Source organism: Butyrivibrio sp. NC2007 (genome assembly GCF_000421405.1).
Classification (GTDB): domain Bacteria; phylum Bacillota; class Clostridia; order Lachnospirales; family Lachnospiraceae; genus Butyrivibrio.
In genome coordinates this window covers 57,672-115,342 of sequence record NZ_ATWY01000004.1, presented here as the reverse complement: position 1 = coordinate 115,342, position 57,671 = coordinate 57,672, and the positions used below count along the sequence as shown (strand labels likewise).

At 45.5% G+C, this 57,671-nt stretch carries 49 protein-coding genes and 1 other RNA gene (2 of these 50 cut by a window edge); 44 read left to right on the top strand and 6 right to left on the bottom strand.

Annotated elements, in window-relative coordinates:
* A protein-coding gene (locus G632_RS18795) for a S1C family serine protease (protein ID WP_022767855.1) crosses the window boundary here: on the bottom strand, nucleotides 1-1,127 show its 5' portion. The gene continues 220 nt to the left of window position 1, outside the view; only the first 1,127 of its 1,347 coding nucleotides appear in the window; its start codon is at nucleotides 1,125-1,127; its stop codon lies beyond the left edge, outside the window.
* A gap of 133 nt (nucleotides 1,128-1,260) precedes the next feature.
* Here G632_RS18795 and G632_RS0104565 point away from each other — a divergent pair, with 133 nt between their 5' ends.
* From G632_RS0104565 to G632_RS0104535, 7 genes are all read left to right on the top strand, one after another.
* Nucleotides 1,261-3,654, top strand: coding sequence for an endonuclease MutS2 (locus G632_RS0104565; protein WP_026512386.1), 2,394 nt, complete (start codon nucleotides 1,261-1,263; stop codon nucleotides 3,652-3,654).
* A gap of 14 nt (nucleotides 3,655-3,668) precedes the next feature.
* On the top strand, nucleotides 3,669-4,370 hold the full coding sequence (locus tag G632_RS0104560) for a response regulator transcription factor (protein WP_022767853.1): 702 nt from the start codon (nucleotides 3,669-3,671) through the stop codon (nucleotides 4,368-4,370).
* Complete coding sequence (locus G632_RS0104555; protein ID WP_022767852.1) at nucleotides 4,371-5,807, top strand: HAMP domain-containing sensor histidine kinase; 1,437 nt, start codon at nucleotides 4,371-4,373, stop codon at nucleotides 5,805-5,807.
* Nucleotides 5,808-5,810: 3 nt separating this feature from the next.
* Complete coding sequence (locus G632_RS0104550) at nucleotides 5,811-6,305, top strand: tRNA (cytidine(34)-2'-O)-methyltransferase (RefSeq protein WP_022767851.1); 495 nt, start codon at nucleotides 5,811-5,813, stop codon at nucleotides 6,303-6,305.
* Nucleotides 6,306-6,366: 61 nt separating this feature from the next.
* Nucleotides 6,367-7,821 (top strand): 23S rRNA (uracil(1939)-C(5))-methyltransferase RlmD, encoded by a 1,455-nt coding sequence (gene rlmD, locus G632_RS0104545; RefSeq protein ID WP_022767850.1) that lies wholly within the window; start codon nucleotides 6,367-6,369, stop codon nucleotides 7,819-7,821.
* 547 nt (nucleotides 7,822-8,368) lie between these two features.
* The gene (locus G632_RS0104540) at nucleotides 8,369-9,127 is read left to right on the top strand and encodes a GNAT family N-acetyltransferase (RefSeq protein WP_022767849.1); all 759 of its coding nucleotides are present in this window, start codon (nucleotides 8,369-8,371) and stop codon (nucleotides 9,125-9,127) included.
* Nucleotides 9,128-9,140: 13 nt separating this feature from the next.
* The gene (locus G632_RS0104535) at nucleotides 9,141-9,665 is read left to right on the top strand and encodes an AAA family ATPase (RefSeq protein ID WP_022767848.1); all 525 of its coding nucleotides are present in this window, start codon (nucleotides 9,141-9,143) and stop codon (nucleotides 9,663-9,665) included.
* Nucleotides 9,666-9,688: 23 nt separating this feature from the next.
* On the opposite strand, the gene G632_RS0104530 is transcribed toward G632_RS0104535, so the two are convergent.
* A complete protein-coding gene (locus tag G632_RS0104530; RefSeq protein WP_022767847.1) occupies nucleotides 9,689-10,207 on the bottom strand; it encodes a hypothetical protein in 519 nt (172 codons plus the stop codon).
* 122 nt (nucleotides 10,208-10,329) lie between these two features.
* Here G632_RS0104530 and G632_RS0104525 point away from each other — a divergent pair, with 122 nt between their 5' ends.
* From G632_RS0104525 to rpe, 10 genes are all read left to right on the top strand, one after another.
* Entirely contained in the window at nucleotides 10,330-11,208 is an 879-nt protein-coding gene (locus G632_RS0104525) for a LysR family transcriptional regulator (RefSeq protein WP_022767846.1), read from the top strand.
* An 85-nt stretch (nucleotides 11,209-11,293) separates the two neighbouring features.
* Entirely contained in the window at nucleotides 11,294-12,373 is a 1,080-nt protein-coding gene (locus G632_RS0104520) for a PTS transporter subunit IIC (RefSeq protein WP_022767845.1), read from the top strand.
* Nucleotides 12,373-12,828 (top strand): restriction endonuclease, encoded by a 456-nt coding sequence (locus G632_RS0104515; protein ID WP_022767844.1) that lies wholly within the window; start codon nucleotides 12,373-12,375, stop codon nucleotides 12,826-12,828. The genes G632_RS0104520 and G632_RS0104515 overlap by 1 nt, the downstream gene beginning before the upstream one ends.
* Nucleotides 12,829-12,831: 3 nt before the next feature.
* On the top strand, nucleotides 12,832-13,650 hold the full coding sequence (locus G632_RS0104510; RefSeq protein WP_022767843.1) for a DNA-3-methyladenine glycosylase family protein: 819 nt from the start codon (nucleotides 12,832-12,834) through the stop codon (nucleotides 13,648-13,650).
* A gap of 214 nt (nucleotides 13,651-13,864) precedes the next feature.
* On the top strand, nucleotides 13,865-14,947 hold the full coding sequence (locus tag G632_RS0104505) for a GntR family transcriptional regulator (RefSeq protein WP_022767842.1): 1,083 nt from the start codon (nucleotides 13,865-13,867) through the stop codon (nucleotides 14,945-14,947).
* A 60-nt stretch (nucleotides 14,948-15,007) separates the two neighbouring features.
* Entirely contained in the window at nucleotides 15,008-16,603 is a 1,596-nt protein-coding gene (locus G632_RS0104500; RefSeq protein WP_022767841.1) for a xylulokinase, read from the top strand.
* A gap of 77 nt (nucleotides 16,604-16,680) precedes the next feature.
* The gene (locus G632_RS0104495) at nucleotides 16,681-17,379 is read left to right on the top strand and encodes an L-ribulose-5-phosphate 4-epimerase (protein ID WP_022767840.1); all 699 of its coding nucleotides are present in this window, start codon (nucleotides 16,681-16,683) and stop codon (nucleotides 17,377-17,379) included.
* A gap of 55 nt (nucleotides 17,380-17,434) precedes the next feature.
* On the top strand, nucleotides 17,435-18,268 hold the full coding sequence (locus G632_RS0104490; protein WP_022767839.1) for a transketolase: 834 nt from the start codon (nucleotides 17,435-17,437) through the stop codon (nucleotides 18,266-18,268).
* A gap of 15 nt (nucleotides 18,269-18,283) precedes the next feature.
* Entirely contained in the window at nucleotides 18,284-19,225 is a 942-nt protein-coding gene (locus G632_RS0104485) for a transketolase family protein (RefSeq protein WP_022767838.1), read from the top strand.
* Entirely contained in the window at nucleotides 19,222-19,878 is a 657-nt protein-coding gene (rpe, locus tag G632_RS0104480; RefSeq protein WP_026512384.1) for a ribulose-phosphate 3-epimerase, read from the top strand. Before G632_RS0104485 ends, rpe begins: the two co-directional genes overlap by 4 nt.
* On the opposite strand, the gene G632_RS0104475 is transcribed toward rpe, so the two are convergent.
* A complete protein-coding gene (locus G632_RS0104475; protein WP_022767836.1) occupies nucleotides 19,875-20,735 on the bottom strand; it encodes an AraC family transcriptional regulator in 861 nt (286 codons plus the stop codon). The two genes, rpe and G632_RS0104475, sit on opposite strands and share 4 nt — an antisense overlap.
* Before the next feature lie 146 nt (nucleotides 20,736-20,881).
* Between G632_RS0104475 and G632_RS0104470 the strand changes: the two genes are divergently transcribed.
* From G632_RS0104470 to G632_RS0104380, 19 genes are all read left to right on the top strand, one after another.
* The gene (locus tag G632_RS0104470; RefSeq protein WP_022767835.1) at nucleotides 20,882-24,205 is read left to right on the top strand and encodes a cellulase family glycosylhydrolase; all 3,324 of its coding nucleotides are present in this window, start codon (nucleotides 20,882-20,884) and stop codon (nucleotides 24,203-24,205) included.
* A 178-nt stretch (nucleotides 24,206-24,383) separates the two neighbouring features.
* A complete protein-coding gene (locus tag G632_RS22270; RefSeq protein ID WP_022767834.1) occupies nucleotides 24,384-25,811 on the top strand; it encodes an ABC transporter permease in 1,428 nt (475 codons plus the stop codon).
* A 14-nt stretch (nucleotides 25,812-25,825) separates the two neighbouring features.
* The gene (locus G632_RS0104460) at nucleotides 25,826-26,752 is read left to right on the top strand and encodes a carbohydrate ABC transporter permease (RefSeq protein WP_022767833.1); all 927 of its coding nucleotides are present in this window, start codon (nucleotides 25,826-25,828) and stop codon (nucleotides 26,750-26,752) included.
* Nucleotides 26,753-26,814: 62 nt separating this feature from the next.
* Entirely contained in the window at nucleotides 26,815-28,470 is a 1,656-nt protein-coding gene (locus G632_RS0104455; protein WP_022767832.1) for a DUF3502 domain-containing protein, read from the top strand.
* A 120-nt stretch (nucleotides 28,471-28,590) separates the two neighbouring features.
* Nucleotides 28,591-29,607 carry a LacI family DNA-binding transcriptional regulator gene (locus G632_RS0104450; RefSeq protein ID WP_022767831.1) on the top strand — a complete coding sequence of 339 codons (1,017 nt, stop codon included), beginning with the start codon at nucleotides 28,591-28,593 and terminating at the stop codon, nucleotides 29,605-29,607.
* Complete coding sequence (locus tag G632_RS0104445; RefSeq protein ID WP_081647069.1) at nucleotides 29,604-30,947, top strand: glycoside hydrolase family 30 protein; 1,344 nt, start codon at nucleotides 29,604-29,606, stop codon at nucleotides 30,945-30,947. Before G632_RS0104450 ends, G632_RS0104445 begins: the two co-directional genes overlap by 4 nt.
* A 153-nt stretch (nucleotides 30,948-31,100) precedes the next feature.
* Complete coding sequence (locus G632_RS0104440; protein WP_022767829.1) at nucleotides 31,101-32,210, top strand: phosphate/phosphite/phosphonate ABC transporter substrate-binding protein; 1,110 nt, start codon at nucleotides 31,101-31,103, stop codon at nucleotides 32,208-32,210.
* A 96-nt stretch (nucleotides 32,211-32,306) separates the two neighbouring features.
* Nucleotides 32,307-33,080: a phosphonate ABC transporter ATP-binding protein gene (gene phnC, locus G632_RS0104435; RefSeq protein ID WP_022767828.1), complete on the top strand. Its 774-nt coding sequence runs from the start codon at nucleotides 32,307-32,309 to the stop codon at nucleotides 33,078-33,080.
* 5 nt (nucleotides 33,081-33,085) lie between these two features.
* Complete coding sequence (gene phnE / locus G632_RS0104430) at nucleotides 33,086-33,913, top strand: phosphonate ABC transporter, permease protein PhnE (protein WP_022767827.1); 828 nt, start codon at nucleotides 33,086-33,088, stop codon at nucleotides 33,911-33,913.
* Between the two features lie 16 nt (nucleotides 33,914-33,929).
* Nucleotides 33,930-34,739 (top strand): phosphonate ABC transporter, permease protein PhnE, encoded by an 810-nt coding sequence (gene phnE / locus G632_RS0104425; RefSeq protein WP_022767826.1) that lies wholly within the window; start codon nucleotides 33,930-33,932, stop codon nucleotides 34,737-34,739.
* A gap of 3 nt (nucleotides 34,740-34,742) precedes the next feature.
* Nucleotides 34,743-36,275: a bifunctional metallophosphatase/5'-nucleotidase gene (locus G632_RS0104420; RefSeq protein ID WP_022767825.1), complete on the top strand. Its 1,533-nt coding sequence runs from the start codon at nucleotides 34,743-34,745 to the stop codon at nucleotides 36,273-36,275.
* Nucleotides 36,276-36,406: 131 nt separating this feature from the next.
* On the top strand, nucleotides 36,407-37,282 hold the full coding sequence (locus G632_RS0104415) for a methionyl aminopeptidase (RefSeq protein WP_022767824.1): 876 nt from the start codon (nucleotides 36,407-36,409) through the stop codon (nucleotides 37,280-37,282).
* A 21-nt stretch (nucleotides 37,283-37,303) separates the two neighbouring features.
* Nucleotides 37,304-39,346, top strand: a complete 2,043-nt coding sequence (metG, locus tag G632_RS0104410) for a methionine--tRNA ligase (protein WP_022767823.1) — start codon at nucleotides 37,304-37,306, stop codon at nucleotides 39,344-39,346.
* A gap of 83 nt (nucleotides 39,347-39,429) precedes the next feature.
* Nucleotides 39,430-40,380 carry an alpha/beta fold hydrolase gene (locus tag G632_RS0104405; RefSeq protein ID WP_022767822.1) on the top strand — a complete coding sequence of 317 codons (951 nt, stop codon included), beginning with the start codon at nucleotides 39,430-39,432 and terminating at the stop codon, nucleotides 40,378-40,380.
* A 52-nt stretch (nucleotides 40,381-40,432) separates the two neighbouring features.
* A complete protein-coding gene (locus G632_RS0104400) occupies nucleotides 40,433-40,855 on the top strand; it encodes a GNAT family N-acetyltransferase (protein WP_081647068.1) in 423 nt (140 codons plus the stop codon).
* Nucleotides 40,856-40,877: 22 nt separating this feature from the next.
* Nucleotides 40,878-41,681, top strand: a complete 804-nt coding sequence (locus G632_RS18790; protein ID WP_022767820.1) for a YesL family protein — start codon at nucleotides 40,878-40,880, stop codon at nucleotides 41,679-41,681.
* Between the two features lie 2 nt (nucleotides 41,682-41,683).
* On the top strand, nucleotides 41,684-43,126 hold the full coding sequence (locus tag G632_RS0104390; RefSeq protein WP_022767819.1) for a GGDEF domain-containing protein: 1,443 nt from the start codon (nucleotides 41,684-41,686) through the stop codon (nucleotides 43,124-43,126).
* Nucleotides 43,127-43,332: 206 nt separating this feature from the next.
* Nucleotides 43,333-44,442, top strand: coding sequence for an ABC transporter ATP-binding protein (locus tag G632_RS0104385; protein ID WP_022767818.1), 1,110 nt, complete (start codon nucleotides 43,333-43,335; stop codon nucleotides 44,440-44,442).
* Between the two features lie 124 nt (nucleotides 44,443-44,566).
* Nucleotides 44,567-45,655 carry a PucR family transcriptional regulator gene (locus tag G632_RS0104380; protein ID WP_022767817.1) on the top strand — a complete coding sequence of 363 codons (1,089 nt, stop codon included), beginning with the start codon at nucleotides 44,567-44,569 and terminating at the stop codon, nucleotides 45,653-45,655.
* 9 nt (nucleotides 45,656-45,664) lie between these two features.
* Here G632_RS0104380 and ffs read toward each other — a convergent pair.
* An RNA gene (ffs, locus tag G632_RS21680) (signal recognition particle sRNA large type) lies at nucleotides 45,665-45,873 on the bottom strand.
* Nucleotides 45,874-45,880: 7 nt separating this feature from the next.
* Nucleotides 45,881-46,282, bottom strand: coding sequence for an RrF2 family transcriptional regulator (locus tag G632_RS0104375; protein ID WP_022764778.1), 402 nt, complete (start codon nucleotides 46,280-46,282; stop codon nucleotides 45,881-45,883).
* A 94-nt stretch (nucleotides 46,283-46,376) separates the two neighbouring features.
* On the opposite strand from G632_RS0104375, the gene tadA reads away from it, so the two are divergent.
* The 7 genes from tadA to G632_RS0104340 all read left to right on the top strand — a co-directional run bounded on the left by tadA (nucleotide 46,377) and on the right by G632_RS0104340 (nucleotide 56,054).
* The gene (tadA, locus tag G632_RS0104370; protein WP_022767816.1) at nucleotides 46,377-46,898 is read left to right on the top strand and encodes a tRNA adenosine(34) deaminase TadA; all 522 of its coding nucleotides are present in this window, start codon (nucleotides 46,377-46,379) and stop codon (nucleotides 46,896-46,898) included.
* On the top strand, nucleotides 46,891-48,435 hold the full coding sequence (locus G632_RS0104365; RefSeq protein WP_022767815.1) for an ABC transporter substrate-binding protein: 1,545 nt from the start codon (nucleotides 46,891-46,893) through the stop codon (nucleotides 48,433-48,435). The genes tadA and G632_RS0104365 overlap by 8 nt, the downstream gene beginning before the upstream one ends.
* A 96-nt stretch (nucleotides 48,436-48,531) precedes the next feature.
* Complete coding sequence (locus tag G632_RS0104360) at nucleotides 48,532-50,823, top strand: hydratase (protein ID WP_022767814.1); 2,292 nt, start codon at nucleotides 48,532-48,534, stop codon at nucleotides 50,821-50,823.
* A gap of 4 nt (nucleotides 50,824-50,827) precedes the next feature.
* Nucleotides 50,828-52,369 (top strand): glycoside hydrolase family 9 protein, encoded by a 1,542-nt coding sequence (locus G632_RS0104355; RefSeq protein WP_081647067.1) that lies wholly within the window; start codon nucleotides 50,828-50,830, stop codon nucleotides 52,367-52,369.
* A 27-nt stretch (nucleotides 52,370-52,396) separates the two neighbouring features.
* Nucleotides 52,397-53,191 carry an alpha/beta fold hydrolase gene (locus tag G632_RS0104350; protein ID WP_022767812.1) on the top strand — a complete coding sequence of 265 codons (795 nt, stop codon included), beginning with the start codon at nucleotides 52,397-52,399 and terminating at the stop codon, nucleotides 53,189-53,191.
* A 13-nt stretch (nucleotides 53,192-53,204) separates the two neighbouring features.
* Entirely contained in the window at nucleotides 53,205-54,824 is a 1,620-nt protein-coding gene (locus G632_RS0104345; protein WP_022767811.1) for a Mur ligase family protein, read from the top strand.
* Nucleotides 54,825-54,857: 33 nt separating this feature from the next.
* Nucleotides 54,858-56,054: a D-alanine--D-alanine ligase family protein gene (locus tag G632_RS0104340; RefSeq protein WP_022767810.1), complete on the top strand. Its 1,197-nt coding sequence runs from the start codon at nucleotides 54,858-54,860 to the stop codon at nucleotides 56,052-56,054.
* Between the two features lie 70 nt (nucleotides 56,055-56,124).
* Here G632_RS0104340 and G632_RS0104335 read toward each other — a convergent pair whose 3' ends face one another.
* Nucleotides 56,125-56,862, bottom strand: coding sequence for a lysophospholipid acyltransferase family protein (locus tag G632_RS0104335; protein ID WP_022767809.1), 738 nt, complete (start codon nucleotides 56,860-56,862; stop codon nucleotides 56,125-56,127).
* Between the two features lie 118 nt (nucleotides 56,863-56,980).
* Here G632_RS0104335 and G632_RS0104330 point away from each other — a divergent pair, with 118 nt between their 5' ends.
* Nucleotides 56,981-57,671 carry the 5' portion of a dihydroorotase gene (locus G632_RS0104330; protein WP_022767808.1) on the top strand. Its footprint extends 617 nt past the window's final position, so the window shows 691 of its 1,308 coding nt (coding positions 1-691); its start codon is at nucleotides 56,981-56,983; its stop codon lies beyond the right edge, outside the window.

Sequence of the window (57,671 nt, the reverse complement as noted above, 5' to 3'; positions counted from 1 at the left end):
TTTGTTATGTAAGCACCGGCTGGGATGTTCTGCTGCTCAAGGATGTCCGCGGGAATGGTGGTTCCGTGGATGCCCATGTATGCTCTGTTTCGACCGTTTGAGAGATCTTCAAACAATGTCTTTAGCTCTGTGATACCGATGGCGCAGATATGGTTCTCAAGATCCTCGGTGTTGTAGGACATGTCGATAATACCAATAACCTGGCCGTTTAAGTTGGCGAGTACTCCACTTCCTAAGGTGCTGCCGTAGATGTCTGTGGTCAGGAGCTTGTAGTAGGAATCTTCAAGGTTAAGGGTTGTCTTCTCGGAAGTGATGATACCGTAAGAGATGGAACCCTGAATTCCAATGGGACTGCCGACTGCGATGACGGGAAGACCTGTCATTGTGCCGTTGTTGGAGCTTCCAAGGAATGAGGTTGTCACCTTGTTTCTGGTGTTCTCTGTCAGGTCAGATCTGCTGACGCTGATGACACTAAGGCCTGTTACGTCATCGGCGAGCTTAAGCTCTGCATTGGCCATGGAGCCATCGACAAAGGTTACCTTTATGCTCTCGGCTTCGCTTATGGCTGATGAAGGAACTACGATAAAGTAGCTGGAGCCGTTGTTGGCGATAATGACGCCTGAAGCAGATCCGCTGCTCTCGAAGGATTCGCTGAACCAGTTGGTGTCGTTGGAAACAGCAGTCACTGTGACTATGCTGGTGCCTACGCTCTGAGCAACACCCTTAAGAGAGTACATCATTTTAGAATAGTCGGAAGCAGAGAAGGAGTAGGAAGCGATGGCTGCATCGATCTGATCCTTCTGATTGGCCTCGAGATACTGGGCTTCGACCTCCGCTATCTGAAATTCGTCTGCAAACATCTCCTCGGGAGTAAGCTCGTCCTGAACCTCCTCCTCCGGGAAGGAGATGGGCTCCGGCTCAGCTTCCGGATAGAGCCTGTCACTGAAGACCGGTTGCAGGAACAGGAACGTGAAGCACGCAACTATTCCGAATACTATGGCAAGAAAGAACGTGATGGCTGTTCTTCTTAAGAGTTTTTTCCTGTTTATGGGACGCTGTTTTATCTTTTCACTGATAAACCCTGTGTCCGCCAATACTTCTTTTTTCTCATCCTGATTAAGAGGCATGTCTTTTTACCTTCCAAGCTCAAAATATTACATACATTATATTATAGATTGGCTCTCTAGTCACGGAGCGCTTAAAATGGTAAACTGTAATTTGGACAATTATGTAAACAGGCAGAAAAACAAGGTTTTAGAAATGAACAAAAAAGCATTACACGTACTTGAGTACGACAAGATAATTGAAAAACTGGCAGAACACGCAACATCTGACCCCGGCAGAAAGCTCTGTCTTGAGCTTGAGCCGTCTTCTGATATCAAAGAGATCAGAAAGAACCTGCAAAAGACTAATGACGCCATCGCAAGGATCTTCAAAAAAGGATCCGTAAACTTTGGCGATAACAAGGAGTTTGGCGGGATCTTAAAAGCGCTGAAGATCGGATCATCCCTTGATATGGCATCGCTCCTTAGGCTTGCTTCATTCCTTGATAACGTAAACAGGGTAAAGAGCTACGGAAGACCGCCAAGAGATGATGAAGAGGGAGACTCACTTACTGAGTCCTTCCAGATGCTCGAGCCCCTTACATTTGTGTCGGCAGAGATCAGAAGATGTATCGTGTCTGAAGATGAGATGAGCTCTGATGCAAGTCCTGCACTAAGGCACATAAGGCGCGGAATGATGCTGGCCAATGACCGCATTCACGAGCAGCTGAACAGAATGATAAATGGTTCACTGCGCACCTACCTTCAGGATGCGGTGGTTACAGTCAGAGGTGACAGATACTGTATACCGGTAAAAGCTGAGTACAAATCCCAGGTAAACGGTCTTGTTCATGACCAGTCGTCCTCGGGGTCAACACTCTTTATTGAGCCGGCAGCAGTTGTTGAGCTCAACAACAAGATCCGCGAGATGGCACTTCAGGAGAGCGCAGAGATTGAGAAGATCCTCATGGAGCTCAGCCTTTCAGTGGCTGAACATGTTGATGCCATCAGGTACAACTGCGAGATCATGACTGATCTTGACTTTATCTTTGCCAAGGCCTCCTATGCCCTGGAGATAAATGCCATTACACCTGTATTTAACGAGCAGCACATTTTTGATATCAAGAAGGGAAGACATCCTCTTATTGCAAAAGACAAGGTGGTTCCCATCGACGTATATGCCGGCCGTGATTTTGACATGCTGATAATAACGGGACCAAATACCGGCGGTAAAACAGTTACATTAAAGACGGTAGGTCTTTTGACCCTGATGGGACAGGCGGGGCTTGCGATACCTGCAGCGGACAGGTCGGAACTGTCGGTGTTTGAAGAGGTTTACGCGGACATCGGTGATGAGCAGAGTATTGAGCAGTCTCTTTCAACCTTCTCATCACACATGACAAACACGGTTGCTATCTTGGAGAATGCCAATGAGAACAGCCTGTGCCTTTTCGATGAGCTGGGTGCGGGAACTGACCCTACAGAGGGTGCGGCTCTTGCAATCTCAATCCTCAATGACCTTCACAAGAGGAAGATCAGGACCCTGGCAACGACTCACTACTCAGAGCTCAAGGTCTATGCCCTCAACACAAAGGGTGTACAGAACGCAAGCTGCGAGTTTGACGTTGAGTCCTTAAAGCCCACATACAGGCTGCTGATAGGACTTCCCGGTAAGAGTAATGCCTTTGCTATTTCTTCCAAGCTAGGACTTCCTGACAGGATCATCGAGGCGGCCAGCGAGCAGATAAGCACAGAGGACAAGCGCTTTGAGGATCTTATCGCAGATCTCGAGATGAGCCGTAAGACCATCGAGAACGAGCGCCTTGAGATAGAGCAGTACAAGAAAGAAGCAGAGGAGCTCAGAAAACAGCTCGAGCAGAAGACGGACAAGCTGGACAGACAGAAGGAAGATATCCTGCGTGAAGCTCATGAACAGGCAAGGCAGATCCTTCAGGAAGCCAAAGACGTCGCCGACGAGACCATCAAGGTCTACAGAAAAGCCGGTCCGAACGCTTCCATGCAGGACCTTGAGAGAACAAGGACGAAGCTCAATGAGAAGATATCCGACAAGAACAAGGCGATCACTAAGAAGAAAGAGCTGCCGGCAGATCACCAGATTCTCAAGGAATCTCAGCTCAAGCTTGGCGAGAGCGTAAAGATCGTGTCCATGGGACTTAAAGGAACCATCTCATCCAAGCCCGACAAGGATGGAAATCTCTTTATCCAGTGCGGAATCATGAAGACCAAGGCCAACATCAGAGACCTGGTGCTCATTGGAGATGAGGATCCCAAGGCTGCCATGAAGAAGTTCTACGGCAGGAACACTTCGGGAGGCGGCAAGATGGACCTCTCCAAGGCTTCGACCATCAGGACGGAGATCAATCTTATAGGAAAAAACAGCGATGACGCAGTCGCTGCTTTGGATAAATACCTGGACGATGCTTACATGTCGCACCTTAATAACGTAAGAGTCGTTCACGGAAAAGGCACAGGAGCCTTAAGGCAGGCTGTGCATCAATATCTTAAGGGGGTACCCTATGTCAAATCCTTTAAGCTGGGCGAGTTCGGCGAGGGAGATGCCGGGGTTACAATTGTTACTTTTATAAAGTAAGAGGGGAATAGTAAATGGTTAGCAAACAGAAAATTTTAATCGTAGATGATGACAACAACATTGCAGAGCTCATCTCTCTGTATCTGGTAAAAGAGTGCTTTGAGACCAAGATCTGCAACGACGGCGAGACAGCCATCAACACCTTTGACACCTTTAAGCCAAACCTGGTGCTTCTTGATCTGATGCTTCCAGGCATCGACGGATATCAGGTCTGCAGAGAGCTAAGGACCAAGAGCCAGGTGCCGGTGATCATGCTCTCCGCCAAGGGAGAAGTATTTGATAAGGTCCTTGGCCTTGAGATGGGGGCTGATGACTACATGGAGAAGCCCTTTGATTCAAAAGAGCTTGTGGCAAGAGTCAAAGCTGTCCTTAGAAGATACAAACCTCAGGTTCAGGAGGTTCAGGAGTCGGATGACAAGGTTGTAAGATATCCTGACCTTGAGATCAATATGACCAACTACTCGGTAACCTACATGGGCGAGAAAGTTGACATGCCACCCAAGGAGCTGGAGCTTTTGTACTTCCTTGCTGCGTCTCCAAACCATGTATTTACCAGAGAGCAGCTCCTTGACCAGATCTGGGGCTATGAGTACATCGGAGATACCAGAACAGTAGATGTTCATATCAAGAGACTTCGTGAGAAGCTAAACGACCACGACAAGTGGAGACTGGCTACCATCTGGGGAATCGGTTATAAATTTGAGGTACAACAGTAAATGAAACGGACCCTTTACATCAAATTTCTGCTGGCATATCTTTTGTTCGGCATATTTGGTTTTATTGTGGTTGCGACCTTTGTGTACAGTATGACACTTGACCGCTTAAGGCGAGACAAGGCGGATAACATGTACCAGGTTGCCACACAGATAGCCAACACCTATGCAGCAGATCTTTACAATTCGGAGACGTCCCTTGAGACAGTGCACGGAGAGCTCTCCTCGCTGTCCAAGTACATGGATAACTCCCCAATATGGATCGTCAATCCTTCAGGCCGACTGGTTCTTGACTCCTCAAGGATGCTTGAGCCGGGAAAAGAGATCGTGATAACCGGCTTTGATCCGACGATCACGGGATCAAGCTATTACACTACCGGGAACTTCTGGAGCTCTTTTAACCAGGAAATGCTAAGTGTATTTGCACCGATAACCGCCAATTATAAGGTTCAGGCCTATGTTGTTATCCATACACCGATAGCTACGCTGGAGAAAAAAGCCAACACTTTCCTCAACATCTCTTACCTGATGCTGATAGTTCTTTTCCTGCTGTCATTGATAATCCTTATCTTCTTCACGGAGCTGGTATATGTTCCGCTTCGAAAGATAACCAGGGCTACAGAGCAGTATGCAGCCGGAAATATGGGCTATGAGTTTTCGGTGGAGTCTGAGGATGAGATGGGATACCTTGCTGCTTCTTTGTCTTACATGGCAGGTGAGATTGCCCGCTCCGAGGATGATCAGAAGAAACTGGTTGCCAATGTTTCCCACGATTTCAGATCTCCTCTTACATCTATAAGAGGTTATCTTGTGGCAATGCAGGATGGAACCATTCCTCCCGAGATGCATGAGAAGTACCTTGGGATAGTAATAAACGAGACCGACAGACTTACCAAGCTCACCAACGAGCTCCTTACACTCAACAATATGAGCACCAAGGGAATGCTGCTTAAGAAGGTCGACTTTGACATCAACAGTGTCATCAGGAAGGTCGCAGAGTCTTTTGGCGGAACCTGTATGGACAAGAATATCGCCATCGAGCTTGTGCTGACAGATGACAAAATGCTGGTAAATGCTGACGTTGACAAGATCCAACAGGTGCTTTACAACCTTGTGGACAACGCCATCAAATTCAGCCACCACGACTCTTCGGTTAAGATCGAGACCACCGAGAAGCACAGCAAGGTCTTCGTATCCGTCAAGGACAGCGGTATCGGAATCCCCAAGGAAGACTTAAAGCTCGTATTTGACAGATTCTACAAGTCCGACGCCTCAAGAGGTAAGGACAAGAAAGGCACCGGCCTTGGCCTTGCAATTGTAAAAGAGATCATAAAGGCCCACGACGAAAATATCAATGTTATCAGTACTCAGGGCGTTGGAACTGAGTTCATCTTCTCGCTCCCTAAATCTGCAGCGATGGATGCTGATGACGAGGAGTAATAAATGCACATAGTACTGCACCAGCCGGAGATTCCGCAGAACACCGGCAATATCGGAAGAACCTGCGTTGCAACGAACACCAGTCTTCACCTAATAGAACCCCTGGGCTTTCGCCTCGGAGAAAAAGAGCTAAAGAGAGCCGGGATGGATTACTGGGAAAAGCTCGACGTCACAAGATACATGGACTATCAGGACTTTTTGGCAAAGCACCCCGGGGCTAAGATATGGTACGCCACCACCAAAGCAAAGCGCACCTACGCCGAAGTGTCTTTTGGCATGGACGACTTTATCATGTTTGGAAAAGAGAGCGCTGGAATCCCGGAGGAGATTCTGGTGGACAACGAAGAGACCTGCATCAGGATACCGATGGGCGAGGATATAAGATCACTGAACCTGTCCAATTCTGTGGCGATTGTGCTCTACGAAGCCTTAAGGCAGAATGACTTTGCCGGGCTTGAGAGGCAGGGCGAGCTTCACAGATTGCATTGGCGTAGCTAAAAGCGATGACTTAACGAAGTTCTTTTGAGTTTAGTCAGAACTTCCTTGTGAGAGGTTATAAATGGGAAAAGAAAATTTTCTTTATAAGAAGGACGATGTTCTGACGGTGGACATCGTCGATATCGGAAACGACGGAGAGGGCATAGGCAAAATAGATGGCTATACCCTCTTTATTAAAGATGCGGTAATTGGCGATAAGGTCAGTGCCAAGGTCATGAAGGCCAAGAAGAATTATGCTTATGCGCATCTTGAAAAAGTGCTGGAGGCTTCTTCGTTCAGGCAGGAGGCCAAGTGCCCCATCGCCCGTCAGTGCGGTGGTTGCCAGATTCAGAACATGACTTATGAGAGGCAGCTTGAGTTCAAGCAGAACAAGGTAAGGAATAACATTGTGCGTCTAGGCGGCTTCGATGAGGCTTTTGTTGACAGTGTAATGGAGCCCATCATCGGAATGGACGAGCCCTGGAGATACAGGAACAAAGCCCAGTACCCGATCGGTACCGGCAAGGATGGAAAGCCCATTGCCGGATACTATGCAGGAAGAACCCACAGCATCATACCGGTTGAGGATTGTCTTATCGGGGTAAAGGAGAATCAGGAGATCCTAGATATTATCCTGGCCCACATGGAAAAATATAAGGTCTCTGCCTACGATGAAGTCAGTGGCAAGGGGCTTTTAAGGCATGTGCTGATAAGGAAAGGCTTTACCAGTGGTCAGATCATGGTGTGCCTTGTGATCAATTTCTCCGGAAAAGGCCCAGAGTACATTCCGGGACAGAAGGAGCTTACGGATAGGCTGTCTGAAATTGACGGAATGACCAGCATCTCTGTCTCCATAAATACTGAGAAGACTAATGTGATTATGGGACTTAAGATCCGTACGATCTGGGGAGCAGATACCATCTCCGATACTTTGTGCGGGCTTGAATTTGAGATTTCGCCTTTGTCGTTCTATCAGGTTAACCCTGTTCAGACCCAGAAGCTCTATGGACAGGCCATTGAGTATGCGCGCCTTACGGGAAAAGAGACTGTCTGGGACCTTTACTGCGGAATAGGAACAATCTCTTTATCCATGGCAAAGGCAGCAGGCCATGTCTACGGAGTCGAGGTTATTCCGGATGCCGTGGAAGATGCCAAGAGAAATGCTGACAGGAATGGACTTGAAAATGCGGACTTCTACTGTGGTAAGGCTGAGGAGGTTCTGCCTGAGTTTTATGAGAAGAAGAGGCTTGGCGCAGAGGGCGATTCTGTGTCAGATGCTGCGCTTCATCCGGATGTTATAGTTGTAGATCCGCCCCGTAAAGGGTGCGACAGCGCCTGCCTTGAAACCATGCTCAAAATGCAGCCCGATCGCATCGTCTATGTAAGCTGCGACTCTGCAACTCTCGCCAGAGACCTTCGAATACTGTGCGACGGAGGCTATGAGATAAAGAAGGTGCGCCCCTGCGATATGTTCAGTTGGAGCGTACATGTAGAAACTGTGGTGCTCTTGACGAAAACGACTGATAAGGAAGGTTGAGCTTAGAGAACGCTGCTGTTCTGGCGAGCCCCGGTTGGTTTGGCAACTTTTATTGGTTTCAACAGGTGCCCGTAGTGGGGCTTTCCTGTTGAGAATGTTGTTTTTATCAATTCCAACAGATGATTTTAGCTGTACCTCCCTGTTGAGAACGCTGTTTTTATCAATTCCAACAGATGATTTTTGCTGAATCTCCCTGTTGGAGATGTAGTTTTTGTCAAAACCAACAGGAAGAAGGCAGGGTAACAGCCTGTTGAAAATACGTATATTCAAATTCCAACAGGTGGTAATTGAAATACATGCCTGTTGGAAATAGTTGATAAGGAAAATACAACAGGGAAAATACGAGAAATATGATCAAGAGAGCGAAAGTTGAGGAAGCTAATCGAATCATAGCTTTTAGAAAGGATATTTAGATACGCATGCTCGAATTTAGGAAGTTCACGGATTTTCCGCGAGGGACAATGTATAACATCTTACAGGATTAAAGAGTATGAAGGATTGAAAAGAATTATCTGTATTATGAGATTGTGATTTAAGGGAAACATACATGATTTTGAGAAAAATAGGCAGAAATGAATATAAAGGATACCTTGAATTTGCTAATGAGTGTATTGCGAACCGTGTTTATCCAATGTCAATTGTGACCGGGACTCAGGATGGAGATATATACACAGATGATAAAGGATGCACATTGTTCTGGCATTATTGCGGCTTTGCATATATCTCGGGGAATGTGAGTGAGGATGTTCTTGAAGAAGTATATCAAAAGTTTTTTGTACCTGATACGGAACGAAGATTTGTATTGATAACAGACTCTGAGCATGCTTCGAATTACTATTCAGGCAACAACGACCTTCGAATTGATAAGAGAATTGAATATACACATGGCGGGATTCCTGAGCACCGACCGATACTTGATGATAATTATATTGTTGAGCGCATTACAGCAGACAATATAGGTGACATCCGTGGAAGAATCACACCCTTTTTTTCCTGGAAAGACAGCGATACATTTCTTAGAAATGGATTCGGATGCATCGCCAGAAATAAGGCGGATGGCAGCTTTGCTGCAGTGGCATTTTCCAGCGCTGTCAGTCCTGAAGAAGTGGATATCGGAGTTGAGACTGCTGAAGCACATAGGCACCATGGACTGGCATCATACCTTGCGTACAGGATGTGTGAAGAAATCATACAGCAAGGCAGGAGACCCGTGTGGGCACATGCTGAAACAAATGCAGGTTCGCAGAAAACTGCGCTCAGCGTTGGTTTTAAGCCATGCAGGATAAATACAGTAATTCACAAGTAAGGAGAAACGTTACGTGGTAATACTCATAACGGGAGCATCCCATACAGGAAAGACACTACTTGCTCAGAGGATGCTTGAAAAATATAAATATCCGTACCTGTCTATCGATCATTTGAAGATGGGCCTTATAAGAAGCGGAAATACTCAACTTACTCCGGAAGATGATGAGGAGATGACGTCCTATATTTGGCCGATAGTACGGGAAATGATAAAGACTGCTATAGAGAACAGGCAGAATCTGATCGTTGAAGGCTGCTATATTCCCTTTGACTGGCGCAGGGATTTCAGCGAAGATTATCTGCAGGATATCAGATTTATTTGTCTTGCGCTGACAGACAGCTACATTGATGCGAATTTCGATAAGATCAAGGGTCATGCTTCCGACATAGAATCCAGATTGGATGAGTCATATTGCACGGCCGATTGGATAAAAGCAGATAACAAAAGATATATAGAAGGATTTGCAAAGACAGGTGAACATATTGAAGTCATAGATTCGGATTACGAACAGATTATAGAGAAGGCCTCTCGTCTATAGGCGGACGAGAGGTCTTTTTCCATTCATACTCTGTACTTCCTGTATCTTCCAAAGAGTATTCCATCATCCAGGAACTGCCCGGTTTCTGAAACCCACATGGGAAACTGTCCGGTTGCCAGGGCTGTCTGTCCGTTTAACATTCCGGTGTGGAATGAGATGTGTCTGTACTGCCTGAGAACCAGTTCCATTCGGGTATATTGACAATCCTTTGGCTTTTCGTAAAGCATCTCGTCTGTGAGAGTGTCCAGGTACTCCAGCGTTTTCTTTTCAATAGAATCAAGATAGGCAAGAAGCTCTTCGTCTGAAAGGACAACGTCGCATTGAACATCCGGATTGTCCAATCCTTCTACATGAAATGAAGGCTCTTCATAATCGAATGGGTTGATAAACCATTTGTCCGCAGAATGGAGTGCGTGGTAAGCCCATCTCCAGCAAGGTGCGCCTACGCAGAGAGCATCCCTGTTATAAGCTCTTATTGCTGTGCGGATGTTAAGAAAATTGGGCTCTACCGTATCCTTGATGATCATACATAATTCGTTCATTTGTGGTACCTCCTTGTGTTCGCTCTATTTTGAATGTATAATAACGCTGAAACATATATCTGTAAAATTGAAACAAATAATATAAATGTTCAAAATAATTGAATTCAAGAGGTATAGTGATCATGACAATAACTCAGTTAAGCACGTTTTTGAAAATTGCAGAGCAAAACAGTTTCTCGGCAGCAGCTGATAGCCTTGGTTATGCACAATCCACGGTGACAACGCAGATCAAGCAGCTGGAGGAAGAACTTGGCTGCCAATTGTTCGACAGACTGGGTAAGACGATTGTTCTTACGCCGCAGGGAGAGAAGCTCATAGCATATGCGGAAAAGATGCTTCAGCTGGAGCGAGAGATCCATCTTGAAATATCGGATGAGGAAGAGCCGACCGGAGTGCTGAAGATAGGCGTTTCCGAATCGCTGTGTTATAGCCGTGTTCCGGAGGCACTTATGAAGTATAGAAAAGAGGTTCCGGGAATAGATATCAGGTTGGTATTCATTACGCACGATACATTTCCCGACATGCTGCAAAAAGGGGAACTGGACCTGGTTTATACATTAAATCCTTACATGGAGGATGACAGGCTGACCATGCTGTATAAGAAAGAAGAGACGCTGGGCTTTTATACTTCGCCGGATCATCCGCTTGTGGGGAAGAAGATAAAAGAGAAGGATCTCGCAGATTATCCGCTACTTCTGACGGGGCATAATTGCAGCTTCAGGCATATGCTCTTTGAGGATCTGGCGAAATGCGGGGTAGAAGGCAAATCCCTGATAGAAACCAGCAGCAAGGAAATACTTAAGCAATTTGCCTCTAATGGTCTGGGAGTCGCATTTATTCCGGATATGACTGCAACAAGAGAAGTGGAGAATGGGAGACTCAAAAGACTGGACTGGAGAGGCAGCTCTTTTCCCATTTATTCACAGATATTCGTTCATAAAGATAAGCATATAGGCAAAGCGATCAGCAGTCTGGTGGATGTTATCGGTAGTGATGCTTGAGAAATGGCAGAGGATATGATACCATTTTCCAAATAAATGCGGCGACCCACAACAAGGTGCGGCGTCGACTGGAGGAGAATGAGTTATGAAAGAGTTTTTGAAGAGGAAAAACATCGAGATTTCCTTAAGGCGCTATGGTATTGACGCTTTGGGAGCAATGGCACAGGGACTTTTTTGTTCCCTTCTTATTGGTACTATCATTAATACCATCGGTACACAGTTTCACATACCTTTTCTAATGAAGACAGTTGCTACAGTTGCAGGCGTTGAGTACACGGTTGGTGGTCTTGCAACAGCAATGAGTGGTCCGGCAATGGCTGTAGCTATAGGCTATGCGCTTCAGTGTCCGCCACTGGTTCTTTTCTCAATGATCACAGTTGGATTTGCTGCGAATGCATTGGGCGGAGCCGGCGGTCCTCTGGCAGTCCTTTTTGTGGCAATCATCGCCGCTGAATTCGGAAAAGCAGTGTCAAAAGAGACTAAGGTCGATATATTGGTCACTCCACTTGTTACAATAGCAGTGGGTGTGTTCCTCTCATGGCTTATTGCGCCACCTCTTGGAAGAGCAGCAATGTGGGTTGGAAACATTATCATGTGGGCAACAGAGCAGCAACCGTTCCTCATGGGAATCATAGTTTCAGTGGTTGTTGGTATGGCGCTTACACTTCCTATTTCTTCTGCAGCAATTTGTGCGGCGCTTGGACTTACCGGTCTTGCAGGCGGAGCAGCTGTAGCAGGATGCTGTGCTCAGATGGTGGGCTTTGCAGTTATTTCCTTTAAGGAGAATAAATGGGGAGGCCTTGTTTCACAGGGTATCGGAACCTCAATGCTTCAGATGGGCAATATCATCAAGAACCCTAGAGTATGGATTGCACCTACACTGGCATCGGCCATCACAGGACCGATAGCAACATGCATCTTCAGGCTTCAGATGAACGGAGCTCCTGTATCATCGGGTATGGGAACCTGCGGACTTGTAGGACAGATTGGTGTTTACACCGGATGGGTTAATGACATAGCAAATGGAACCAAGGCAGCCATCACAGGCTTTGACTGGTTGGGGCTTGTTCTCATTTCCTTTGTGCTTCCTGCAGTTCTTTCACTGGTAATCCACAAGGGCGTTATGAAGCTTGGATGGGTAAAAGAAGGAGATCTTAAACTCTAATGACACAGATACCTGTAGTGATCCTATATCTGATCCTTGCAATTATCGTCGTGCTTCTGGTTGTGCTTGTAGTGAGGGCAGTCATAAAAAGACTGCCCCATGAACTTCCTATGGACGAGATGGAAGGTCATGATTTTGAGTACTACTGCGCAGACCTTTTGAAGGCCAACGGCTTTCTGGAAGTGGAAGTCACCAAGGGAAGCGGAGACTTTGGAGCAGACATTCTGGCTGAGAAAGATGGTATTACCTACGCTGTTCAGTGCAAGTGCTATGACAAGCCAATAGGTGTCAAGGCGGTCCAGGAGGTCTATGCAGGCCGTGATTACTACGACAGAATGGTCGGTGTTGTCATGACCAACCAGTACTTTACGCAGCCGGCAGTGGAACTTGCCAGGAAGCTGAACATCATGCTCTGGGACAGAGGATACCTAGACGATATGGATAAAGCGGAGTAATTTATGAAGATTACCATTAAGGATGATTTTGATCTTTCAAAAATAGCAGACAGCGGACAGTGCTTCAGATTCAACGCTATGGCCGATGGCTACAGCGCCACAGCTCTTGATAAGAATCTTTTCATAAAGAGCCTGGGCAATAGCGAGTATGAGCTTGATTGCAGTAAGGATGAGTTTGACAGCTTCTGGAAGGGGTACTTTGACCTGGATCTGGACTATAGGAGCCTGAGAAATAGGATTGATAAAGAGGAAGACCCATATCTTTTTGCGGCTGCTGAGTTTGGCAAGGGGATCAGGATATTAAGGCAGGACCCTTGGGAGATGTTAATCTCTTTTATCATCTCTCAGCGTAAGAATATACCGGCTATCAAGGCTTCTATTGAGAAGCTCTGCGCAATGGCAGGCGATATTATAAAAGAGGATGCGGAAGGGAAGCCCATCTACTCATTTCCAACGCCGGAGAAGCTGGCTGGGCTGTCTTTAGATCAGCTCTCAGCCTGCAGCCTTGGATATAGAGACAAGTATGTTCAAAAGGCTGCCATGGACGTGGCAAGCGGAGCTGTAGATCTGAAGAGCTTTGAGGCTCTTGATGACGAGGCACTTATGGAAGAACTCCTTAAGCTGTTCGGAGTTGGAGTTAAGGTTGCAAACTGCGAGATACTCTTTGGCTATCACAGACTGGATGCCTTTCCAAAGGATGTATGGATCAACAGGGTGCTTGAGAATCACTACCCAAATGGATTTATGTTTGATAAATATGCCCCGTACAACGGGATAATGCAGCAATATTTATTCTTTTATTCAAGACTGTCTTCGATGTAAATCGAAGGCAGTTTATTTTTTGCTTATTTTGAGCCCTTGACTCCGTCCCTAGGGCTCAAAAAAATGAGCCACTGACTCCGTCCCCGGGGCTCATTTTGAAAATTTGTACATATACAACTTGATAAAAATGTTTATTTTTGACATTGACGATTAGTACAGGCTATGGGAACATGGTTGTGCAGGTTGTTAATGTCTTTTTTATGTGGGAAAAATCGTGGCTAAATACGTAAACGTAATTGAATGGATAACAAAGAAAATAGATAACGGAGAGCTTATCCCGGGAGCTAAGATCCCGTCTGAGAACGAGCTGAGCGAGGAGTTTAACTTAAGCCGCCAGACCATCAGACATGCCATTGCGCAGATGGTGGAGGATGGGATATTGGAGAGCCGCAGAGGAAGCGGAACCTATGTGGTCGATCTTCGTGCAGAAGAGGGAGAGAGGAATGTAGTTGCGGTAATCACAACCTATGTTGATGACTACATTTTCCCGAGCACTATCAGGGGAATTGAGAGTAACCTCAGCGAAAAGGGCTATTCCATGCAGCTTTCCTTCACCAATAATACCGTCACCAAAGAGAGGCAGATCTTAGAGGACCTTCTTCAGAGAAATGATATTGCAGGGATAATCATGGAGCCGGTTAAGAGTGCTCTTCCAAATCCGAACATGGAGTTGTACACACAGCTACGGGAAAAGAATGTGAAGATCCTTTTCATAAATACCTTTTATCCGGAGCTCGATATTCCCCATGTTTCCTTAAACGATGCGGAGTGCGCCTACAAAGCTGTCACAGCTCTTATTGAGGCGGGACACAGGAATATCGGATGCATTCTTAAGCTTGACGACGGCCAGGGAAGAGAGCGTTACAGAGGATACTTAAAGGCGGTAATGGAAGCCGGACTTCCTTTTGCCTATGAGCACGTCAATTGGATAGATACCATAGACATCAGGAATGGAAAAGAGTCTTTAGCCGGAATGAAGGACAGACTTAAGGATTGCACTGCAGTCTTTTGCTATAACGACCAGGTGGCGGGCATGCTGATCGAGATGCTTTCTAACATAGGAGTTAAGGTTCCGGAAGATATGTCGGTCATCGGGATGGATGATTCGGACATGGCAAGGCTTGGCGTTGGAGGAGTTACCATCTCATCGATTCCTCACCCCAAGGAGAAGCTCGGCGAAAAGGCTGCAACCAACATGATCAGAATGATCCACGAAGGTAAGCTGTATTTTAATGCCACCTACGAATTTGAAGAGGATGTAATTCTCAGGGCATCGGTTTCAGAGAGCAGAGAATAAACATAGTAAAGGGAAAATAAAGGAGAAAGCCGGGCAGCGCCGGCAGAATGGAGGCAATTTATGGGAGATGCAAAAAAGGCTATAGCAGAGGGGAAGACATATCTTGGTATCGAGTTTGGATCAACCAGGATAAAGGCTGTGCTCACTGATGAGGAGTACAATCCTATCGCTTCGGGGTCACACAGCTGGGAGAACAGACTGGACAACGGAATCTGGACCTACACCCTTGATGATGTATGGGGCGGAGTTCAGGACTGCTACAAGAATCTGGCAGCAGATGCCTTCAAGCAGTACGGGGAGAAACTCACAACAGTCGGAGCCATGGGATTCTCAGCAATGATGCACGGTTACATGGCATTTGATAAGGACGGAAATCTCCTTGTACCTTTCAGGACCTGGAGAAACACAATAACAGAAGAAGCATCAGAGAAGCTCACAGATCTTTTCGGATATCATATTCCACAGAGATGGAGCATTGCTCACCTCTATCAGGCAATCTTAAACGGTGAGGAGCACATCTCCAAGATCGACTTCTTCACAACACTGGCAGGCTATGTTCACTGGCAGCTCACAGGAGAGAAGGTTCTGGGCGTTGGTGATGCATCAGGAATGTTCCCTATCGATTCAGCTACCTGCAGCTACAATGAGAAGATGCTGGATCAGTTCGACGAGCTCATCGCTCCTAAGAACCTGGGCTGGAAGATCAGAGACATTATTCCTAAGTCACTTCCTGCAGGCGTATCAGCAGGCAAGCTCACTGAGGAAGGTGCTAAAAAGCTTGATCCTACAGGAACACTTCAGGCTGGCATCGCAGTATGTCCTCCTGAGGGAGATGCAGGAACAGGTATGGTTGCCACCAATTCTGTTGGCGTAAGAACAGGTAACATCTCAGCCGGCACATCAGTATTTTCAATGGTAGTTCTTGAGCACAGTCTTTCAAAGGCATATCCTGAGCTGGACCTTGTTACAACACCAAGCGGCGAAGAAGTTGCCATGGTACACTGCAACAACTGTACATCTGACCTCAACGCATGGGTAGGACTCTTTAGAGAGTTCGCTGGCGCTATCGGCAAGGATGTTGATGACGATACACTTTACGGAACACTTTATCGCAAGGCTATGGAAGGTGATGCTGATTGTGGCGGACTCCTTGCATACAACTACTTCTCAGGCGAGAGCATCACAGGCTTCAACGAAGGAAGACCTCTCTTTGTCAGAAGACCTGATGATAAGTTCAACCTTTCAAATTTCATGAGAACACACCTTTACACAGCTCTCGGAGCACTTAAGGTTGGTAATGACATCCTTATGAAGGAAGAGAATGTCAAGGCGGACTTCTTCTTTGGCCAGGGCGGATTCTTCAAGGTTAGAGGAGTTGGTGACAGAGTAATGGCAGCAGCTCTTAACACATCCATCAAGCTCATGGAGACAGCAGGAGAGGGCGGCCCTTGGGGACAGGCAATCCTTGCAGGCTTTATGTGCCAGAAAGAGGAGGGTGAGACCTTGGAGCAGTACCTTGCTAACAAGGTATTTAAGAGCGGTAAGGTTGAGACCTGTGATCCTGTAAAAGAGGATGTAGAAGGCTTTGATAAGTTCATGAAGGACTACAATGCAGGACTTGCAGTTGAGAGAGCTGCAGTAGATTCTCTCAAGTAATTTTTGATAATAATTAAGCAATATTTACGGAGCATTGTAATGATGCTCCGTAATATAATGAAAAATGGAGTGAGATCATGTTAGAAGAACTTAAGAAAAAAGTATATGAAGCGAATATTTTACTGCCAAAATATGGCCTTGTTACCTTTACCTGGGGCAATGTAAGCGCTATCGACAGGGAGAGCGGTCTTTTTGTTATAAAGCCAAGTGGCGTAGAATATGATACAATGACTCCGGATGATATGGTTGTCATGGATCTTGAAGGCAACAAGGTGGAGGGCAAGCTCAATCCTTCATCGGACACTCCCACACATCTGGAGATCTACAAGGCATTTAAGGAAGTGGGCGGAGTTGTTCATACTCATTCGTCCTATGCCACCAGCTGGGCTCAGGCCGGACGCAGCATTCCCTGCTACGGAACAACTCACGCAGATTATTTCTATGGAGAGATCCCCTGCGTAAGATGCCTTAACAAGGATGAGATCGAGAGCGCCTACGAAGAGAATACAGGTCATCTTATCGTAAACGAGTTTGAGCGCATGGGAAAAGACCCTGTGGCAGTTCCCGCGGTTCTTTGCAAGAATCACGGTGTGTTCACCTGGGGTAAGGACGCTCACGAGGCAGTCCACAATGCAGTGGTTACAGAGGAAGTTGCCAAGATGGCTTTCCGCTGCGAGCTGATAAATCCTGAGGTTAAGCCTGCACCACAGGAGCTTCAGGACAAGCATTACTATCGCAAGCACGGAGCAAATGCTTATTATGGTCAGGCGAAGTAATCACCCGGCGAGAGCATAACTACCTTATTATCAATTAAAAGTTTTAGGAGGAATTATGGAGAACAAAGAATTGCAGAAAATTGCAAACGAAGTCCGCAAGGGCATTGTTACAGCGGTTCACGCAGCTAAGGCTGGACATCCCGGTGGATCTCTGTCAGCAGCAGATATCTTTACATATCTGTATTTTGAGGAGATGAACGTTGATCCCAAGGATCCTAAGAACCCCGATCGTGATCGTTTCGTTCTTTCAAAGGGACACACAGCACCAGGCCTTTACTCAGTAATGGCTCAGCGCGGATACTTCCCTGTAGAGGAGCTCACAACTCTTCGTAAGCTTGGATCAAGACTTCAGGGACACCCAAGTATGCAGTATCTTCCGGGACTCGACATGAGTAGCGGTTCTCTCGGTCAGGGAATCTCAGTTGCTTGTGGTATGGCTCTTTCAGCTAAGCTCGATAACAAGTCCTACAGAACCTACACCCTTTTAGGTGATGGTGAGATTGAAGAGGGACAGGTTTGGGAAGCAGCTATGTTTGCAGGATTCCGCAAGCTCGACAACCTGGTAGTCATCGTTGATAACAACGGACTTCAGATTGACGGACCTATTGATCAGGTATGTTCACCATATCCTATTGATAAGAAGTTTGAGGCATTCAACTTCCATGTTATCAATATTGATGCACATGACTTTGATGCCATAAGAGCAGCCTTCAAAGAGGCCAGAGAGACTAAGGGCCAGCCTACAGCAATCATCGCGCACAGCCTTAAGGGCAAGGGCGTTTCCTTCATGGAAGGCCAGGTTGCATGGCACGGCGTAGCACCTAATGATGAAGAGTATGCTATTGCTATGGCAGATCTCGAGAAGATCGGCAAAGAGCTCGAAGGTTGAGAAGGAGGTTAAGGCATGAGTGAAGTTAAGAAGATAGCTACAAGAGACAGCTATGGAAAAGAACTTATAGAGCTTGCAAAGGTCAATGACAAGGTAGTAGTACTTGACGCAGACCTTGCAGCAGCAACAAGAACCGGATGGTTCAAGAAGGAGTTCCCTGATCGTCACATCGACTGTGGTATTGCAGAGTGCAACATGATGGGAATCGCAGCAGGACTTGCAACAACGGGCAAGATTCCTTTTGTAAGTACATTTGCAATGTTCGCTACAGGACGTGCTTTCGAGCAGGTTCGTAACTCAATCGGATATCCTCATCTCAATGTTAAGATCGGTGGAACACATGCCGGAATCACAGTAGGTGAGGACGGAGCCAGCCATCAGTGTAACGAGGATCTTGCTCTTATGAGAACAATCCCCGGAATGGTTGTTATGTGCCCTGCAGATGATATCGAGGCAAGAGCCTGTGTAAGAGCAGCAGCTGAGCACGAAGGCCCTGTATATATCAGATTCGGACGTGCTGCATGCCCTGTTGTCAACGACAGACCTGATTACAAATTTGAACTTGGCAAGGGAACAGTATTGCGCGAAGGCACAGATGTAAGTATAATTGCTACTGGTATCGGAGTTGGATCTGCACTTGAAGCTGCTGAGAAGCTTGCAGCTGACGGAATCAGTGCAGAGGTAGTTAACATCTGCACCATCAAGCCTATCGACAGAGAGCTTGTTGTAGCTACAGCTAAGAAGACCGGCAAGGTAGTTACTGTTGAGGAGCATTCTGTTATCGGCGGACTCGGAAGCGCAGTTTGTGATGTACTTTCTGAGGAGTGCCCTACTGTTGTTAAGAAGATCGGTATGCAGGATAAGTTCGGCGAGTCCGGATCTGCAGCAGACCTTGTTAAGAAGTACGGTCTTGATGGCGACGGTGTTTATGCACAGGTAAAGGAATTTCTTGGTTGATGAACATTTTAAGTCCTTCAATTTTAGCAGCAGATTTTAAAAACCTGGGCCAGCAGATTGTCGATGTTGACAATGCTGGGGCTCAGTATATTCACATTGACGTTATGGATGGCAGTTTTGTGCCATCCATTTCCTTTGGAATGCCACTGATAAAGAGCATCAGAAGTGCGACGGACAAGGTTTTCGACGTGCATCTGATGATAGTGGATCCCATAAGATATATAAAGGAGTTTGCAGAGATCGGTGCAGATATAATCACTTTTCATCTCGAGGCAGCGCCTGATGTTTGTGCCGTGATCGATGAGATACATTCCCTTGGTAAAAGAGCCGGTCTCTCAATTAAACCCGGTACACCGGTAAAAGAGCTTGTTCCGTACCTGGACAAGGTGGATATGATCCTCGTTATGACAGTTGAGCCCGGATTTGGAGGCCAGCCCTTCATCGAGGCAAGCTATGACAGGATAAATGCTGTAAGGGCAATGCTTACAGAAAGAGGCCTTGATACAGATATTCAGGTTGATGGTGGTATCACCAAAGAAAATGTAAGAAGTGTCATCGCTGCAGGAGCCAACGTCATTGTGGCGGGATCTACAGTATACAGGGGCGATGCAGCCCAGAATACCAAAGATTTATTAAAGCTCATGGAATCTTAAAGTTCCATGAGCTTTTTTCTATAAGCCAGAGGTGTACAGCCAAAGGTCTCGTTAAACATTTTTCTAAAGAGCTTGTAGTTGGTAAATCCGTGTTTTTCCAAAATAAGTTTAACCGGAAGGTCTGTCTCCACCAGATCATCTCTGATCTTGGACAGACGAAGGTCGTTTAAATACTTCGTGTAGGTTATTCCCATATTCTTTTTGAAGAAATGACAAAAATACTCTTTTTGAAGACAGGCGACATTGGCAATCTCATCAAGACTGATGGGAGAAGCGTAGTTGCCATCCAGATAATCAAGTATGGTCTGTATTCTTCCGAAGGTCTTATTCTCTTTCTGGGCTTCTGCCGTCTCCATTTCCTGCGAAAAATTGTGATAGATCTGGAACAGAAACTCAAACACCAGGGAATTGAATCTTAATATTTCTCCATCGGGCTTTATCTCAAAAACCACCTGCATCTGCTTGATGATCTCGATGAGCTGCATGATTTTGGTCATGATGATCGGGTTATTGGTGTGGCAGTCAAAGCCAAATCGCCTTGACGCTATGTCAGGAATGTACCTCTCAAGGATTGGGTAAGGAATCTGTATCAGCACAGCTTTGTTTCCGTCAAGGGACTTGGTCGAGTGCGGAACTGCGCAGTCCACAAGGTAAACATCTCCCGGGAGCAGAACTGTTGTCTGACCTCCGACGGTAACATCTACCTCTCCCTCTAAGATATACATGACCTCCATCGCTGAATGCCAGTGAGTCGGTACATAGGAGCTGGAGTCATTAAATACCCAAAAGAAAATATCCAGTCCGTCTGTTATTCTGTCTCTTTCATGCCTAAATACGGCGTTTTCTCTGTTTTCCATAGTGATGATATTCTAAAACAAACAAAATAAAAAAGCAATATTGACCTATTAATTCTCAAGTAAGACTCTATTCTGTCCTGCTCCTTCGGTGTTAACATAAATCCCGCATAGAGGCCAAATGCACAAAAAATTGGGAGGTATAAAGTATGAGAGGAAAAGTAAGTAGAATTCTTGGACGCGGTTTTGCTTTTGCGCTCTCGGCAGTACTTGCTATGGGAGCACCCGGTATGACCGTCATGGCAGAGGAGGGAGAAGCTTTGGAAGAAACCAGCGGATCTGCATTCATCAAGGCAGACGGCAAGAACCTGAGGACCAATTACGGACAGGGAGATATCATCAACCTGCGTGGTACCAATGCCGGCGGATATCTCTTGCAGGAATTCTGGATGACACCATCCGGAGAATCTGCAGATGTATACGATCAGACAACCATTATAAGTAACCTTACCGAGAGGTTTGGAGAAGATGGTGCAAAAGAGCTGATAGCTGCCTGGGAAACAGCTTATTGGCAGGAAGAAGACTTTGCTAACTGCCGCGCAATGGGAATGAACACCATCAGGCTTCCATTCTGGTGGAGAAACCTAGTTGATGAAAACGGCAACTACTACGGATATGATGAAGGGGCATCCGATCCCTATGCTACAGCCTTTGAGAGACTCGACTGGTTTGTTGATATGTGCTCAAAGTACGGACTTTACGTAGTCCTTGATATGCACGGAGCACCCGGATCACAGAATGGTAGTGACCACTCCGGACTTGATGGCAAGGATCACAAGGAATCTGCTTCAGAGTTCTTCTTTGGTGAGAATGCAGCTGCAAATCAGGAGCTGTACTTAAGCCTTTGGAGAACAATCGCAGACAGATACGAAGGAAATGCCACAGTAGCAGGCTATGATCTTCTTAATGAGCCCTACTGCACATACCGTTACAATTCATCAAAGTCTGCAGATGAGCTTCACACAATCCTTTGGGATGTTTATGACAGAGCATACAACGTTATCAGACAGGAAGATGCTGACCACGTGATCATCATGGAAGCTACCTGGAATCCTGAGGACCTTCCGGATCCCGAAGCTTATGGCTGGGAAAACGTGATGTATGAGTATCACAACTATCTCTACGATGATTACGACAACGCAGGCGGCGGTCAGATCTCCAACATGGAGAACAAGACAAACGCCATCGGAAATGCTGATTATAACGTACCCAGCTACATGGGTGAGTTCAACTACTTTAACAATTACGGTGCCTGGGATGATGGCCTTGCACTTCTTACAGAGCTTGGTATCAACTGGACATCATGGACCTACAAGACAATAACCGGCTATGGCAACTGGGGACTTTACCATCATCCCGAGTACATGGACAACGGACTTGATATCTCCACAGCTTCTTTTGACGAGATAAAAGAGCTTTGGGAGAATTCAGCAACAAGCCTGGGAAGCCCTAACAACGAGCTTATTGAAATTGTGAGCAAGTGGTGCAATGCACAGACTTATGAGAACACAACCGAGCCTGTGACAGCAGAGCCTGTAAGTGACTTCATCAGTGGCTGGCAGAAGCTTGAAGTTGAAGATGAGGCTGTTTGCTCAATTACCGGTGGTAAACTCGAAGACCAGAGCTTTTACTCAGGTGGCAAGGCAGCAGGCAACATGAACACAGATGTTACTGCTGATAATGTTGCAGACGACTGGTCTAATATCAACTATCTCACCTTCACTGTTAAGGCAGCAGATAAGGGCAAGTACCCCATTGTTATGCATTACAACGGTGATGATGACAAGGAAATCCTTGTTAAGGTCGGTGATAATGAAGCACAGCTTGTACAGGTTCCAAGACTTTCCGGCGGAACATGGGACAAGATGCACGATGTTGTAGCTTATGTTGATCTTGAGAAGGGCGAAAATACCCTTAAGATCTCAGGCGCACTTGGAAGCGGCTGGATGAACATCGACTACATCGCAACAACAAGACACTTTGTAACAGTAAAAGAGGATGGAACACTTCGTCTTGAGGGCGAATTCTTCTACACCAATGCAGGCCTTGAAGGACAGTCATTCTTCTCAGCCGGCTACGCTGTAGGAAATCTTAATACACACGTAACTTTCGAGGAGATTGCTGAAGACTGGTCAAACATGAAATATGTTGACTTTGAGATCTTTGCAGAAAAAGAAGGTGACTACCGCGTTACATGGCACTGGAACGGAAACGGCGCCGATGGAATGACTGCTGTTTACAAGCTTAATGGCGGTGAGAACACTGCTATAAATCTTGATAACGCAGGCGCTCCATGGAACTCAATGAACAAGTCTGAGCTTACTCTTCACCTGCAGCAGGGCTTTAATGAGTTCAAGCTTTCAGGAACGATCCTCAATCAGGACAACTGGGCAAACATTGACTGCATCGACATCATCAGCCTGGATGCCATTGAAGAGCCTGACGGATTCCCGGAAGCTACAAGTGGCTTCAGAAGAGTAAAGGGCGACGCAATCTCTTTTGACGAGAGCAATGTAACAGTAACTGTGGATGCAAAATATGCAGGAGAGTATCGCTTCTATGTTGGATACATGACTGACGCAGAAGAGCCGGCATTCAGAACTATACTTGGAAAGACTGAACTTACTGAGGGAACAAATACCATCACATTAGATAACGAAGCAGCTTTGGGCGAAACACCCGTATTCTTTGATGTTGCCGTTTCACCGATCACAATAATTGATGAGACCGGCGCAGAGAGATATGAGGCAGAGGATTACGCTGTAAGGTCAGCTAACAATCCACCTGCTGAGCACCAGGGCTTCTATTCAGGCCGTGCAAACGAAAACGGTGTTGGCGGAATGGGCGCAACTGTCGGTTCATTCGTTGTTGGCGATGACATCATTGCCAAGAAGCTCAACTACACAGATTACAGTGTCTTTGCACCTAAGGACGGAAATTACAAGATCACTGTTGCCGGAAACGGTGCAGGTGTTGATCTCACAGCAGTATATCAGCTTGAGGGAGCACAGAGCGTATCCTTTGTACTGCCAAATAACGGTCAGGGATGGGATCACATGGTTTATGCAGATATCGAAGTAGAGCTTAAGGAAGGCTACAACAGACTGATCCTTGGCGGAACCTTTGATGGAGAATGGCTCAACTACGACTACATCGATGTTGTTTCAGTTGATGCAGAGAATCCGGAAGAGCCTGAAGATCCTGAGGATCCGGAAAATCCGGATGATCCGGACCAGCCCGGAACACCTGATGACCCTGATCAGCCTGATACACCTGACACACCTGATACACCTGATCAGCCAGGCACACCGGATCAGCCTGATCAGCCGGATACACCAAATACACCGGATCAGCCACATAATCCGGGACATGATTTACCCGCAATTTCACATGCGGTAGTAACTGTAGTCAGAGCAATTGTAAAGACTGCGGTTAAGATTATCGGCTGGATAGCAAGCATTTTCCGCTGGTAATAAAGACCATGAATAAAAACGTTTTTGTCGAAAGAGTAGAATTTTTATTAGTTTAATTGTTGTAAATACACAAAATTATGTCAAGCATATTGTAAATATCGATACAAAATGCTAGACTACGAATATCAAATAAATAAAAACGTTTTTATTGTGGTTTCAAGCGCTTTGGGAGGTTTTAATGAGGAACAAATGGATTTCCGGGATCAGCGCAGTGTGTCTGATCCTGCTACTCCCATTTTTCAACTGGATAAGGGTCGTGAACCTGGTTGACCTGTTCTCAAGAATAGGTGTTACCAAGGACATGGCAGCAGATTTGCTTACAGGCTATAACCTGTACAATCTGCTTTCCTTCGTCCAGTATGCAAATCAGGGAGTTCTGGGACTGTTCGCAATGGTCCTTTTAATACTCGCAGCAGCAGCTATTTACTTCAATGTTGCATTTATCATCCGTACAGTTTTCGGACTTAAGAAGGGAAAAGGAGAACTTGGACTTCTTGCAGCTGGTAAATGCGCATTCATGTTTCAGTTTCTGACTGCACTGGCAACAATCATTTTTATTATTTTTTCAAACAGACACTTTAAGACCACCGGATTTGTTCCGGGGGCAGCGGTAATAATATCGCTGGTAGTATCTCTTTTGTCTTACATCTACATCAAGATCCTTGAGAAAAAAGAGAGAGAGAAATACAGAGAGCACGGGCTTCTCGTTGAGCTTAAGAGAAACTGGGTACTGTTCGTCATGTTGATACCTACCTTCGTCTACTTCATGATCAACAACTACCTGCCAATGTTGGGTGTGTACTTTGCTTTTACATCCTTCAACTTCAGAGACGGACTCTGGTCCAGCCCTTTTACAGGATTTAAGAACTTCGAGTTCCTGATCAAGGCTGACCTGTTCAGACTCACCAAGAATACAGTACTTTACAACGTTGTATTCATCGGTGTCGGCAATGTTCTTCAGATCATATTTGCCATTCTGGTCAGCAGAGTAACAGTGAAGTGGTTTAAAAAGACTTCACAGACCCTGATGTTCATGCCATACTTCGTATCCTTCGTTATCCTGAAGGTTATCGTTTATAACGTGTTTGAATATCAGTACGGTCTTATCAACAACCTGGTTACACAGATGGGTGGAGAGAGGATTGACTTCTACAACAATCCATCCTACTGGCCTTTCCTGATCACCTTCTTCTACCTCTGGAAGAACATCGGATACGGAATGGTTGTATATCTGGCAACTATCATGGGAATCGATAACGAGATTTATGAGGCAGCCAGAGTTGACGGGGCTAATGAACTTCAGCAGATATGGTACATCACTCTGCCACACATTAAGCCTACATTCATAATACTTCTGCTTTATGCACTAGGAAGCATTATGAAGGGACAGTTTGAGCTCTTCTATCAGCTCATCGGTAACAACGGCGTATTGTTCAACGCAACGGATATCTTCGATACCTACGTTTACAGAATTACAATGACACAGCCGCTTTCCATCGGACTTGGAACGGCAGCAGGTCTTTATCAGTCAATATTTGGATTCCTGATCATCGTACTTGTGAACTTCGCGGTTAAAAAGAGAAATCCCGAATACGCATTATTCTAAGAAAGGAGCACAGTATGGCAAGAGATTTAGATTACGAGCCTTCAGCGCCAAAGACCATAAAGAAGTCTACAGGCACCAAGGTTTTTGAGGCCATAGCATATACCCTCCTGGTAATAGGATCGATCGTATGCGTGCTGCCTTTCATCATCATCGTTTCGGGTTCCTTTACGGACAACGCAACGATACTTACACAGGGTTATTCACTTCTTCCAAGAGACTTTACATTATCTGCTTATCAGACAATCTTTAAGTCTCCCAAGGATATCCTTCAGGCTTACAAGATGACTATCTACTACACAGTAGTCGGAACAGGCCTCGGACTTATGATGATAACCCTCACTGGATATGTTATTTCAAGAAAAGAGTTTAAGTACAGAAATACAGTATCATTCCTTATTTACTTTACCAGCATCTTCGGAGGCGGAATGATCCCATGGTATCTGATGTATGCCAATGTACTTGGACTTAAGGGATCAACACTGGCAATCTGGTTCCCGGCTCTTATGAGTCCTTTCCTGGTAATCCTTATGAGAACCTTCATTGTCGGAGCTGTGCCCGATGCCATCACAGAGTCAGCTAAGATTGACGGAGCAGGACACTTCACCATCTTCTTCAGGATCGTGCTTCCGGTGCTCAAGCCCGGACTTGCTACAGTAGGTCTTTTCCTGGCACTTGGTTACTGGAATGACTGGTACAGATCATCAATGTTCAGTACCAATTCATCCACCTGGCAGCTGCAGTTCTACCTCTACGATCTGCTCAATGCCACAACAGCCATGAAGCAGATGGCAAGTAACGTAAGCATGAAGACGGCAGACCTTCCTACAGAGTCGGTTAAGCTTGCAATGGCGGTTGTAGCTACAGGTCCCGTGCTTTTGTTCTACCCCTTCGTACAGAAATTCTTCGTTTCGGGAATTACTGTTGGTGCGGTAAAAGGCTGAGAGAACTCAGCATTTAATTTACAAAGAAATAAAAACGTTTTCATATCACAAAGGAGGCAAATATGAAAAAGAAAGTTTTAGCAACATTGTTATCAATGGCAATGGTAGCCGGCGTGATCACAGGTTGTGGCGGAGCCGGAACACAGTCAGCAGCTGATCAGCTCGCTGAGCAGGGCGTTACAGAGATCCCTGCAGCAGAAACAACCACAGAGGCAGCTGAGGCTACAGAGGCAGAGGCTCCTGCAGAGGCAGCAGACCTCGATCTCTCAGAGCAGGTTGACCTTGTATTCTACGTAATGGGCGATGCTCCTCAGGATGAGGAACTCGTAGAGGCAGCTCTCAATGAGAAGCTCCTTGAGAAGTGCAACGCAACTGTTGATATGCAGTTCTCAACATGGACAGATTTCCAGCAGAAATACGCTAACGAGATCACTGCTCAGAGCGCAGACCTTATCTACATTGCTAACTGGCTCAACTACGGACAGCTTGCAAGTAGCGGCGCTTTCGAAGAGCTCGATGACATGCTCGACACAGTAGCACCTGACCTCAAGGCACTTGTAGGTGATGCAAATCTCAACATGTGCAGAGTTGGCGGCAAGATCTATGCAGTACCTAACACATGGGCTGAGTACGTATGTAACGGTGTTAAGTACAGAGAGGACCTCAGAGCAAAGTATGATCTTCCTGTACCTGATTCACTTGAGAACCTCGAGGCATATCTTCTTGGAATCAAGGAGAACGAGCCTAACCAGGGACTTCTTACTGTAACAACAGAAGAGAGCCAGGGACTTAAGACCGGTTTCGATGCAGCTTGGGCACTTAACTTCAAGTACAACTGGGTTGCTAACAATGGTCTTGACTACGGTCTTGCAGCAAACTATGACACACCTTCAGATGTTTATGATTACTGGTACTCAGATGATTTCGTAGATGACATGAAGCTCATGAAGAAGTGGGCAGATCTTGGATTCTGGTCAAAGAGTGCACTTTCAGACACAAACAACTCAGACGCTTACAAGAATGGTCTTTGCGTAGCAGAAGTTGCAGGACAGAACCCTAACAAGCAGATCACAGCTATTGCTGATTTTGAGAATGCAGGACAGGGCTGGGAGTCAGCTTATGTAGCATACGGCGAGACAAACGGTGTTATCTATCCCGGACATGCAACACAGAACGGAACAGCTATCGTAAGAGGCTGCAAGAATCCTGAGAGAGCACTTCTTGTACTTCAGGCAATGCTCTGCGATGATGAGATCAACTCAATCGTTCAGTACGGTATCAAGGGGACACACTATGATGTAGCAGATGGTATCTACAAGAACCTCCAGGAAGAAGCCGGCGAGACAGCTACATTCCCTTACGAAGGCTTCAACACATGGAACCTCAGAAACGGCGAGACAAAGCTTCCTCAGAAGACAGATGTTAAGCTTCAGGAGATGTTTGATAAGTACGCAGCACTTGGCGAAAAGACAAAGTTCCCTAACGTAAACATCTATGATGGATTCTCAGAGAACTATGATTCTTACAGCGCTGAGAGATCAGCAGTCAGCAACGTAATGAGACAGTACCTCGCTCCACTTGAGGCCGGACTTGTTGATGATGTTGATGCAGCAGTTGAAGAGTTCAGAAACAAGATGACTGAGGCTGGCATTGATAAGTGCCGTGAAGAGTACACAAAGCAGTGGAAAGCATACTGCGAGGAGTACAATTACAACTAATCAGGGCGATGACCTCTTGACCTGAGTCTGATATGTTATAATAGCAGAGGGCGAAAAACGTTTTTGCCCTCTGCTGAATATAGAAAATAGCGTAGTGCATGAGGAAAAGGGGAACAGGCCTTGGCTAAAAGGGAAAACGATAACAAAAAGATAACGATAAAAGACGTGGCAAGAGAAGCGGGAGTATCAATCTCCACTGTTTCAAATGCCCTTAATAATGTGAATGTTCTGCATCCCGACACCAAGGAAAGAGTCCTTGAAGTGGCAAGGAGACTTAACTATACCCCAAACCTTAACGGCAGAAACTTAAAGGCCCAGGCAACCGGTGTATTAGGACTGTTCCTTGGAGCTATCAGAGGACCATACTACGGAGAGCTTTCTGATTCCATATACAGAGCCTGTGTGGAGAGCGGCTATGAACTTGAGATATTCCTCAGCTCTGACCCGCTTCATATCATGGCAAACATTATGGGACACAGGGTTGATGGCGCGATAATCCTCAATTCAGCCATAGGACCCGATCAGGAAAAGATACTTAAGAACCAGCAGATACCTACGGTGTACATTGACAGGATCCTTGTGGGAGATAAGTCTTCAAGCGTTGTGTTTGACTCAAGAAACGGCGGCGAACAGGCTGCGAAGTTTTTGCTTGAGCTTGGCCACAAGAGATTTATGTATATAGAAGGAGAAGAGGACAATTACGATAACCAGGAGCGTAGGGACGGATTTTTTGGAGCTTTAAAGCGCGCCGGAATTGTTGTAGATGATGACTACATTCTTCCGGGTAAGTTTGAGAGGCTTGCAGCCTACAACTCGGTTACGCAATTTGTTGATTCGGGAAAAGAGCTGCCGGATGCAATCTTTGCAGCCAACGACCTAAGTGCTATCGGTGTACTTGAAGCACTCAGGGACAGTGGAGTAAAGGTACCGGAGCAGGTAAGCGTTATGGGATGTGACGATATCGAGCTGACCAGAGTGGTAAGCCCATCAGTCACAACCATCAGAACATTCTTTGAAAAACAGGGCATTATAGCAGTGGAACAGCTTGTTCGCATGATCAGCGGAGAAGCCGGAAGACTGATAACCTTAAACGGAAGGATAATCCCGCGCGATTCGACGATAGCAAAGGATTTATGATGAAAAATATAACAGCAATTGAGACCCATTTTGCCGGCAGTAAATACTGGAGCTGCAGTACGCTTCAAGATGCAGGTCCTGCAGGTGAAATGAAAGCCCTGGTGGTTTTTCCTGATGAGAAGGAGACCACTATACGCGGGTTCGGAGGAGCCTTTACCGAGGCTGCGGCTCATACATACAGTGGCCTGAGCGATGAGGCTCAAAAAAGACTCATTGCCGATATTTTCGGGGCTGACGGCCTCAGATACAACTTGGGGCGCATTCACATGAACAGCTGTGACTTTGCCCTGGGCAATTATACTTACATCGAAGAGGGCGATGAGAGCCTTGACAGCTTTGACATAGCACATGATGAAAAAGAGATCATTCCTATGATCAAGGCAGCTGAAAAAGAGCTGGGCAAGCCTTTAGTTCTTTTGATGGCACCCTGGTCTCCACCTGCGTTTATGAAGACCAACGGCGAGATGAATCACGGCGGAGAACTTAAGCCTGAGTACAGAGCGCTGTGGGCAGATTACTTTGTAAAGTTTATTCAGGAATACAAAAAGAGAGGCATCGAGATCTCTTTTACATCAATACAGAACGAACCAAACGCTACCCAGACCTGGGATTCCTGCAGATACACAACTGAGCAGGAGGCAGACTTTGCACTTAATTACCTGGGACCTGCGCTTGAGAAGGCAGGACTTCTTGATGAAGTAAAGGTTCTTGTTTGGGATCACAATAAGGAAGTAAGCTACAAGAGATTTAAGGATATCATGGAGAAGGACGGAGCCGACAAGTACATCTTTGGATGTGCTGTTCACTGGTACACTGGAGATCATTTTGAGAACCTTGGTCTTATAAGGAAGCACTTCCCTGAAAAAGAGATATTCTTTACCGAAGGATGCGTTGAGTATTCAAGGTTTGCCGGAGAAGGTGACATTCACAATGCCGAGATGTATGCCCACCAGATGCTGGGCAATCTAAAAAACGGCATTACAGCCATCTTTGACTGGAACCTGATGGTTGATTTTAAGGGCGGACCAAATCACGTGGGCAACTACTGTGATGCGCCTATAAAGGCCAATGAGGCGGGGGATGACTATGAAAAGAAGCTCTCCTACTATTATATAGGCCATTTTTCAAGATACATAAAAGAAGGCGCCAGACTTATCTGGACTTCCTGTTACACAGACAGGATCAAGAGTGTAGGTTTTGTAAACCCTGACGGAGAGAGAGTTGTTATTCTCCTAAGCGAGTCAGATGTAGACACGGCAGTAAATGTTGCCGAGGGAGAATCTTCAGCAAAACTCATTGTCAAAGCGCATTCTATCCAGACTTTGACATATTACGCATAATTACGGGTTATATATTAATAAGAATTCATTGACAAAAGGTAAAGTTTAGCTTAAACTTTCTGTCGTGCAATTAGCAAGGAGTACCCATGTGCAATTCACGTGGGTATTTTTTTGCCGAAATTTTGATAACGCCTTAAATAGGCAGGAGGAATTATGAAGAGATTTTTCGCAATGATGATCGCAGGCATTTCATGTGTAACAATGCTTGCAGGATGCGGCAATTCTGCATCAACAGAGACAGCAGAGACACCTGCTGCAACAGAAACTGCAGAGACAACAGAGCAGACTGAGGCTACTGAGGTTGCTCCCGCTGCAGCAGAGAACGTAAAGGTTGACAAGCTTACAATCGGTTTTGTACCTTCACGTGACCCTGATGAGATCGTTACAGCTACAGAGCCACTTAAGGAGCTCCTTACAACAGAGCTTGCAGGACTTGGCTATGAAGTTGGCGAAGTTGACATTACAGTTGGAACCAGCTACGAGGCAGTAGGTGAGGGACTTTCAGCAGGCACTATCGATGTAGGTCTTATCCCCGGTGGTACTTATGTTCTTTATGAGGATGGCTGCGATGTTATCCTTACAGCTACAAGAGATGGTCTTTCAATAGAGAGCCCTGATGCTAAGACATGGAACGACAACAAGCCTACAGAGCCCACAGATGAGCAGGTTACATTCTATCGTGGACTTATCATCGCAGGACCTTCAGAGGCTGGTCAGGCTATCGCTGAGAAGGTAAACAATGGTGAGGAAGTAACATGGGAGGACCTTGATGGTCTTAACTGGAGTGTTATGAACTCTTCATCTTCTGCTGGATATATCTATCCTTCACTCTGGCTTCAGGAGAACTATGAGAAGCACATCACAGACCTTACACACGCTGTACAGGCTGATTCTTATGGTAACGCTTTTGCAAGACTTGCTTCAGGCCAGATCGACGTTCTTTGCTGCTATGCAGATGCAAGACGTGACAACGAGGAGAAGTGGACAACAGAGTTTGGCAGAACTGCTTCTATCTGGGATGAGACAAACGTAATCGGTGTAACAGACGGTATCTACAACGATACAATCAGCGTAAGCAAGACATCAAAGGTTATGGATGATGCTTTCAAGGCTGCTGTAACACAGGCATTTATCAATATCGGAAACTCTGATGCAGGTAAGGAAGTTATCTCTATCTACAACCACAACGGTTATGTAGAGGCTAAGGCTGAGGACTACGAGTCAGAGAGAGCTGCTCAGGAGCTCATTAAGTCAATGCAGTAATCGGCTCTTGGCAGAAATACATTGTTATTCATATTGGGGAGGACATCACGCCTCCCCAATTTTTTCGAGTTTTGAGTTTATATCAGGAGAAAAGAAATGATCAAGTTTGAAAACGTAGGAAAAGTATACCCCAATGGTTTCGAGGGACTAAAGGATATCAACCTCGAGATCGATCAGGGAGAATTTGTTGCTATCATCGGTTTGTCCGGAGCCGGTAAGTCTACACTTATTCGTACCATCAACAGGATGCACGATGTAACCAGTGGTAAACTCACCGTGGATGGTGTTGATGTCATGAGTCTTTCCGGCAAGACTCTCAGGAGATTCAGAAGAAAGATAGGAATGATATTCCAGTCATTCAACTTGATCACACGTACTACTGTTATAAAGAACGTGCTCACAGCATTTGTTCCTGATATGCCATGGTACAGATCAGTATTTGGAATCTATACCAAGGAAGAGAAAGTAAAAGCCCTTGAGTGCCTTGATAAGGTTGGCATTCTTGACAAGGCCTTTGTTCGTGCTGACCAGCTCTCAGGTGGACAGCAGCAGAGAGTTGCCCTTGCAAGAACCCTTGCTCAGAACCCACAGATCATCCTTGCAGATGAGCCTGTTGCAGCCCTTGACCCTGTTACAGCCAATCAGGTTATGGGAGATTTTAAGAGAATCAATGAGGATATGAACATCACGATCCTCATCAATATCCACCACATTGACCTTGCCCTTAAGTATGCCAAGAGAGTTATCGGTATCAGAGAAGGTAAGATCGTATTTGATGGACCTGCCCAGGGAACACAGTGGGATGAGGTTCTTGATACCATCTATGTTGGAAAGGTTGACCGCGAAGGCAATTTACAGGAAGAGGGGTGATTTAGGTGAATCTTACTTTTTACGACAAGATTTTTAAGCCAAAAGAGTACGTCCTTCCTAACGGTAAAAAGGCCTATAAGAAGGCGTCAAGAGCACCTATCTACGTTATACTCGTCCTTGCTATGTGTGCTCTTTCGGTTAAGATTACCGGTTTTGATATGGAGGTCCTTGTTTCAAGGATTGGCCAGTTCTTCGTTATTTTGGGAGAGATGTTCCCACCAAAGACTGACTACATGCCCAAGATCTGGGAGCCTCTTTTTGACACAATAAAGATGTCACTTCTGGGATCGGTGGTAGGAGCTCTTTTGTCCGTACCATTTGCAATGCTGGCAAGTACCAACGTATGTCCCAGTAAGATTGTAGTTTCCGTGATGAGAGTAATGTTCTCACTTATAAGAACACTTCCTACCATTGTAATAGCTCTGGTAGCTACGCTTGTTTTCGGACTCGGAACACTGGCAGGTACAGTTGCCATCGCCGTATTCTCCTTTGGTTATATTGGTAAGCTTACCTACGAGGAGATTGAGACTGTCGACATGGGAGCCTTCGAGGCTATGCAGGCTATGGGAGCCACAAGATCAGAGGCTTTCATCTCTGCTATCATTCCTCAGGTTCTTCCTTTCTATCTTTCAAACTGCCTCTTTAACTTTGAAGGTAATGTAAGATACGCAGCGGTTCTGGGATATGTAGGTGCCGGCGGTATCGGACTTATCCTCAATGAGAAGATCAGCTGGAGAGAGTATCCAAGCGTTGGAATGATCCTTCTGGCACTTTTTGTAACAGTCTTCATCATTGAGTCTGTCAGCCGTATGCTTCGTAAGAAGCTCGTCTGAAGGCGGAGGTAGATAAATGAATCAGAGAATACAACAGGCATATGATAAAAGACCCAAGGACTGGGTTTACAATTTGATAACTGCCGTAATAGTAGTGGGACTCCTTGTATGGAGTGGCAGCGCTGTTGAAACCAGCGGATCCACACAGGACGGAGGACAGATCGCCCTTAACGTTTTGTCCGGAATCTTCCATCCTGACCTTAGCTTTTTATTCGACTTTTCAACAAAGGGAGTTCCTTACCTGATGCTTGAGACTGTTTGTATCGCATTTCTTGGTACAATCGTGGGAGCTATCATTTCAATCCCGCTTGCATTTATCTCAGCATCAAACTTAACTCCTCTTCCGATAGCATTTGCAGGAAGACTTATCATCATGGCAGCGCGTACAATTCCGGCTTTCGTTTACGGACTTATGTTCATCCGTGTAACAGGCCCCGGAGCTTTCGCAGGTCTTTTAACCATGGGCGTATGCTCCATCGGTATGATAAGCAAGATGTACATCGAGGCTATTGAGGACCTTGATACTCGTGTCATTGAGTCTTTGGATGCAGCAGGCTGCAACACCTGGCAGAAGATCCGCTACGGAATCCTTCCCCAGCTGATGCCTAACTTCGCATCAACAGCTATCTACAGGTTCGACATCAACCTTCGTGACGCTACAATCCTTGGTATGGTTGGCGCCGGCGGATTTGGTGCACCACTTATTTTCGCCATGAACTCCTACAGATGGAATGAGGCAGGAGCTCTTTTGGCAGGACTTATCGTTCTGATCCTTATCATCGAGTTCATCTCAACCAGGATCAGAGTAAAACTTACAAGAGGATAATATATGCGTATCATATTTACATCAGATACTCACGGAAGCTTATATCCGATAAACTATGCACAGAATCGCCCCGAGAATACGGGGCTTTTTTGTGTTGCTGCCCAAATTGACAAGGACGGAAACACTCTTGTCATCGACGGTGGCGACTCACTTCAGGGAACTCCGCTTATTTCCTATTATCTCGAGCACAGAGATGAGTATGATTTTCATCCGATGGCAGAGGGCTTTAAGGAAATGGGCCTTGATTACTACACTCTGGGCAATCACGATTTCAATTTCGGGTATGATGCTATCCTTGATTATGTATCAGCCATGAAGGCAACACTTATCTGCGCCAACGTTGTGGATAAAAGAGGCGCACTTGGCATTAAGAAAAACGTCATCCATGTTCTTGAGGATGGCACAAGAGTTGGAATAACAGCTGCAGTAACCGGATATGTAAATGTCTGGGAGCAGAAGGAGAACCTATCTGAGCTCGAGGTAAAAGACCCTGTGGAAAGCCTTAGGCAGGAGCTTGAGGACCTTAAGGGAAAGTGTGACATTACAGTCTGCATCTACCATGGAGGGTTTGAAGAAGATCTTTTAACAGGAAAGAAGCTCTCGGAAACGAGGGAGAATGAAGCCTGCAGGATTGCAAGGGAACTGGATTTTGACATTCTTCTTACAGGACATCAGCACATGCCGGTGGAGGGTGTTGTTATAGACGGAACCTACGGGGTTCAGCCTCCGGACAAGGCAAGGAAGTACTGTGAAATAGAGGCTGTAAGAGGCGATGAGGGATGGAATATCTCGTCAGAGCTGGTTTCAGTTAATGAGCCGGGTGAGGCTTATAACAGGATCAAGGCTGAGCATGCTTTTATGGATGATCTGAGCCTTAAGCTTGATAAATGGCTGGATATACCCATTGGGTGCCTGGAAAAAGAGATCCTTCCTGAGGACAAACTCTATGCTGCCCTTCACGGTAGCAAGGTGGCATCAATATTTAACCAGGTTGAGCTTGAATACACTGGTGCGGATTTCTCATGCACTTCATTGTCGAACGATCCCCTCGGACTTAAGAAGGAGATAACAGTCAGAGATGTGCTTGGAATCTACCAGTTTGCAAACACTGTTGAGGTCAAGGGCGTCACCAGGGCGGTATTAAAAGAGGCTCTGGAGAGATGTGCGGAGTACTTCGATTATAATAAGGAAACAGGAGAAGTCAGCATTTCCAAGGTGTTCCTTCAGCCTAAGGTTGAGCATTACAATTACGATTTCTATGGCGGACTTGAGTACGAGTTCGATCTGACAAGACCTGTCGGTGACAGAGTTGTTACCATGAGAAAGCTCGACGGAAGCGAACTTGTTGATGACGAGCAGTACACGCTGGTTACCAGCAACTACAGGGCAACCGGTACCGGTGGATACGAGTGCATAGGAAACAGCCCTACGGTGAAGAGCTACTCAGATGAGATGCCGGATCTGCTTATCGATTTCATCAGAAGAAACAGTCCTGTTGGGGAGATCGTTAACAGTAAGTTCTCCTGCAGGATGTGAGTCAAACTGAAACGTCCCCACTGACTCAAAATGAGTCAACGGGGACGTTTCAGTTTGACTCATTCCCTTGACTCTAAAAGCTTTTGAAGGCATACTATATTTGTGTAACTATCGATAAAAGAAGGTAAATTATGTACAAAAGATTAGACAGAAACGACGTTTGCTGGTGTGGCAGCGGCAAGAAATACAAGAATTGCCACGCAGCATTTGATGACAAAATAATAAACTTCGAGCACCAGGGCATGATAGTGCCCAGCAGAAACCTCTTTAAAACAGAGAAGGACATCGAGGGTATCAAGAAGAGTGCGGTCATCAACATGGCAGTGCTTGATGAGATTGGTGAGAAGATTCACGCAGGCATGTCCACACAGGAGATTGACGATATAGTCTACAATACCACCACCAAGATGGGCGGTATTCCGGCAGATCTCGGATATCAGGGATTTCCAAAGAGTGTGTGCACATCTATTAACGAGGAAGTATGTCACGGAATTCCTTCCGAGGACATCATTCTGAGAGAAGGGGACATAATAAACGTTGACTGTTCCACTATCCTTGACGGTTATTACTCGGATTCTTCACGAATGTTCTGCATCGGCGAAGTTTCTCCCGAGAAGAAGCGTCTCGTCGATGTGACCAAAGAGTGCCTTGAGGAAGGTCTTAAGGCGGTTATTCCATGGACACCTATTGGAGACATGGGTCATGCAGTTCATCAGCATGCGCTTAAGAACGGCTACACAGTAGTCAGAGAGATCGGTGGTCACGGCTGTGGCAACGATTTCCACGAAGAGCCCTGGGTTAGCTTTGTAAGTAAGCCCGGAACAGGAATGCTGATGGTACCCGGTATGGTATTTACCATTGAGCCTATGGTAAACATGGGTGGCGATGAGATTTTTGTTGATGAAGAAAATGACTGGACTGTCTACACAGCAGACCTTAAGCCCTCTGCACAGTGGGAGGTTGAGCTGCTGGTGACTGAGACAGGTTACGAGCTTTTATGCTGGTAATAGATTAGGAAGGTGATCAAAGTGCAAAATAAAGGAAAATACTATATTACAACAGCTATTGCATATACATCAGGTAAGCCCCACATCGGAAACAGCTACGAGATCGTGCTTGCGGATGCAATTGCAAGATATAAGAGAAAAGACGGATTTGACGTATTCTTCCAGACAGGCTCTGATGAGCACGGCCAGAAGATCGAGACAAGAGCCATCGAGGCCGGCTGCAGCAGCCCCAAGGAATTTGTAGATCAGGTATCCGATACCATCAAGGGTCTTTGGAACCTCATGGATACATCCTATGACAAGTTCATCAGAACAACAGATGAGGACCATGTTAAGCAGGTTCAGAAGATCTTCAAGAAGTTCTATGACCAGGGCGATATTTACAAGGGCTCTTACAAGGGAATGTACTGTACAGAGTGTGAGGCTTTCTACACAGAGTCTCAGCTTGTAGACGGAAAGTGCCCTGAGTGTGGTGGACCTGTTCATCCTGCCGAAGAGGAAGCTTACTTCTTCAAGATGAGCAAATACGCTGACAAGCTTATCGAGCATATCAACACACATCCTGAGTTCATTCAGCCTGTAGCAAGAAAGAATGAGATGATGAACAACTTCCTTCTTCCGGGACTTCAGGATCTGTGCGTATCAAGAACCTCATTCAAGTGGGGAATCCCTGTGGATTTTGATGACAAGCATGTCGTTTATGTATGGCTTGATGCCCTTACCAACTACATCACAGGTATCGGTTACGATGCGGACGGAAACAGCTCAGACCTCTACAAGAAGTATTGGCCTGCAGACCTTCATCTTATCGGAAAAGACATTATCAGATTCCATACAATTTACTGGCCTATCTTCCTGATGGCCCTTGGTGAGCCACTTCCAAAGCAGATCTTTGGCCATCCATGGCTGTTACAGGGCGGCGAGAAGATGAGTAAGTCAAAGGGCAACGTTATCTATGCAGATGACCTTGTAAGCCTCTTTGGTGTTGATCCTGTAAGGTACTTTGTTCTTCACGAGATGCCTTTTGACAACGATGGTGTCATCACCTGGGAACTTTTGGTTGAGAGATTCAACTCAGACCTTGCTAATACCCTGGGCAATCTTGTTAACAGAACCATAGCAATGAGCAACAAGTACCTGGGTGGCGTTGTTGCTGACAAGGGTGTTGCAGAGGCTGTTGATGACGATCTCAAGGCAGTTGTTACATCCTGCTATGACAAAGTAGAAAAGAAGATGGATGAGCTTCGTGTTGCCGATGCTCTCACAGAGATATTCACTCTTTTCAAGAGATGCAATAAATATATTGATGAGACAGAGCCATGGATCCTTGGTAAGGACGAGGCTAAGAAGGACAGACTTTCAACAGTTCTTTATAACCTTGTAGAGTCCATCTCAATCGGCGCAGCACTCCTTGATCCGTTTATGCCTGAGACAGCTCAGAAGATCAGAGAGCAGCTCTCATCTCCTGAGAGAGACTTTGATTCACTCGGAGAATTTGGCATACTTCCAAGCGGAACCAAAGTTTCTGAAGCTCCTGAGATGCTCTTTGCAAGAAAAGACTTAAAGGACGTTCTCGAGAAGGCAGCAGAGATCACAAAGAAGCAGAAGGCTGATTTTGAGGAGTCACAGAAGAAGGCAGCAATCAACCTTGCTAAGGCAGGTCTTGCTCCTGCACCTGTAGAGAAACCTCAAGAGGAGAGCGGCGATGAGAAGGCGCCTATCGATATACCTGCCAAGGACGAGATCTCTTTTGACCAGTTTGGTGCAATGCAGTTCCAGGTTGGCGAGATCATTAAATGCGAAGCGGTTGAGAATTCAAAGAAGCTCCTCTGTTCACAGGTTAAGATCGGAAGCCAGGTTAAGCAGATCGTTTCAGGTATCAGAAAATATTACTCACCTGAAGAGATGGTCGGCAAGAAGGTAATGGTTCTGGTAAACCTTAAGTCTGCCAAGCTTGCAGGAGTTCTTTCAGAGGGTATGCTTCTTTGCGCAGAAGATGCAGAAGGTAACTTATCTCTTATGACACCTGAGAAGGATATGCCTGCCGGCGCTGAGATATGCTGAAAATAAGCAATTTGTAAGACCATAGCGTAACAATCTGTAGTATTATATATATATAATCATTTCTTATTGGGGAGGAATTCCAAATGGTACGCAAAGAGGAACTGACTTACAAATCACGAGACAGACAAACTATGCTTCATGCGATTAGATGGATTCCGGAGGGCGAACCTGTTGCCATTTTGCAGATAATCCACGGAATGCAGGAATACATCGACCGCTATGATGAGTTTGCCAATTTCCTGGCTGAGAAAGGAATTCTTGTAATCGGTAACGATCACCTTGGACACGGCGGTTCTGTCGGAGAAAGAGGTACACTCGGTTACTTCTGCAAGAACGACCCTGCAACGGTTCTGGTTCGTGATGCACACAGACTTAAAAAGATGACCCAGGAAGATTACCCGGGAGTTCCATGCTTTATCCTTGGACACAGCTTTGGTTCATTTGTTGCCAGAGAGTACATCACAAGATACGGAACAGGTATCAAGGGTGCGATCATTCAGGGAACAGCCTACATGCCAAGCGGAACAGTTAAGAGCCTTGGCGGCCTTGTTAACTTCCTCCAGGTGGTTATGGGCGAGAAGTACCGCAGCACCATGGTAAACAACATGGCGTTCAAGGGCTACCTTAAGAAGATTCCTAACCCAAGAACTCAGCAGGACTGGCTCTCTCACAACGAAGCCAGCGTTGATAAATACGTTGCCGATCCGGCATGTAACTTTGTATTTACATTAAACGGATTCAAGACAATGGCTGAGCTCCTTAAGAGAATTCAGGACACTGACAAGATGGAAGATATTCCTAAGGATCTTCCTATCCTCATCACTGCAGGTAAAGAGGATCCTGTCGGAAATTACGGCGAGGGACCTGAGAAGCTTTACAATATCTACAAGAACGATCTCCAGATCAAGAACGTTGAGCTCAAGCTTTATGACGGAATGCGTCATGAGCTTCAGCAGGAGATAGGCAGAGAACAGGTATTTGCAGATCAGTATGAGTGGATTAAGAAAGTAGCAGGCAGTGGATCAGGTAATTGATACATCAAAAATAATGGTAAGGTGTGCTTATCATTCTGATTGGGACGGGGCGATGAAGCTTGCATGGGATACCTTTGTAAGGTTCGACGCCCCTGACTATTCTCAGGAAGGAATTGAGAATTTTTACAAATTCGTCAATGATGATATGCTGAGAAAAATGTTCGTGGCAGGCCATTATCAGCTGTTTGTAGCCGTGGACAATGACAAATATGTAGGTATGCTTTCTTTGCGTGAAAAGAAGCATATCTCTCTTTTGTTTGTGGATGAGCGATACCACAAGCACGGAGTGGCCAGCGCCCTTCTTACCTTTGTCTGCAGATATGCAGTCACAGAGGAGGGGATAGACAGACTGACCGTCAACGCATCGCCCTATGCAGTGGAGTTTTACCACAAAAAGGGCTTTAAAGACTTGCAGGGCGAAACTGTTGCCGACGGCATAAGGTTTACGCCGATGGAACTACTACTTAAGAATTAAAACGGAAAAGGGTAATTTAGTAATGGGAAAGTTTTTTGATCTGGACAGTCCTCTTATAAGGGGATTAAACAAGTTTGCGGATGTTATGTGGCTCAATATTCTGGTTTTGATTTTTTCGATTCCGCTAATCGTACAGCAGTATCTTATGTTGGGAGCTATTCTTTTTGATGAACAGGCAGCAACTTCTCAGGGAGTCGTTTTTAGCTACGTGTTCTGGGCGTGGCTGGTTGGCATTGTTGTTTCAATCCCCATTGGTCCCGCGCTTACAGCGATGCATTTTGTACTGCTTAAGATAGTAAGGGAAGAGGAAAGTTATATTACAAAGACCTTTTTCAAGTCTTTTAAAGAGAACTTTGTTCAGAGTATGATCCTTCAGATAATCCAGTTTGCAGCCGGTGGAATAATCGTAATCGATTTTCTTCTTATGAGGGGTCAGAGCCCGGTGTTTAAATATGTGACTATGGCGGTGGGAATTATCTTGTACTTGGCATCGCTTTATATATATCCTCTTCAGTCCAAGTTTGTAAACAAGATTACCGGAACCATTAAGAATGCATTCCTGGTTTCAATTATGGCACTTCCAAGAACTTTTGCTATGGCCATCGTTACACTGCTTCCATTTTTGTTCCTTTATTTCTTTGAGATGAAGGTAGTGCCGATCCTGATCCTTGTGGGTATCGCAGGTCCGGCATACCTATGTGCAGCACTTTACAATGACACGTTCAAAAAGTTCGAGCCCAAGGAAGAGACATTAACAGAAGAGCAGGAGCTTGAAAACGCAATAAAGAAGATCGACAACGAAGAGGGTACTGACGAAGAGAGGTAAGTATGAAGAGATCTCATCTGAGATGGCTGATTCCGACTGTTTTGTACTTTATAGCTGTGGCTGTAATCCTGAGCGTATACAGAGGCATTATCTACAGTCGTGCAGCTTCATCCAAGCTTACGGAAATGGCCCTTACCATTGGAGAAGAAGTTCGTGATAGGGACATTGTTATGAGCGAGGCGATGTCAGCCATGACCATGTCCGGTAAAGCTATGTCCCTTTATGTCATGAACTACAATGATAATCAGATACAAACTCTTCTTAAAGATATTGTCGATGGAACGGAATTGACCAATGCCCTTGTCTGCGATGAAGAAGGCAAGGGTTATGATTATTTGGGAAAAGACATCTCTATCGGATCCGAAGAGTATTTTCCGATTTTAAATTCCGAGTATTCCAAAGGCGGAACCGGGATGGTGCTTCCTGACAGAAGCGAAAACGCAAGGAACACCGAGTGCCTTATTGTTTCCGGTGTTAAATTTTCTAACAGAGATCGTGGCTATCTGGTGGCCACACTTCCGATTGATACACTTGTCAATCAGATGTTCAGAGAACAGTATATTATGGATAAAATTGCCGTTGTTACTATAAACGGAGATATTCTGGCTGATGGCAAAGGTAAAAGAGCTGATGATTTCAGCGAATCGGCATCTTTTTGGGAGCAACTTCCTCCCGGTATTTCAAAAGATACAATTAAACTAAGCATTTCACAAAAGAACATTTACATGGGCCAGGTACAGGACTATGGATATGTTTTTGTGATACCTTTTGCATCGGTAGGCGGTGGTGCAGTGGTATTTATCAGGGAAAGCGCGATGGAAGCCATGACAAGAGAAACCATGAACGATTATAGCGCAGAGGCCTTCAGGATGCTTCTTGCATCTGCCTTTCTTATTGTATTTGTACTGATCTCGCATTTTCTTAGTGACCGTATTGAAAAGCGCATTAGGAAAAAGAGATATGAAGCTCATGATAAGGATGAACTGACCGGCCTTTTGAACAGAGAATCGGCCATGGTTGAGATCAAAAAATATACAGAGGCGGAAGTGGGCAAAAGAGGCATTCTGTTTTTGCTTGAACTTAGTGATGTTAAAGAAGCCAGGGAGAACAAAGGAGATGCTTTTGCTGATGAGAAGCTCAAGGAATTTGCCAGTTCTTTGGACGGAAGGTTCAGATCCACGGATATTGTCGCAAGGTTCGAAGATGACAAGTTCATGGTATTTTTGAAAGATATCTATGACCAGAAGGATATCAGAAAGCAGACCGATGAGATGCAGCTTTTCTTACACGACACCAGATTTATCGATGCGGATAAGGAAATTACCGTAAATGCAGGGGCTGCAATCTATCCGGACAACGGAAGAAATGTGCCGGATGTAGTGATCTCTGCAAAGAATGCTCTTGAAAGATCAAAGGTTGTTGGAAAGGGAGTATTATCTTTCTGAGAATAAAGCAATATACAAATTGCACAGTGTTATTTTCTTTTCTTCGTCAACATTTCGAACAATGGTGTCAATTCGAATATTTCTTGGCAGATTGGCTAAGGAAAAATAAAATATTTGTGAAATTGGTGAATAGCCAATAAACAATGGGGAATATATACTTTCTTACATAGGCAAAAAGCTTTATACAAATAGGAGGATTAATCGGTATGGCAAGTTTATCACTTGAGCATGTAACTAAAGTTTATCCTAACGGTTTCGAGGCTGTTAAAGATTTCAACCTTAATATCGAGGATAAAGAATTTATCATTTTCGTAGGACCTTCAGGATGTGGAAAGTCTACTACACTTCGTATGATCGCTGGACTTGAGGATATCTCTTCAGGAACACTTAAGATCGGTGACAGAGTAGTTAACGACGTAGAGCCTAAGGACAGAGATATCGCCATGGTATTCCAGAACTACGCTCTGTATCCACACATGACTGTATATGATAACATGGCATTCGGCCTTAAGCTTCGTAAGGTTCCTAAGGCAGAGATCGACAAGATGGTTAGAGATGCTGCTAAGATCCTTGATCTTGAGAAGCTCCTTGATCGTAAGCCTAAGGCTCTTTCAGGTGGACAGAGACAGCGTGTTGCTATGGGACGTGCTATCGTTCGTAACCCTAAGGTATTCCTTATGGACGAGCCTCTTTCAAACCTTGATGCTAAGCTCCGTGTACAGATGAGAACAGAGATCGCTAAGCTTCACCAGAGACTTGGCACAACAATCATCTACGTAACACATGACCAGACAGAGGCTATGACTCTTGGTACAAGAATCGTAGTTATGAAGGATGGTGTTGTTCAGCAGGTAGATACACCTCAGAACCTCTATGACAAGCCAGGCAACCTCTTCGTTGCTGGATTCATGGGATCACCTCAGATGAACTTCCTTGATGCAGAAGTAGAAGTAAACGGCGACAAGGCTTCCCTCAAGATTGCTGGACAGTCAATCGAGCTTCCACCTGCAAAGGCTAAGAAGGTTATCGATGGTGGCTACGCTGGAAAGACCGTTACATTCGGTATCCGTCCTGAGGATGTTGATGATTCAGAGATGGTTGTTAGCACATCTAAGGCTGTATTCGAGTCAACAATCAACGTATACGAGCTTCTTGGTGCAGAAGTTTATCTGTACTTCGATCTCGCTGAGTTCCCTATCACAGCAAGAGTTGATTCTCGTACAACAGCAAGACCTGGCGACAAGGTTAAGTTTGCATTTGATGTTGAGAAGATCCATATCTTTGATAAGGAAACAGAGCTCGCAATCACAAACTAATATGAAGTTTTAAGAGCTGCGCTTTTGGCGCAGCTCTTTTTTATTCGCCTGTTTTGTGAATTGGGCAAATGCGTGTTATACTCAGAATATAGAGGGTTTTTCACTGTTGAAAGGGGTTATAAGTATGATTTCTTCACAGATTATTAAAAGCAGTATTGAGGAACTTAGCGCCATTACTAAGGTTGAGCTTTGTGTAATGGATTTAAACGGCTCAGAAGTTGCATCTACCAGCGACAGAGATTTTCTTGATGTTTCGATAGTGACGAGTTTTGCCCATTCACCTGTTGATTCCCAGGTAATCGGAGACGTCCATCTTTTCAAGATCCTTGATGAGACAGAACCGGCATATGTACTTCTTGCAAAGGGCGATTCCGAGCACGCCTATATGGTGGGCAAGATCGGTGTAAGTCAGCTTCAGAGCCTTATTGTGGCCTATAAAGAAAAATTTGACAGGAACAACTTTTTCCAGAATCTGCTTTTGGACAATATGCTCCTGATCGACGTATATAATAGAGCAAGAAAGCTCAAGATCGAAGTAAATGCGCCAAGAGTTATCATCCTTGTGGAGACAGGAAGTGCCAGAGATAACACAGCCCAGGAGCTTTTGGGCGGAATGTTCGGAACTCACTCGGGAGACTTTGTTACCGCAGTTGATGAGAACAGCGTCATCCTGATAAAGACCCTTCAGAAGAACCAGACTTATGATGACGTTCAGAGAATTTCCACAACTATTGTAGATATGATGAATACAGAGGCCATGCTCAACGTACGCGTATCCTACGGAGCAATCGTTGAAGAGCTTAAAGACTTAAGTAAGTCCTTTAAGGAAGCTAAGATGGCCCTTGAAGTCGGCAGGATCTTCTATGCTGAAAAGAGAGTTAATGCCTATAACACACTTGGAATAGGAAGGCTGATCTATCAGCTTCCGGAGAGCCTCTGCAAGCTCTTTATAGATGAGATTTTCGGTGGACGCGAGGTTCCCGAGGAAATTGATGAAGAGACCTTAAATACCGTAAATATGTTCTTTGAGAATAACCTCAATGTGTCTGAGACTTCCAGACAGCTCTTTGTACACAGAAACACTCTTGTCTACAGGATTGAGAAGCTTGAAAAGAGCTGTGGACTTGATGTGAGGAAATTCGATGATGCGCTGACATTCAAGATTGCCATGATGGTTGTCAGCTACATGAGATATTTAGAAAGCAAAAAATAAAACAGAGAAAAGAAAAGCGGCCTTGTAAAGGATGCATGCACGTTTACTTTCGGCCTAAGTAGGCGACCTTACAACACATGAAAGGTTCTACTTAGTGCTGCTTCGTTCCCGACCTGACACGGTTCGCAGATTTCCATTGCATAAGACCCGCTTAAGCACGGAAGGACTGCTACATACACCCTTTACAAAACCGCTATACTAATATACTTATTTTTCAGTCTAATGTCAAATCAAATCCTGCAGGGTAAAGCTGTCAACATATTCGTTGATGACTTTATCAAGACCTCTCCAGAAGGATACAGTGGAGCAGCTCTCTGACATGGGGCAGGTGGTGCCCTTTATGTCCGCAGTGCATCCCACCGGAGCCAGCTGGCCTTCCATCGTTCGCAGGATATCACCTATAACATATTCACTGGGAGCCTTGGCAAGTCTGTGGCCTCCGCTTACTCCTCGCATACTTTCAACATAGCCTGCTTTTCCAAGGACAGAGACAATCTGTTCTGTGTATTTGACCGCTATGTTCTGGCGAGCAGCTATATCTTTTAATGCAATATATTCTCCGTCGTTGTGGAGTGCAAGATCAGTCATTACCTTTAAGGCGTATCTGCCTTTTGTGGATATCTTCATTGTGTACCTCAGTTAAAAAACATATAATAAATGTGAAGTCGTAAAAACATAATAGCAAAAAGATTTGGGAATTTCTACCATTTTAGTATGATTTATGAATAGAGTTACGTTAACAGAAGAAGAGAAAAAAGATATTAAATATATGAAGGCAGCCCTTTCTCAGGCAAAAAAGGCATATGCGCTGGGGGAAGTGCCCATAGGCTGTGTAATTGTCTATGAGGACAAGATCATAGGAAGAGGATACAACAGGAGAAACACTGACAAAACTCCTCTTGCCCATGCTGAGATAACAGCCATCAAAAAGGCCGGCAAGTTTATGAAGGACTGGAGGCTGGAAGGGTGTAAACTCTATGTTACCCTAGAGCCCTGCCAGATGTGCTCCGGAGCCATAGTTCAGGCCAGAATCCCGGAGGTTATCATGGCTGCCGAGAATCCCAAGGCAGGATGCGCCGGATCTGTCATGGATATTTTAAATAACCCTGAGTTTAACCATCAGGTCAAGGTTAAAAAAGGCGTTCTGAAGGAAGAGTGCAGCGCTCTTTTAAAAGAATTTTTCGTGGAACTGAGAGCAAGGAATAAGGCTGAAAAAGAGCAGAAAGGTAACACCTGTGAGTAAGAGAATTGCAGCAATTCTACTTGTCATAACGATGCTGGGGCTCGTTGCCTGCGGAGCAGAGGAAAAAGGTCATTATCTGCACAGCAAGGCAGCAGATGAAATTGATTTTGGAGAAGATCCTGTCACCATCACCTATCTGACTATTGGAGATAAGCCGACAAATGGAAGGACCGAAGAGGCCATAGAGAAGCTGAACAAAATACTGGTCAAAAGGCTTAACGCTAAGCTGGATATCTTTTACGTCGGTTGGAATGATTATCTCAGAAACTATAACAGAGCCGTAAGCTCTGATGATATTTCCATTGATCTTGTTGCGACGGGAACTGACTGGCTCGACGCCTGGCCCAACATAATAAACGGAAATTTCATGCCTCTTTCTGAGGATATGCTAAGAGAATACTGTGGCATCACCTACACCAATGTCACAAAGTCACAGTGGCAGGATGGCAGCTATGACGGAAACATCTATCTGATCCCTGAAAACGAATATACTCAGTGGACCAATCATGGCTTTGTTTATAGAAAAGACCTTGCTGAGGAAGCGGGGCTTTCTGAAGTTGCTTCCTGGGATGATCTTGATACATACTTCAGGAGCGTTGTGGCCAATCATCCGGATATGATTCCATGGGATAACAACGGAAACAGTGGCATAGCTACTTTGGGATATCTCATGTCAACCAAAAGATATGTGCCTATCTACGAGCTTACCACCTACGGAATATGGGGAGAAGACCTTGATCACAAGGGCAAGATCATTTCTCCCTACTACACCGGCAATGAACTAATAGAATATGCAAGGCTCATGAAAGAGTGGAATGAGCTTGGAGTATGGAGACAAAATCTTACACTGGCAGGTGATAATGAGGAGGAGTTTTACAGAGGAGAGACTTCTGTAATACAGCATCACACTCAGAACTACTATACGATAATAGAACCATCCATGAAGCTTTCAATGCCCGAGGTGAAGCTGGGATTCTACTGGTTTGGCAGGGAGAGCGGAACACTGATGAGGGTCAGTAATCTCCACGGAGCGATGGCTGTTTCTGCAAGGTCCAAGAATCCAGAGAGAGCGCTGATGGTCTACGATATGCTAAGGAACGACGAGGAGTGTTACAGACTTCTGAGGTTCGGCATAGAGGGCGTTCAATACGAACTGACTCCGGATGGAAGACTTGAAAAGCCCAGTGGATATAACGAGAGTAAGGATGGCATTGTCACGAATTTCTGGTGGGGCAGAAGGGATGAGTATGAGATCCCGGATTCAGGCTACTCGTGGGATGAATACTACTCTCTGGTGGACAGCTATGAACATGTGGCTGTCGATTATCCATGGGACGGAGTACCTTTTTCCACACCTCAGATAAATGCACAGCTGGGACCGATTGTGGAAGTATTTGATAAGTATATTCCGCAGATTGCAACGGGCCAGTACAGTGAATCACCGGAAAAGAAAGTCGCGGAATTCAGAGCAGAGCTTATGAAAGTCGGCTTTGAGAGGATAACCGGTCAGATTCAGAGAATTTATAACGCACAGTAAAAAACATCCTACACAGTCCCCGGGATTAATGTTAAAATGGTGGCTATGGATAATTGTATACATGTATAGCGGATAAAAAGGTTAGGAGGAATCGCGATGGTAACCACACTGGATAAGGGATGCTACCTTGTAAACGGAAGCACTGTTATTCCTGATGACAACGAAGCTAAGGCTGCACTGGCCTCTATGGGCGTTACAGAGGGCGAGATCGGAAACGCCAAGAAGAACACAATTGCTTACGGAATTTTAAAAGAGCACAACACATCTGACAATATGGACAAGCTCTGCATCAAGTTTGATAAGCTTGCTTCACACGATATCACTTATGTTGGTATTATTCAGACTGCCAGGGCATCAGGCCTTGAGAAGTTCCCCATTCCATATGTGCTCACCAACTGCCACAACTCACTTTGCGCAGTAGGTGGTACCATCAATGAGGACGACCATGTCTTTGGTCTTACAGCAGCTCAGAAGTACGGCGGAGTTTATGTACCACCTCATCAGGCTGTCATTCATCAGTATGCAAGAGAGATGATGGCAACCGGCGGCGGAATGATCCTTGGATCAGACTCCCACACCAGATACGGTGCACTTGGTACCATGGCTATCGGTGAAGGCGGACCTGAGCTTGTTAAGCAGCTTCTTTGCCAGACCTATGATGTTGATATGCCCGGAGTTGTTGCTATTTACCTTGAGGGTGCGCCGAAGAAGGGAGTAGGTCCTCAGGACGTTGCTCTTGCCATTATCGGTAAGGTATTCGGCGACGGATATGTTAAGAATAAAGTTATGGAATTCGTAGGACCCGGTGTCAAGAACCTCAGCGCAGATTTCCGTATCGGCGTAGATGTTATGACTACTGAGACAACATGTCTTACATCTATCTGGGAAACTGATGATGAGATAAAAGAGTTCTACGACATCCACGGAAGAAGCGGCGATTACAAGGAACTTAAGCCCGGTAAGGTTGCATATTACGACGGCCTTGTTAAGGTTGATCTGGATTCACTTAATCCTATGATCGCTATGCCTTTCCATCCAAGTAATGTATATGAGATTGCTGAGGTCAATGCCAATGCTGCTGACATCTTAGCTGATGTTGAGAAGAGAGCTAAGGTTAGCTTTGGCGATAAGATAGAGTATTCACTGATGAACAAGATAAAGAACGGCAAGCTCATGGTTGATCAGGGAATCATTGCAGGCTGTGCCGGCGGCGGATTTGAGAATATCTGTGCTGCAGCTGACATTCTTAAGGGACACTTCATTGGAAATGACAAGTTCACCTTAAGCGTATATCCTGCATCAACACCTATCTACATGGAGATCGTCAAGAACGGAGCAGCAGCTACTATTCTTGAGACCGGTGCGATCCTTAAGACAGCCTTCTGCGGACCTTGCTTTGGCGCAGGAGATACACCTGCCAACAACGCCTTCAGTATCAGGCACTCCACAAGAAACTTCCCGAACAGAGAAGGTTCTAAGGTTCAGAACGGACAGGTTGCTTCCGTTGCACTTATGGATGCACGTTCAATCGCAGCAACAGCAGCTAATCAGGGCGTTCTTACTCCTGCAACTGAGTTTGACGGAGAGCTTAATAAGTACAAATACCACTTTGACAGTGCTATTTATAAGAACAGAGTATTTGATTCACAGGGCAAGGCTGATCCTTCTGTAGAACTGGTTCTTGGTCCCAACATCAAGGACTGGCCCAAGATGAGTGCACTTCCTGAGAACCTTGTGCTCAGGGTTGTATCAGAGATCCATGATCCCGTTACAACAACAGATGAGCTCATCCCTTCAGGTGAGACTTCATCCTACAGATCCAATCCTCTTGGTCTTGCAGAGTTTACACTCTCAAGAAAGGATCCTAATTATGTAGGCCTGGCAAAAGAGATCAGGGCAGCCCAGGAAGCATTGACAGAGGGCGGCGATCCAATCAGTGCATGGGGCGAACTTAAGGGCGTAATGGATGCGATCACAGGACAGTTCCCTGACGTCAACAATTCAAACCTTGGCTTTGGATCAACTATCTTTGCTGTTAAGCCCGGTGACGGATCAGCAAGAGAACAGGCTGCATCTTGCCAGAAGGTACTCGGAGGCTGGGCTAACGTGGCCAACGAATACGCTACAAAGCGTTACAGATCAAACCTTATCAACTGGGGTATGCTTCCATTCATTATCAAGGAAGGCGAGCTGCCATTTAAGAATAAGGATTACATCTTCCTTCCCGGTATCAGAACAGCAGTAGCCGAAAAGAGCGATGACATCAAGGCCTTTGCTGTAAAGGATGGTAAACTTGAGGAGTTCTCATTAAAGCTTGGTAATCTCACAGATGATGAGAGACAGATAATCCTCGACGGTTGTCTTATAAACTTCAACCGCGTAAAATAATAGTATGAAAAAAGTAGTGACATCATTATTAACAATGACAATCTTGGGAAGCGTCGCAGGCTGCGGCGCTTCTTCTGCTGAAATGACAACGGAGGTTTCTGAAGTCTCGGGCAGTGCCACTTCTTTAGTAGACTACGAAGCTCCGCAGCAGATTCCCGGAATAATGGTGGACCAGGTGGGATATAGCCTGGGATCAGAAAAGGCAGTTGTTTTCAGGGGAGAAGACCTGCCAAAAACCTTCGGGGTCTATGAACTTGAGAGCGGCAAAAAGGTCTTTTCCGGAGAGATATTAAAATCTGTATATAACGAAGAACTTGATGAGTATGACAGCTTGGGCTACTTCACAGATCTCAAGGAAGAAGGAAGCTATTTTGTCAGCGCAGATGTAGTGGGAGAGTCATACTCTTTTACCATAAGTGAAAATGCCTTTAAGGACGTGTTTAACAAGGCGTGTAAGAAGTATTACATTAACAGATGCGGAATTGCCCTTTCGGAGAACTACGCCGGGGATAATACCCACAGCGCCTGTCACACGCAGCCGGCGCACCTTCAGGAGGATCCTTCTACGGAGATTGATGTAACCGGCGGCTGGCACATGGATGAGTCAGCAGGAAGAGACACAGCCCTTGGAAGCAACATTGCAGAGAATCTCCTTCTTGCCTTTGAGATGAACCCCTCTGCCTTTACGGATGAGATGGGTATTCCGGAGAGCGGAAATGGGATTCCCGATATTCTCGACGAAGTTAAGTACGAAGTGGAGTGGCTCTTAAAGATGCAGGATTCAAGGACCGGAGGCGAGTATGCAGCGGCGCTCACGGACCCGGTAAGAGGTGGAGAAGCCATCAATACACCGGTAATTGTGACACCGGTGTCTATGGAGGCCACAATCTCTTTTGCCTCAATGATGGCGAGATTCAGCTACACCTATCAGCAGTATGATGCGGAGTTTGCCACAACCTGCCTTAAGGCAGCCGACAGAGCCTACAGCTGTTATTTAAACAATCAGAAAGCCATGGATAACACGGCGGCATTCAAGGCAGCAGCACAGCTTTACAGAGCTACGGGGGCAGAAGCTTACAACGAAGTTTTAAATGCATATTTCCAGAGCGATGATTTCCTTGAGCTCTTTGCCACAGATGATAATGTGTTTATCGGAGGTGTGACGTATCTGTCCATCAATCATGCTGTTGATGTGGAGGAGTGCAGGATTCTCATGAAAGCTCTGATGAAGAAGTCTGAGAAGATTGCATCGCGGGCATCGAAGTCCACCTATCTGGTGACGGACCTTGGAAATAAGGACAACTTTGATAAGATGCTCAGGGACATGATGTGTCTTACTATCACGGACCACATTATTTACAACTATGAGTACACTACCATAATCGAGGATCATGCACATTTCCTTATGGGCAGAAACCCGGATGCCATCAACTACGTGACAACGGATACAGAGAGAACATACCAGATGGCCGGCAAGGCTGGAATCGCAGGCGATCCAAGGAGCGATTCGATGCTGATTTTTATGCTGAGTGTACTGGAAAAGTAACGCCACTGGTGTTAATATGGATGGGTCATGAATACAACAATTAATGGATTAAATATCAACTATATAGACGAGGGAAACGGGCCACTTCTTATAATGCTTCACGGCTGGGGCTCCAACATTGAGCTCTTTAAGGGTGTCATAAATTTCGCTAAGAAGAAGTACCATGTTGTAGCCATGGATATGCCCGGCTTTGGTAAGAGTGATGAGCCGGCAGAGTCCATGAATGTGGATGATTATGTGGACTTTGTTCTGGAGTTTATTAGGACTCTTTATCCCGAGGAGAAAGAGATCATCTTCCTTGGACACTCCATGGGAGGAAGGATCATCATCAAGCTCGCATCGGGACTTAAGGACGGAAGGCTCAGCGCTGGATTTACGATTCCCAAGATTGTGCTTACTGATGCTGCCGGAGTTAAGCCGGTTAAGACAGAGGGCCAGAACAAGAGAACAAAGAGATACAAGTTTTATAAGAATATCCTGACCAAGACCGGAATTGCCAAGGCTTTCCCCGGAACAATTGATGCTCTTCAGAAGAAATTCGGAAGTGCGGACTACGCAGCAGCATCTCCCGTTATGAGGCAGAGTCTTGTAAAGGTAGTGAACGAGGATCTGGTTCCCTATATGCCGTCAGTAACAATGCCGGCGCTTCTGATCTGGGGAGATAAGGATACAGCAACTCCTTTATCCGACGGACAGAAGATGGAAAAAGAGATGCCCGAAGCAGGCCTTGCTGTTATTGAAGGCGCCGGACACTATTCATTCCTTGATAACCCGTATCTTTTCTACAAGATCCTTGGAAGCTTCCTTGGAATCGAAATGTAAGGAGCAGTTTTAAATGATCATTATTATGTTGCCGCTTATATGCCTGGCGATTTTGGCTCTCAGATTTTATACACATATGCTGCAGCTTTCCAGCTACCAGTTTCAGGGGTACTTCAGGTTCCTCAGAGGTAACTGGGTTAAGCCTTTATTTCATCTGTTGTTTATCGTAAGTGTACTTTTGGCGTTCCCGATTTTTGAGGTCCCAAAAGGGATTCAGCTTGTGGCTGCAATCGCCATCTGCCCGATCCTTATCGGACTTATAATTGCAAGCATTCCCAGAAAGGCCAAGAAAAAGTTTGTAGTGACCGACAGAGTAAAGAGACTGTTTGTGACCTACGTAGTGCTTGCACTTATCTTTTCACTGGTGCCTTATCTGGTAGCAATAAGCTCCGGCGCAGATTCTACCAACGCAATGTTCTTTGCAATCTTTGGAATGGTGTTCTACTGCGGACTTATTCCTTTTATCACTGCTCTTGCAAACCTTATCAACAAGCCTATTGAGAAGAGGATCAGCAAGTGGTACATAGACGATGCCAAGAGGATTCTGAATGAGCACGAGGGACTTCGTATTATAGGTATCACCGGAAGCTACGGCAAGACCAGCGTTAAGTACTATCTGACCACTCTTTTATCAGAAGGCTTCAGAGTTCTCATGACTCCCGAGAGCTACAATACTCCGATGGGTATAGTCAGGACCATAAGAGAGCATATGCAGCCGACTCACGAGATCTTCGTCTGTGAGATGGGCGCAAGACATCTTCATGATATAAAAGAGATCACGGATATCGTTCATCCTGATGACGGAATTGTCACATCTATAGGCCCTCAGCACCTTGAGACCTTCCATTCAATGGAGAATATCATCAGCACCAAGTACGAACTTCTTGATGCCGTTGATGAAAAAGAGAAGGCAGAAGGCGGGAAACAGGAAGGCAAACACCTTAAGTTTGTAAACTACGACAATGAAGTTATAAGAGAAAACATGAAGTACTCAGATGCCATTACTTATGGTATGTCTGAGGATTGCGATTACAGAGCAACAAACGTTAAGGTCACAGGTGGAGGAACAACCTTTACAGTAACTTCTCCAAAAGGAGAGAGCGCAGAATTTAACACAAGGCTTGTGGGCGAGCACAACGTACAGAACATCCTTGGAGCAATTGCCTGTGCAAACTCTCTCGGAATTTCGATGACCAAGCTTAAGATGGCAGTAAGACGTCTTCAGTCGGTTCCTCACAGACTTGAGCTGACAAAGCACGGCAATGTATCAATCCTTGATGATGCTTACAACGCCAATCCAAACGGAGCCAAGGTTGCTCTTAAAACACTTTCGCTCTTTGAGGATTGCGTCAAGATCCTGGTTACACCCGGTATGGTTGAACTGGGAGATAAATCAAAAGAGTACAACACTGCATTCGGCGCACAGGCAGCAGAAGTCTGCGATTACATGATCCTTGTTGGATCGGTAAACAGTGCTGATATCAAGAAGGGTGCAGTTGATGCGGGCTTTGACCCCGAGAAGATTTTCATTAAGAATACCTTTACTGAAGCCAGCGCTTTAATGTATGAACTTGACGCAGGCAGAGAAAAGGTTATACTACTTGAGAATGATCTTCCGGATAACTATAAGTAAATTTTTAGTATGTAAGATGAAAGAAGGAACAAAATGAAGCTGAAGGTAGCAGTATTATTTGGCGGAAAAAGTACAGAGCATGAGATATCAATCATCTCAGCAATTCAGGCAATCGGATATATCAACAAAGAAAAGTATGATGTTATCCCTGTTTATATGACCAAGAACAATGACTTCTATGTTGGAGACTCCATCGGAAACATCGAGGAGTACACCCACATCAAAGAACTTCTTGCAAAGAGCACTCAGGTTATCTTTGTTAAGGAGGGAGATAAGGTTTCTCTCATGAGATACCCTATGAAGAAGTTCGGAAACAACGTCATCTCAACTGTTGATGTTGCATTCCCAATTGTTCACGGAACCAATGTTGAGGATGGAACACTTCAGGGATACCTGGCTACAATGGGACTTCCCGTTGTTGGCTGCGATGTTCTCTCATCAGCAGTAGGAATGAACAAGTACGTAATGAAGACAGTTCTTAAGGACAGCGGAATTCCTGTTCTTGACTGCAAGTGCTACACCTGGAAGGACTACGAGGATGTTGACAGCCTTGTTTCAAAGATTGAGTCAGGCTTTACATATCCCGTTATCATTAAGCCATTGAACCTTGGTTCCAGTATCGGTATCAAGGTTGCCAAGGACAGGGACGAGCTTTTAGAGGCTCTTGACCTTGGCTTTGAGTTCTCCAAGAAGATCCTTGTTGAGCGTGCTATCACAAACCTTAAGGAGATCAACTGCTCAGTTCTTGGTGATTATGAATCAGCAGAGGCTTCCGAGTGTGAGGAGCCTGTAAACTCAGACGAGATCCTTTCATTTGAAGATAAATATATCAGTGGCTCCAAGGGCGGAGCTAAGAGTAGCGGCTCTAAGGGAATGGCTTCTCTTAAGAGAAAGATCCCTGCAGACATCACTTCAGAAATGAGAGACAAGATCAGAAAGATGGCTGTTGATGCCTTTATTGCTCTTGGATGCTCAGGAGTATCAAGAATCGACTTCATGATCGATATGGATACCAATGAGGTATACCTTAACGAGATCAACACCATTCCGGGATCCCTTGCATTCTACCTCTGGGAGCCTCTTGGAATGAAGTATGAGCACCTTTTAGACAACATGATCCAGCTGGCTCTTAAGGCAGACAGAGAAAATCACAAGGTTGTATATTCCTTTGAGACCAACGTTCTTGAGGGAGTTAAGCTTGGCGGAGGCGCCAAGGGCAGCAAAATGTAAACAAAAACCGCTTTGTATCACCTTTACGGGAGATGCAAAGCGGTTTTCTATGTCTGTATATCCTGATTTATCAGATTTCCAGGTTTTCGTTTTTGATATAAGTCTGTTCGATAATGTTCTTAACGTACTGGTCGATGTTCTTCTGGTCTTCTTTCTCAAGCTCTTTTATCCTGATGGGCTCGCAGTACTCAATGACAACCGTGGTCTTTTTGATCCAGGGCATGTGGTTCTCAAAGCAGTCTCTGGTGTGGTTGACAACTACGGGAACGATGGGACAGCCGGACTTCTGAGCAATCTTAAAGCTTCCTTTGTGAAACTCGCCCAGGGGCTTATCTGTTTTGTTCCTGGTGCCTTCAGGATAGATGAAGATTGAAATGCCGTTCTTGACCTTGTCGATGGCTGTAAGCACCATCTCAAGTCCCTTTCTGATATCTGACCTGTCGAGGAAAAGACAGTCGAGATATACCATCCAGAAGCTGATAACAGGGAGCTTCATGGATTCCTGCTTGGCGATATAGCCTGTGCGTCTCGGAACTCTTGGGTAGGTGACAACGATATCAAAGATACTGCGGTGGTTGCTGACATAAAGAACTGCCTCATCCTTGGGAACGTTGTCCTCACCGATGACAATGCGCTTAATGCCGCCAAGGAACAGTATCACGTTGAATGCCCAGCTGACAATTGCCAGGGAAGCTTTCCTTGCCTTGTCGTCATTGAACTTGTGCATGATAAAGAGCACCAGCTGCATTGGCAGTGAGACAATCAGGAAAAAAAACAGAAATATAAAAATAATTATTGTACGAATCATTTATTTGAGCCTTTCTTAGAAAATTTCCGTTATTATTTTCTCATGAGTGGCGCAAAAATGGAATAGATTTCTCGTTTTATGTTAAAGTATATAAGAGCGTACCACGAAGGAGGCATGCATGCTGCTGATAAAGAACGGAAGGATCATGGATCCTGCTACTGAGACAGAGGGTGTTTTTGACATCCTCATAGATAAAGAGAAGATCGTTAGGATAGGACTGTGTGGCAGTCTTGATGAGATAGCAAGAGAGAGCGCTTCCATGATGGAGGCAGGCGACGACTATACAGAGATAGATGCCGGAGGATGTATTGTGGCTCCGGGACTTGTGGACGGTCACGTCCATTTCAGAGATCCCGGATTCACTTATAAAGAAGACATCGAAACCGGTGCTAGGGCAGCAGCCAAGGGCGGCTTTACCAGCGTCATAATGATGGGCAACACCAATCCCCACATGGATAACGTGGCTACAATAAAGGACGTGCTGGAGCGTGGCAGTAAGACCGGCATCAACGTCTACACCTGTGGCAACGTCACCATGAACATGGAGGGAAAAGAGCTTGTGCCGATGGAAGAACTTAAAGAGGCGGGAGCAGTTCTTTTCACCGATGACGGTAAGCCCATTATGGATGAAGCGCTGATGGAGAGGGCATGCGTAAAGGCGGCAGAGCTTGACAGAGTAATAAGCCTCCATGAGGAGGATCCTTCATATATTTCAGAAAACGGGATCAACGCCGGAGAGGTGGCCAAGGAGCTAGGCCTTACTGGATCTTCCAGGGAAGCCGAGATCTCCATGGTCAAAAGAGATATCG

Coding starts and splice junctions, on each gene's coding strand:
- G632_RS0104565 (WP_026512386.1), top strand. CDS start 1,261: ATGAACAAAAAAGCATTACACGTACTTGAGTACGACAAGATAATTGAA.
- G632_RS0104560 (WP_022767853.1), top strand. CDS start 3,669: ATGGTTAGCAAACAGAAAATTTTAATCGTAGATGATGACAACAACATT.
- G632_RS0104555 (WP_022767852.1), top strand. CDS start 4,371: ATGAAACGGACCCTTTACATCAAATTTCTGCTGGCATATCTTTTGTTC.
- G632_RS0104550 (WP_022767851.1), top strand. CDS start 5,811: ATGCACATAGTACTGCACCAGCCGGAGATTCCGCAGAACACCGGCAAT.
- rlmD (WP_022767850.1), top strand. CDS start 6,367: ATGGGAAAAGAAAATTTTCTTTATAAGAAGGACGATGTTCTGACGGTG.
- G632_RS0104540 (WP_022767849.1), top strand. CDS start 8,369: ATGATTTTGAGAAAAATAGGCAGAAATGAATATAAAGGATACCTTGAA.
- G632_RS0104530 (WP_022767847.1), bottom strand. CDS start 10,207: ATGAACGAATTATGTATGATCATCAAGGATACGGTAGAGCCCAATTTT.
- G632_RS0104525 (WP_022767846.1), top strand. CDS start 10,330: ATGACAATAACTCAGTTAAGCACGTTTTTGAAAATTGCAGAGCAAAAC.
- G632_RS0104520 (WP_022767845.1), top strand. CDS start 11,294: ATGAAAGAGTTTTTGAAGAGGAAAAACATCGAGATTTCCTTAAGGCGC.
- G632_RS0104515 (WP_022767844.1), top strand. CDS start 12,373: ATGACACAGATACCTGTAGTGATCCTATATCTGATCCTTGCAATTATC.
- G632_RS0104510 (WP_022767843.1), top strand. CDS start 12,832: ATGAAGATTACCATTAAGGATGATTTTGATCTTTCAAAAATAGCAGAC.
- G632_RS0104500 (WP_022767841.1), top strand. CDS start 15,008: ATGGGAGATGCAAAAAAGGCTATAGCAGAGGGGAAGACATATCTTGGT.
- G632_RS0104495 (WP_022767840.1), top strand. CDS start 16,681: ATGTTAGAAGAACTTAAGAAAAAAGTATATGAAGCGAATATTTTACTG.
- G632_RS0104490 (WP_022767839.1), top strand. CDS start 17,435: ATGGAGAACAAAGAATTGCAGAAAATTGCAAACGAAGTCCGCAAGGGC.
- G632_RS0104485 (WP_022767838.1), top strand. CDS start 18,284: ATGAGTGAAGTTAAGAAGATAGCTACAAGAGACAGCTATGGAAAAGAA.
- G632_RS0104475 (WP_022767836.1), bottom strand. CDS start 20,735: ATGGAAAACAGAGAAAACGCCGTATTTAGGCATGAAAGAGACAGAATA.
- G632_RS0104470 (WP_022767835.1), top strand. CDS start 20,882: ATGAGAGGAAAAGTAAGTAGAATTCTTGGACGCGGTTTTGCTTTTGCG.
- G632_RS22270 (WP_022767834.1), top strand. CDS start 24,384: ATGAGGAACAAATGGATTTCCGGGATCAGCGCAGTGTGTCTGATCCTG.
- G632_RS0104460 (WP_022767833.1), top strand. CDS start 25,826: ATGGCAAGAGATTTAGATTACGAGCCTTCAGCGCCAAAGACCATAAAG.
- G632_RS0104455 (WP_022767832.1), top strand. CDS start 26,815: ATGAAAAAGAAAGTTTTAGCAACATTGTTATCAATGGCAATGGTAGCC.
- G632_RS0104445 (WP_081647069.1), top strand. CDS start 29,604: ATGATGAAAAATATAACAGCAATTGAGACCCATTTTGCCGGCAGTAAA.
- G632_RS0104440 (WP_022767829.1), top strand. CDS start 31,101: ATGAAGAGATTTTTCGCAATGATGATCGCAGGCATTTCATGTGTAACA.
- phnC (WP_022767828.1), top strand. CDS start 32,307: ATGATCAAGTTTGAAAACGTAGGAAAAGTATACCCCAATGGTTTCGAG.
- phnE (WP_022767826.1), top strand. CDS start 33,930: ATGAATCAGAGAATACAACAGGCATATGATAAAAGACCCAAGGACTGG.
- G632_RS0104420 (WP_022767825.1), top strand. CDS start 34,743: ATGCGTATCATATTTACATCAGATACTCACGGAAGCTTATATCCGATA.
- G632_RS0104415 (WP_022767824.1), top strand. CDS start 36,407: ATGTACAAAAGATTAGACAGAAACGACGTTTGCTGGTGTGGCAGCGGC.
- G632_RS0104405 (WP_022767822.1), top strand. CDS start 39,430: ATGGTACGCAAAGAGGAACTGACTTACAAATCACGAGACAGACAAACT.
- G632_RS0104400 (WP_081647068.1), top strand. CDS start 40,433: ATGAAGCTTGCATGGGATACCTTTGTAAGGTTCGACGCCCCTGACTAT.
- G632_RS18790 (WP_022767820.1), top strand. CDS start 40,878: ATGGGAAAGTTTTTTGATCTGGACAGTCCTCTTATAAGGGGATTAAAC.
- G632_RS0104390 (WP_022767819.1), top strand. CDS start 41,684: ATGAAGAGATCTCATCTGAGATGGCTGATTCCGACTGTTTTGTACTTT.
- G632_RS0104385 (WP_022767818.1), top strand. CDS start 43,333: ATGGCAAGTTTATCACTTGAGCATGTAACTAAAGTTTATCCTAACGGT.
- G632_RS0104380 (WP_022767817.1), top strand. CDS start 44,567: ATGATTTCTTCACAGATTATTAAAAGCAGTATTGAGGAACTTAGCGCC.
- G632_RS0104375 (WP_022764778.1), bottom strand. CDS start 46,282: ATGAAGATATCCACAAAAGGCAGATACGCCTTAAAGGTAATGACTGAT.
- tadA (WP_022767816.1), top strand. CDS start 46,377: ATGAATAGAGTTACGTTAACAGAAGAAGAGAAAAAAGATATTAAATAT.
- G632_RS0104360 (WP_022767814.1), top strand. CDS start 48,532: ATGGTAACCACACTGGATAAGGGATGCTACCTTGTAAACGGAAGCACT.
- G632_RS0104355 (WP_081647067.1), top strand. CDS start 50,828: ATGAAAAAAGTAGTGACATCATTATTAACAATGACAATCTTGGGAAGC.
- G632_RS0104350 (WP_022767812.1), top strand. CDS start 52,397: ATGAATACAACAATTAATGGATTAAATATCAACTATATAGACGAGGGA.
- G632_RS0104345 (WP_022767811.1), top strand. CDS start 53,205: ATGATCATTATTATGTTGCCGCTTATATGCCTGGCGATTTTGGCTCTC.
- G632_RS0104340 (WP_022767810.1), top strand. CDS start 54,858: ATGAAGCTGAAGGTAGCAGTATTATTTGGCGGAAAAAGTACAGAGCAT.
- G632_RS0104335 (WP_022767809.1), bottom strand. CDS start 56,862: ATGATTCGTACAATAATTATTTTTATATTTCTGTTTTTTTTCCTGATT.